The 53,916-nt window shown below is 44.5% G+C and carries 50 protein-coding genes; 19 read left to right on the forward strand and 31 right to left on the reverse strand.

The genetic code is table 11. From position 1 onward, the window contains the following. Window positions 1-658: 658 nt before the first annotated feature. Window positions 659-1,366, reverse strand: coding sequence for a ZIP family metal transporter (locus AAEY83_RS08560; RefSeq protein WP_025646683.1), 708 nt, complete (start codon window positions 1,364-1,366; stop codon window positions 659-661). 272 nt (window positions 1,367-1,638) lie between these two features. On the opposite strand from AAEY83_RS08560, the gene AAEY83_RS08565 reads away from it, so the two are divergent. Beyond that, window positions 1,639-2,268, forward strand: coding sequence for a PepSY domain-containing protein (locus tag AAEY83_RS08565; protein ID WP_025646684.1), 630 nt, complete (start codon window positions 1,639-1,641; stop codon window positions 2,266-2,268). A 161-nt stretch (window positions 2,269-2,429) separates the two neighbouring features. On the opposite strand, the gene AAEY83_RS08570 is transcribed toward AAEY83_RS08565, so the two are convergent. The 6 genes from AAEY83_RS08570 to AAEY83_RS08595 form a co-directional block, all read right to left on the reverse strand. Continuing rightward, entirely contained in the window at window positions 2,430-2,741 is a 312-nt protein-coding gene (locus AAEY83_RS08570; RefSeq protein ID WP_025646685.1) for a YqfO family protein, read from the reverse strand. A 51-nt stretch (window positions 2,742-2,792) separates the two neighbouring features. Continuing rightward, on the reverse strand, window positions 2,793-3,440 hold the full coding sequence (locus tag AAEY83_RS08575) for a DNA-3-methyladenine glycosylase (protein ID WP_025646686.1): 648 nt from the start codon (window positions 3,438-3,440) through the stop codon (window positions 2,793-2,795). 311 nt (window positions 3,441-3,751) lie between these two features. Next, window positions 3,752-4,465, reverse strand: coding sequence for a phosphoribosylaminoimidazolesuccinocarboxamide synthase (gene purC, locus AAEY83_RS08580; protein WP_025646687.1), 714 nt, complete (start codon window positions 4,463-4,465; stop codon window positions 3,752-3,754). A 243-nt stretch (window positions 4,466-4,708) separates the two neighbouring features. Continuing rightward, window positions 4,709-5,041: a hypothetical protein gene (locus AAEY83_RS08585; protein WP_025646688.1), complete on the reverse strand. Its 333-nt coding sequence runs from the start codon at window positions 5,039-5,041 to the stop codon at window positions 4,709-4,711. A 118-nt stretch (window positions 5,042-5,159) separates the two neighbouring features. Beyond that, the gene (gene dapA / locus AAEY83_RS08590; RefSeq protein WP_025646689.1) at window positions 5,160-6,065 is read right to left on the reverse strand and encodes a 4-hydroxy-tetrahydrodipicolinate synthase; all 906 of its coding nucleotides are present in this window, start codon (window positions 6,063-6,065) and stop codon (window positions 5,160-5,162) included. Window positions 6,066-6,329: 264 nt separating this feature from the next. Further along, the gene (locus AAEY83_RS08595) at window positions 6,330-7,769 is read right to left on the reverse strand and encodes a Do family serine endopeptidase (RefSeq protein WP_025646690.1); all 1,440 of its coding nucleotides are present in this window, start codon (window positions 7,767-7,769) and stop codon (window positions 6,330-6,332) included. A 960-nt stretch (window positions 7,770-8,729) separates the two neighbouring features. Between AAEY83_RS08595 and AAEY83_RS08600 the strand changes: the two genes are divergently transcribed. Then, window positions 8,730-11,048 (forward strand): cation:proton antiporter, encoded by a 2,319-nt coding sequence (locus tag AAEY83_RS08600; protein WP_025646691.1) that lies wholly within the window; start codon window positions 8,730-8,732, stop codon window positions 11,046-11,048. A 128-nt stretch (window positions 11,049-11,176) separates the two neighbouring features. Here AAEY83_RS08600 and tmk read toward each other — a convergent pair whose 3' ends face one another. The 5 genes from tmk to AAEY83_RS08625 form a co-directional block, all read right to left on the reverse strand. Continuing rightward, window positions 11,177-11,818: a dTMP kinase gene (gene tmk / locus AAEY83_RS08605; protein ID WP_025646692.1), complete on the reverse strand. Its 642-nt coding sequence runs from the start codon at window positions 11,816-11,818 to the stop codon at window positions 11,177-11,179. Window positions 11,819-11,881: 63 nt separating this feature from the next. Then, on the reverse strand, window positions 11,882-13,165 hold the full coding sequence (gene mltG / locus AAEY83_RS08610) for an endolytic transglycosylase MltG (protein WP_025646693.1): 1,284 nt from the start codon (window positions 13,163-13,165) through the stop codon (window positions 11,882-11,884). A gap of 71 nt (window positions 13,166-13,236) precedes the next feature. Further along, window positions 13,237-14,526 carry a type II restriction enzyme gene (locus AAEY83_RS08615; RefSeq protein WP_025646694.1) on the reverse strand — a complete coding sequence of 430 codons (1,290 nt, stop codon included), beginning with the start codon at window positions 14,524-14,526 and terminating at the stop codon, window positions 13,237-13,239. Further along, window positions 14,519-15,355 carry a DNA adenine methylase gene (locus AAEY83_RS08620; RefSeq protein WP_025646695.1) on the reverse strand — a complete coding sequence of 279 codons (837 nt, stop codon included), beginning with the start codon at window positions 15,353-15,355 and terminating at the stop codon, window positions 14,519-14,521. Before AAEY83_RS08620 ends, AAEY83_RS08615 begins: the two co-directional genes overlap by 8 nt. Next, the gene (locus AAEY83_RS08625) at window positions 15,339-15,605 is read right to left on the reverse strand and encodes a helix-turn-helix domain-containing protein (protein WP_264673191.1); all 267 of its coding nucleotides are present in this window, start codon (window positions 15,603-15,605) and stop codon (window positions 15,339-15,341) included. Before AAEY83_RS08625 ends, AAEY83_RS08620 begins: the two co-directional genes overlap by 17 nt. Before the next feature lie 78 nt (window positions 15,606-15,683). On the opposite strand from AAEY83_RS08625, the gene AAEY83_RS08630 reads away from it, so the two are divergent. After that, on the forward strand, window positions 15,684-15,932 hold the full coding sequence (locus AAEY83_RS08630) for a hypothetical protein (RefSeq protein ID WP_025646697.1): 249 nt from the start codon (window positions 15,684-15,686) through the stop codon (window positions 15,930-15,932). A 2-nt stretch (window positions 15,933-15,934) separates the two neighbouring features. Then, entirely contained in the window at window positions 15,935-16,762 is an 828-nt protein-coding gene (locus AAEY83_RS08635) for a DNA-methyltransferase (protein WP_025646698.1), read from the forward strand. A 7-nt stretch (window positions 16,763-16,769) separates the two neighbouring features. Here AAEY83_RS08635 and AAEY83_RS08640 read toward each other — a convergent pair whose 3' ends face one another. Both AAEY83_RS08640 and AAEY83_RS08645 read right to left on the reverse strand, forming a co-directional pair. Then, window positions 16,770-17,813, reverse strand: a complete 1,044-nt coding sequence (locus tag AAEY83_RS08640; protein ID WP_025646699.1) for an aminotransferase class IV — start codon at window positions 17,811-17,813, stop codon at window positions 16,770-16,772. Between the two features lie 3 nt (window positions 17,814-17,816). Beyond that, entirely contained in the window at window positions 17,817-18,497 is a 681-nt protein-coding gene (locus AAEY83_RS08645; RefSeq protein ID WP_351058895.1) for a hypothetical protein, read from the reverse strand. A 374-nt stretch (window positions 18,498-18,871) separates the two neighbouring features. On the opposite strand from AAEY83_RS08645, the gene aroE reads away from it, so the two are divergent. After that, on the forward strand, window positions 18,872-19,708 hold the full coding sequence (gene aroE / locus AAEY83_RS08650) for a shikimate dehydrogenase (RefSeq protein WP_025646701.1): 837 nt from the start codon (window positions 18,872-18,874) through the stop codon (window positions 19,706-19,708). A gap of 46 nt (window positions 19,709-19,754) precedes the next feature. Here the strand turns inward: aroE and AAEY83_RS08655 are convergent, their stop codons facing one another. Then, window positions 19,755-20,885: an FUSC family protein gene (locus tag AAEY83_RS08655; protein ID WP_025646702.1), complete on the reverse strand. Its 1,131-nt coding sequence runs from the start codon at window positions 20,883-20,885 to the stop codon at window positions 19,755-19,757. Between the two features lie 364 nt (window positions 20,886-21,249). On the opposite strand from AAEY83_RS08655, the gene AAEY83_RS08660 reads away from it, so the two are divergent. Next, window positions 21,250-23,070, forward strand: a complete 1,821-nt coding sequence (locus AAEY83_RS08660) for an acyl-CoA dehydrogenase C-terminal domain-containing protein (protein WP_025646703.1) — start codon at window positions 21,250-21,252, stop codon at window positions 23,068-23,070. A gap of 120 nt (window positions 23,071-23,190) precedes the next feature. Here AAEY83_RS08660 and AAEY83_RS08665 read toward each other — a convergent pair whose 3' ends face one another. Then, window positions 23,191-23,562: a 5-carboxymethyl-2-hydroxymuconate Delta-isomerase gene (locus AAEY83_RS08665; protein WP_025646704.1), complete on the reverse strand. Its 372-nt coding sequence runs from the start codon at window positions 23,560-23,562 to the stop codon at window positions 23,191-23,193. Between the two features lie 71 nt (window positions 23,563-23,633). Further along, entirely contained in the window at window positions 23,634-24,128 is a 495-nt protein-coding gene (gene ybaK / locus AAEY83_RS08670; protein ID WP_025646705.1) for a Cys-tRNA(Pro) deacylase, read from the reverse strand. A gap of 218 nt (window positions 24,129-24,346) precedes the next feature. Between ybaK and plsB the strand changes: the two genes are divergently transcribed. Next, complete coding sequence (gene plsB, locus AAEY83_RS08675) at window positions 24,347-27,118, forward strand: glycerol-3-phosphate 1-O-acyltransferase PlsB (protein ID WP_025646706.1); 2,772 nt, start codon at window positions 24,347-24,349, stop codon at window positions 27,116-27,118. A gap of 108 nt (window positions 27,119-27,226) precedes the next feature. Here the strand turns inward: plsB and ettA are convergent, their stop codons facing one another. Beyond that, the gene (gene ettA, locus AAEY83_RS08680; protein WP_025646707.1) at window positions 27,227-28,888 is read right to left on the reverse strand and encodes an energy-dependent translational throttle protein EttA; all 1,662 of its coding nucleotides are present in this window, start codon (window positions 28,886-28,888) and stop codon (window positions 27,227-27,229) included. 432 nt (window positions 28,889-29,320) lie between these two features. On the opposite strand from ettA, the gene AAEY83_RS08685 reads away from it, so the two are divergent. From AAEY83_RS08685 to AAEY83_RS08700, 4 genes are all read left to right on the forward strand, one after another. Next, window positions 29,321-30,529 carry a flavin reductase family protein gene (locus AAEY83_RS08685; RefSeq protein WP_025646708.1) on the forward strand — a complete coding sequence of 403 codons (1,209 nt, stop codon included), beginning with the start codon at window positions 29,321-29,323 and terminating at the stop codon, window positions 30,527-30,529. A gap of 161 nt (window positions 30,530-30,690) precedes the next feature. Continuing rightward, window positions 30,691-32,058: a fatty acid desaturase family protein gene (locus AAEY83_RS08690; RefSeq protein WP_025646709.1), complete on the forward strand. Its 1,368-nt coding sequence runs from the start codon at window positions 30,691-30,693 to the stop codon at window positions 32,056-32,058. A gap of 306 nt (window positions 32,059-32,364) precedes the next feature. Next, a complete protein-coding gene (locus tag AAEY83_RS08695) occupies window positions 32,365-32,658 on the forward strand; it encodes a GNAT family N-acetyltransferase (protein ID WP_025646710.1) in 294 nt (97 codons plus the stop codon). Window positions 32,659-32,757: 99 nt separating this feature from the next. Continuing rightward, window positions 32,758-33,051: a 4a-hydroxytetrahydrobiopterin dehydratase gene (locus tag AAEY83_RS08700; RefSeq protein ID WP_025646711.1), complete on the forward strand. Its 294-nt coding sequence runs from the start codon at window positions 32,758-32,760 to the stop codon at window positions 33,049-33,051. Between the two features lie 114 nt (window positions 33,052-33,165). Here AAEY83_RS08700 and AAEY83_RS08705 read toward each other — a convergent pair whose 3' ends face one another. Further along, a complete protein-coding gene (locus AAEY83_RS08705; protein WP_025646712.1) occupies window positions 33,166-33,321 on the reverse strand; it encodes a DUF1328 domain-containing protein in 156 nt (51 codons plus the stop codon). 742 nt (window positions 33,322-34,063) lie between these two features. On the opposite strand from AAEY83_RS08705, the gene AAEY83_RS08710 reads away from it, so the two are divergent. The 3 genes from AAEY83_RS08710 to AAEY83_RS08720 all read left to right on the forward strand — a co-directional run bounded on the left by AAEY83_RS08710 (window position 34,064) and on the right by AAEY83_RS08720 (window position 37,124). Further along, entirely contained in the window at window positions 34,064-35,329 is a 1,266-nt protein-coding gene (locus AAEY83_RS08710; protein ID WP_025646713.1) for a saccharopine dehydrogenase family protein, read from the forward strand. A 511-nt stretch (window positions 35,330-35,840) separates the two neighbouring features. Beyond that, window positions 35,841-36,629, forward strand: a complete 789-nt coding sequence (locus tag AAEY83_RS08715) for a hypothetical protein (protein ID WP_025646714.1) — start codon at window positions 35,841-35,843, stop codon at window positions 36,627-36,629. A 75-nt stretch (window positions 36,630-36,704) separates the two neighbouring features. After that, a complete protein-coding gene (locus tag AAEY83_RS08720; RefSeq protein WP_025646715.1) occupies window positions 36,705-37,124 on the forward strand; it encodes a hypothetical protein in 420 nt (139 codons plus the stop codon). Window positions 37,125-37,239: 115 nt separating this feature from the next. On the opposite strand, the gene AAEY83_RS08725 is transcribed toward AAEY83_RS08720, so the two are convergent. Then, window positions 37,240-39,753, reverse strand: coding sequence for a Tex family protein (locus AAEY83_RS08725; protein WP_025646716.1), 2,514 nt, complete (start codon window positions 39,751-39,753; stop codon window positions 37,240-37,242). A gap of 426 nt (window positions 39,754-40,179) precedes the next feature. Here AAEY83_RS08725 and ompR point away from each other — a divergent pair, with 426 nt between their 5' ends. Next, on the forward strand, window positions 40,180-40,929 hold the full coding sequence (gene ompR / locus AAEY83_RS08730; protein ID WP_025646717.1) for an osmolarity response regulator transcription factor OmpR: 750 nt from the start codon (window positions 40,180-40,182) through the stop codon (window positions 40,927-40,929). A gap of 23 nt (window positions 40,930-40,952) precedes the next feature. Further along, window positions 40,953-41,648, forward strand: coding sequence for an exopolysaccharide biosynthesis protein (locus AAEY83_RS08735; RefSeq protein WP_198013369.1), 696 nt, complete (start codon window positions 40,953-40,955; stop codon window positions 41,646-41,648). A gap of 65 nt (window positions 41,649-41,713) precedes the next feature. Here AAEY83_RS08735 and AAEY83_RS08740 read toward each other — a convergent pair whose 3' ends face one another. The 4 genes from AAEY83_RS08740 to ubiG all read right to left on the reverse strand — a co-directional run bounded on the left by AAEY83_RS08740 (window position 41,714) and on the right by ubiG (window position 44,643). Next, complete coding sequence (locus tag AAEY83_RS08740; RefSeq protein ID WP_025646719.1) at window positions 41,714-41,980, reverse strand: DksA/TraR family C4-type zinc finger protein; 267 nt, start codon at window positions 41,978-41,980, stop codon at window positions 41,714-41,716. A 140-nt stretch (window positions 41,981-42,120) separates the two neighbouring features. Continuing rightward, window positions 42,121-42,957 carry a YciK family oxidoreductase gene (locus tag AAEY83_RS08745; protein WP_025646720.1) on the reverse strand — a complete coding sequence of 279 codons (837 nt, stop codon included), beginning with the start codon at window positions 42,955-42,957 and terminating at the stop codon, window positions 42,121-42,123. Between the two features lie 63 nt (window positions 42,958-43,020). Further along, on the reverse strand, window positions 43,021-43,731 hold the full coding sequence (locus AAEY83_RS08750; protein ID WP_025646721.1) for an HAD family hydrolase: 711 nt from the start codon (window positions 43,729-43,731) through the stop codon (window positions 43,021-43,023). 81 nt (window positions 43,732-43,812) lie between these two features. Further along, window positions 43,813-44,643, reverse strand: a complete 831-nt coding sequence (ubiG, locus tag AAEY83_RS08755) for a bifunctional 2-polyprenyl-6-hydroxyphenol methylase/3-demethylubiquinol 3-O-methyltransferase UbiG (RefSeq protein WP_025646722.1) — start codon at window positions 44,641-44,643, stop codon at window positions 43,813-43,815. A 409-nt stretch (window positions 44,644-45,052) separates the two neighbouring features. Between ubiG and AAEY83_RS08760 the strand changes: the two genes are divergently transcribed. Next, entirely contained in the window at window positions 45,053-45,670 is a 618-nt protein-coding gene (locus tag AAEY83_RS08760) for a thiol:disulfide interchange protein DsbA/DsbL (RefSeq protein ID WP_025646723.1), read from the forward strand. Window positions 45,671-46,280: 610 nt separating this feature from the next. On the opposite strand, the gene AAEY83_RS08765 is transcribed toward AAEY83_RS08760, so the two are convergent. Together AAEY83_RS08765 and AAEY83_RS08770 are read right to left on the reverse strand one after the other, a co-directional pair. Then, window positions 46,281-47,807 carry a DUF3360 family protein gene (locus AAEY83_RS08765; protein ID WP_025646724.1) on the reverse strand — a complete coding sequence of 509 codons (1,527 nt, stop codon included), beginning with the start codon at window positions 47,805-47,807 and terminating at the stop codon, window positions 46,281-46,283. Between the two features lie 179 nt (window positions 47,808-47,986). Beyond that, entirely contained in the window at window positions 47,987-48,325 is a 339-nt protein-coding gene (locus AAEY83_RS08770) for an HNH endonuclease (RefSeq protein ID WP_025646725.1), read from the reverse strand. A 219-nt stretch (window positions 48,326-48,544) separates the two neighbouring features. On the opposite strand from AAEY83_RS08770, the gene AAEY83_RS08775 reads away from it, so the two are divergent. Then, window positions 48,545-49,183 (forward strand): DUF4442 domain-containing protein, encoded by a 639-nt coding sequence (locus AAEY83_RS08775; RefSeq protein WP_025646726.1) that lies wholly within the window; start codon window positions 48,545-48,547, stop codon window positions 49,181-49,183. Between the two features lie 191 nt (window positions 49,184-49,374). Here AAEY83_RS08775 and rplS read toward each other — a convergent pair whose 3' ends face one another. From rplS to rpsP, 4 genes are all read right to left on the reverse strand, one after another. Continuing rightward, a complete protein-coding gene (rplS, locus tag AAEY83_RS08780) occupies window positions 49,375-49,806 on the reverse strand; it encodes a 50S ribosomal protein L19 (protein WP_025646727.1) in 432 nt (143 codons plus the stop codon). A gap of 223 nt (window positions 49,807-50,029) precedes the next feature. Next, on the reverse strand, window positions 50,030-50,782 hold the full coding sequence (gene trmD, locus AAEY83_RS08785) for a tRNA (guanosine(37)-N1)-methyltransferase TrmD (RefSeq protein ID WP_025646728.1): 753 nt from the start codon (window positions 50,780-50,782) through the stop codon (window positions 50,030-50,032). Between the two features lie 20 nt (window positions 50,783-50,802). Beyond that, the gene (rimM, locus tag AAEY83_RS08790) at window positions 50,803-51,333 is read right to left on the reverse strand and encodes a ribosome maturation factor RimM (protein WP_025646729.1); all 531 of its coding nucleotides are present in this window, start codon (window positions 51,331-51,333) and stop codon (window positions 50,803-50,805) included. 138 nt (window positions 51,334-51,471) lie between these two features. After that, window positions 51,472-51,738: a 30S ribosomal protein S16 gene (gene rpsP / locus AAEY83_RS08795; protein ID WP_025646730.1), complete on the reverse strand. Its 267-nt coding sequence runs from the start codon at window positions 51,736-51,738 to the stop codon at window positions 51,472-51,474. Between the two features lie 240 nt (window positions 51,739-51,978). Here rpsP and AAEY83_RS08800 point away from each other — a divergent pair, with 240 nt between their 5' ends. Continuing rightward, window positions 51,979-53,496, forward strand: coding sequence for an ATP-binding protein (locus AAEY83_RS08800; protein ID WP_084212655.1), 1,518 nt, complete (start codon window positions 51,979-51,981; stop codon window positions 53,494-53,496). Between the two features lie 99 nt (window positions 53,497-53,595). On the opposite strand, the gene AAEY83_RS08805 is transcribed toward AAEY83_RS08800, so the two are convergent. Continuing rightward, a complete protein-coding gene (locus tag AAEY83_RS08805) occupies window positions 53,596-53,775 on the reverse strand; it encodes a hypothetical protein (protein WP_025646732.1) in 180 nt (59 codons plus the stop codon). Between the last annotated feature and the right edge of the window lie 141 nt (window positions 53,776-53,916).

A 53,916-nucleotide genomic window follows, 5' to 3' on the forward strand; every position in this document is an offset into this window, starting at 1 on the left:
GTTTGGCATGGTTCTTAGACAACGATGAATGTTCTTCTTATTTTAATTCCCTCTGCTACTTTTGCAAGAGGTCTATTCGTAGATAACTTTTGACTAGCGATTACATGCAGCTCAAGAGTAGAGAATTAGCAATAATAATTGAGAGACAATAACTTAAAAGCTATTATTTAAAGACAAAAATTAGAAATAATTACTTAGAAAATATAGCTGAAAAACTGCAGCTTAAAAACGATAAATTAGAAACGATAAACTAAAAACTATAAAACCGCATAACAATCATTGTTATGCGGTTTTATCTTTAACAATCCTTGTTAACTATCACGACTCATTCCACTGCATCCTTGCAGTACATCAAGTATAGTGCAATAGTAGAGCATCCTGCTCTAAATACAACTAGCTACTGGTATCGCTACCATCAGCACAGGTTATGCATCCTTACTTCACTAATCTTTGTCGTCCTGACGTAGATCACTGAAATATTATCCATAATACGGTTAACTCAATCCTTGAGTCACATTCCCTGATGCCGTGTGACTATAGTGCCAAAATGTAATCGAACTGTTAAGAGGTGTTAGCGTCAATGCTTGTAAGCATATGCTTACAAGACAAAATCTAATATTTAATAAAGACAGCGAGTTACCTCATCAAAGCCGTATTATCAGAGCAGCATTTCACCTAATATTCCTACTAAAAATCCTAATGTGGCTCCAAGCGGCGTCAGATAGTTTTTGGCAAGTTTGCTCTCAGGAATGATGTCCTGAATCAGCAGATATAAGATACCGCCACTAGCAAAGGTCATTAGATGAGCGGTTAAGTCAGGATGCGCACTTAATAAAAAGTGCCCGGCTAGTGCTGATAGTATGCCAAAGAAGCTCAGTACAAAGAAAATAGCCAAGGTCTTTTTGACACTAAAACCGCTTTGAACCAAATCACGAAATGAATTAAAAGATTCAGGTAAGTTTTGTAGGCCGATAAACACCGCTAATAACGCAGCCATTTGTGGCTCAATAGCAAATACTGCCCCGAGGGCGATCGATTCAGGGATAAAGTCCATTAGCATCGCTAGTAGCGTCGCTTGCTGTCCGCCAGACTTTGCTAGTTGATAGTCAATAGCCATAAACACTATCGCACCTAGTAAGAATGAGCCTGTCACGCCCCAGACGCTCAGCTCCTCCATGCCCTTTGGCACTAATACTAGCGCTAATGCCGACAATATAATGCCCGCGCCAAACGACATTAAGGTATGAGTAATCTCGTATTTAACAGGACTATCTTTGACATGATAGTTAAACAAATTGGCCAATAGTCCGCCAATGAACACTGTTGCTCCGGCAAAGCCTGAATATAAAATGAGCTTAAATAGCATAGCTAAGACTCCCTACACCGTCCCGTTAGTATTATTCACCTGATGATTAGGCTTGTTTTTGAGTAGTTTTGAGGAAAAAAGGGGTTTTGGCAATACGGTTATCACTGAATACTCGTATTCATTACTGAAGCTGTTGGTTTGTTTACAACTTGATAACTTACAAGACATTTATTATCAATTTTTATGAACTACTATAAGGTGTAAGAAAATGTTTCAAAGCTATTTATTAAGCGATAAGGAACAAGTCGCTACTAGGATCAGGAGCCAGAAATATGAAAACACCCCCTACTCTCCCATTTAAAAATCTACTCTCAGCAAGTCTTATCTTAACGCTGTTTGGCATGTCAGCTGGTTGTACGGTTGCCAGTCCAGGCTACGGTAATCAGCCGATATATCAGGCCAATGATGGCTATAAAAACGCCAACTATAATCGTGCCAGACAACAGCTACGTAAAGACTTACGCCGCCAAGGCTATCAGTTAATGGATATCAGACCCGATACTTATCGCGGTAAGCAAGTGATTAAAGCCTATACAAAAAAGAATAATCAGGCTTACGAGCTTACTTACTCTTATCCCAATTTAAAACTGCTCAATTCAAATAAAAAGCAATGGGAGCAAGTCTGGCGAGATAACGACCATAAAAAAGGTAATAAGAAGTACAAAAAAAATAAGCGCTATGATGATGTCGAAGATAGAATAAAACAAGAAAGTCGCTATTCAGCGGTTAGGCAGCGCGCTATCAAAAAGGTGAGCGCTATGGGGTACCGTGTCAAAGATATCGAACTCGATGAGCGAAACAATCGCGGCGTGTTTGAAATTGAGGCCAAAAAAGGCTCGCAAGAGTATGAGATTCTGCTGAGCTATCCAAATCTAAATGTCATTAAGATAGAAAAAGACTGATCAGCAAGCTAAGTACAAGCTAAATAAGTACAAGATAAATAATAGATAGAGTGATACGCTTTTGCATCGCTGTTATGCCATACAGTCTTGATGCTGAGGGTCAGATAAGCTTTTAGCTGCTATTTGACCCTTTTTTTATACCTACCGAGCTCCTTTAATCGTCAAAAATCCAACACTTCTAGCACGTCATAAGCAGGAGTTTCATAAGGATGCGCTTGCTTTAAGGCTTCAATCACCTCTGCTATCATTGACGTCTTAACCACCATCTCAACACGCCATTCAGCGACTTTCTCAAGCTTATCTTGACTACCAAGATGCGGATTACTACCTGCCATTGGCATAAATTGCCCCTCTCCTTTGACTTGCCAGCAGCACTGCTCGTAATTGCCAATAGTGCCAGCTCCAGCAGCGAATAGCGCCGCTTTAACCTTCTCTAGCACTTCCTCTGGAATAAAAACGGTCAATTTATACATGATGTATCCTTAGTTTACATGGTCTTTTTTAATGGCTTTTATTTAAATAGTTTACTTCTTTGACAGTGACGGATGAGCCGTCCATACATAGCGTAGTAGCCAGTCTGCCGCCTCGCCTGCGTAATCGATGCCGATACGCGGTCGTAGCGATACAGGCGGCAAACAGCCATCATCCTCAATCCAAACGCCAGACTCAGGCGCAATCGAGGAGCCGTATAACGCACGGTCAATTTGCAAGCGCTTTGTCAATTTGCCTGGGCCTGCGAACTGTTTGATATGAGTGAGCTGCTTATCAGAACTTAAATTTTGCTCTTCAAGCAGACGCTCGCTATCTTCAGCCAAAAACCCAGCTCTTATCAGCACCGAATCTGGGGACTCAGCCGTACCGCTGACTAAATTAAGCATCAGATGCACTCCATAAGTCAGATAAGTGTAGAAGACCCCGCCCTCAGCGTACATAATATCGGCTAGCGAATTGCCTTTCTTGCCTTTCGCTAAGTGCGCAGCAACTGAGCCGTCTTGCTCTCCTATATATGCTTCGGTTTCAGTAATGCGCACGCGCAGTACTTTTGGTACGCTATCTGTGTCAGTTATGCGTCGGCATAAGACTTTGCCAATCAAGTCCGCTGCCACTACGCAAGTTGGCCGAGCAAACCAAGAAGGCTCTAGGATAATCGAGTTTGTCTTCGCTTTGGACATGATATAGTAAACTCAATTTAAAAGTGTTATAGCGCTACTGGGGTGAATTTTCCGCAGCCTCTGTGATAGCAGCACGCAAGAAAAATGTATACCAGTAGCGCATTTGAATTGATGACAGTTTTATCTTTAATAGACTATAGGCTTTTATCCGCATCAAATAATAGCTCTTATTATAAGCAATATCGCGAACTGTAACGGTCACAGTTTGAGCACAATTAAGTAAAATTTTGCATAAAAAAACTGAGCTTATAAGCTCAGTTTTTATTGTGATATCAGTATTTAACCGCAGTATTTAAAGCTCAGTATTGGCATTAGTCTAAAGGTACACCAATACGCTTTGCCACTTCCTCGTAGCCTTCAATCACATCGCCAAGCGATTGACGGAAGCGGTCTTTATCGAGCTTTTTCTTAGTGGTTTTATCCCAAATGCGGCAGCCATCAGGTGAGAACTCATCACCTAAAACAATACGGTCATGAAAGACGCCAAACTCTAATTTAAAGTCGACTAAGATCAAATCACCTTGATCAAATAGCGCTTTTAGTACGTCGTTGACCTGATAGCTTAAAGCTTTCATTTTGGCGAGCTGATCCTCAGTGGCCCAGTTCAAAGTGATGGCTAGCGACTCATTCACCATCGGATCGCCTAGCGCATCATCTTTATAAAACAGCTCAAAGGTCGGCGGCGTCAACTCTTGGCCTTCTTCTAATCCCAAACGGCGCACTAGACTGCCGGCAGCATAGTTACGTACCACACATTCAACGGGCAGCATATCCATACGTTTGACGAGCACCTCATCGCTAGACAACTGCTGCTCAAAATGGGTCTCAATCCCCGCTTCGCTGAGTTTTTGCATAATAAAGCTGTTAAAGCGGTTATTCACCTCACCTTTACGCGCTAATTGCTCAATACGCTTACCATCTAACGCTGAGGTATCATCACGAAAGTGCAAGATGAGCAGATCGTTATCTTCAGTCTCATAGACTGATTTGGCTTTACCTTTGTATAAAAGTTGTTGTTTTTGCATGATAAGAGTCCTGTTCTTGCAAACTTATATAAGATATCTAAAAGAGTGATAGCCGGTTCAATGTAAAAGCATCAGTACAGCTAGAGCTAGCATGCTGATGATAACCCCTAAGCCCTGAACACCGAACGCTAGCCGTCCGGCAAAGGGATATAGCAACAGCACACACAACGTTTCGTGCGTTTATGGTTTTGAACAGACTATGTAGACACTATTAGAGTGAAAAATAATAGAATGAAAAATAATCTACTCAGTAGCTGCAGTAGTCGCCACAGTGCGCTGAGGTTTTGGTAATTGGTACTGCTTGCCCGCTTCGTTTTCTAAATTGAGCGTATTAACCCCAGCATTTGGCGTTGGATATAGCGGTACAAATGGCGCTGTTTGTGCATCGGCAGGCAATTGTAGCGGCGCAAGTTTTTGGCTTTGCTGATAGTCCAAGCTACCATTGTCGCGTTTTCCCACAAACTCTTTTAGCGACTGGCAACCGCTCAGCACTAAAGTACTTCCTAACAGAGCCGTCAGCAGAGCCGGAGTGATTTTAGAGAGGTGTGATTTTGGGATATGTAATGATGTTTTCATCATAGTGTCTCTGTGTTGTCTTAAGCATTAGCGCTCATTGGTGATTACGCTTAGATATTGACTGCGTGTCTAGCATTAAATACGCGTTTGTACTGTTGCACAAGCTGATGCGTAAATACTAGATTAAGTTTGCTTTTACCAAGGCTTTATCGATAGTCGCATGATGCGACTCAGCGAGCCAAACGAGTGGCAAACGAATCCCTTTATCGATCATACCCATTTTATGTAGCGCGTATTTGGCAGGGATAGGGCTGGACTCAATGAATAAATCACGGTGCAGATGTTCGATGACGTCATGAGCGGCTTTGGCAGCGGTAAAATCACCACGTAAGGCGGCGGCAAAAGTCTCGCTCATCGCTTTTGGTGCCACATTGGCAGTGACTGAGATATTACCTTTAGCGCCGACTTTCATAAGATCAAGCGCAGTACCATCATCACCAGACAAGACCACTAATCTATCGCCGACAGCTTTTATCAGCGCTTCACCGCGTCCAACTGAGCCTGTTGCGTCTTTGATAGCGACGATGTTATCAATGTCGGCTAAGCGCTCAACGGTCTCTTGACTAATATCGACAACAGTGCGCCCTGGTACATTGTAGAGCATTTGCGGCATATCGACTGCGGCAGCGATAGCTTTATAGTGCTGATACAGACCCTCTTGAGGCGGCTTATTATAGTAAGGCGCGACAAGTAACGCACAGTCAGCGCCGGCGTCAGAGGCTTCTTGAGTCAGCTTGATAGCTTCATCGGTACTGTTAGCGCCAGTACCTGCAATCACAGGAACACGGCCATCGACATGCTTGACGAAGAAGCGAATCACTTCGCTATGCTCAGGTACGGATAGAGTGGCCGACTCGCCAGTTGTCCCTACTGCTACCAAGCAATGCGTGCCTTGCTCGATTTGCCAATCTATGAGATCTGCGAGACGCTTATAATCGACCTTACCATCAGGATGCATAGGCGTGACTAAGGCTACCATAGAGCCTTGTAATTGGGTTTTGATATCGTCGTATGCTGTACTCATAACCATGCCTTACTGTTTTTTTGCGGTAACATTAGCATTTTTATATGAAGCCAATGTTATCGTTTGAACGTATTTGTGATTGATAGCTATTGATAGCTGCACGTATAACTAAATGCCCGATAGTGTAGCATATTTTACTTGCGAGACTAGTTGTCAATTCTAGCTGTTCATTGTAGCCAGCTTCGCTTGTAAGCCTTACTAAAATGACGCGCTTCTCTTATAAAAGCTGTCATTATAAGAGCCTCTAACAGTGACAAACAAGCCCTATTCTATACGTAGACCGATAATAGCGGGAATGCCTTGGCGTACAACCTCAATAGTCACGACGCCTTGCTTAGGTAGTGAGGAGATAGCGCTAGTAAAATCAGTCACCGTCTTAATCGGCTTTTGGTGGAGATTAGTGACGATGTCGCCTGCCATAATGCCAGAGCGCGCCGCCAAACCGGTAGGATCAACGGCGGTCACTAACACACCAACCTGACTGTCTGAGTCAAGCTGTGCTTGCTCATCGGTGGTCAAGTCGCGTAGACGCAGACCGAGCTGTACTTCATTGTTCTGCTTATCGCGGCTTTGCGCTTGTACATCACCCGGCGCTCGGCTGAGCTTGCCGGTCAACATCAGGCGCTTACCTTCACGCTGGATTTGGACTTGGAAAGGATCGTCTGGGCGCGCGCGGTTCAGTAAGTTTAGCAAATCATCAGCGCGTATAATGGGCTTCTTATTATACTGCAAGATAATATCGCCCGTTTTGAGTCCGGCTCGTTGCGCTGGCGAGTCTGGCGATACTCGCGTCAATAACGCCCCTTGTGGCCGCGATAACCGATAGACCTCTGCTAAGTTGCGATCGATATCTTGCGGATAAATACCTAAGTAAGCGCGCGTCACCTCACCATTGGTTTTGAGCTGCTCATAGATATCCATCGCCGCATTCATCGGAATAGAGAACGATAGCCCCATGTAGCCGCCAGTACCACTAAAGATACGTGAGTTGATACCGATGACCTCGCCGCGTTTATTGAAGAGCGGGCCGCCGGAATTACCAGGGTTGAGCGCGACATCCGTCTGAATAAATGGCACGCTTGTCTCTCGTGAAAAGCTGCGCGACTTAGCACTTACGATGCCGGCTGAAGCAGAATAATCAAAGCCAAAAGGCGAGCCTATTGCAAGTACCGGCTCCCCTACTTTTAGCAGATTGGAGTCGCCAATGCTCAAAGCCGGAAACTGACTGCCCTTAACCTTTAAGACAGCAACATCTGAGCGCTCATCACTACCTACGAGCACCGCATCTAACTCAGTGCGATCATTGAGCGTCACAGTGATCTTATCAGCACCTTCAACAACGTGATGGTTGGTCAGCATGTACCCATCTTTAGTGACAAAAAATCCGGTGCCATAAGCGTTTTCGATAGCGGGCGTGGCTGGCCGGTCTGGCAGACGCAGGCGATCACCAAAGAACTGACGTAGCAGCTCTGCTGTCTGCGCTTGAGCCAGCTCCTCGTCACTAATATTAGTCGTTACGTTGACCCGAGCCACCCCTGGCGTCACTTGCTGTACTAAATCTGAGAAGTCCGTACTAGCGACCACAGCTTGGGCAGGAGTAACCATTAAAGGACTCATAGTAGCGGCGCTGACTCCTATCGCGACAGCTAATAAGCTGCGCTGCCACCAAGACTTGAGGTTATAATTGGCCATTTTCTCCTGCATATTCTTCCCCTTGTGCTAACTTCGTATTATTATTTGCGGTTTTTGTGTTTGATATCAACTTATCGTATAAAAACGTCTATTAGGGCGTGTTGAACATTCACAAATGCGCACTGCTGATCGCTAAAATAGTTCTAGTCGTCGTTAAAATTGCAGGTAATGCTTATTGCATTGGCTAGATTTTCACAACGACTAGGGCGATTTTAGCATCAGCCCTCACGACAACAACAGGGACAGGACTATTTTTTGCCGCTTCATTGATAAAAATAGACGCTTAGAACGACTAAACTTACCATTTTTATCTGCAAATCGCCTAAAAAATAGTCTCTGTCAGTGCCATGGTCGAATGTTCAACACGCCCTAGTATGAGGTAATTTTTACCTGAATCATAGTGTCGTCTGATTGTCATTTAATTGTCGTTTGAGTGTTGTTTGTCAGGGTCTTGCTGAGTCATTGTCGCCGACGCCTTGGCCATTAACGCTCTTATGACTAAAGAATGACTATCCGCTTGGTCGGGTGCTGATACAACAAAAATAAAATCATGCTATTATGATAAACCGATTACTATTTATGGTAAACAAAAGTAAGCTTTCATCTTTTTATATTTATTATGAGCGTAGATGTACTTTATTAAAAGCGTAAATGTACTTTATTAACATAGATGCCCTACTGTATGCCCTTGATGACAAGCCTTACATTGAAAAGGTCTACAACGGCTTTTTAGTTTTCTATAATAGCTAGTGTCAAATGATTCGTATTGGTTAACCCATTATTTCTGCCGTTATTTTAGTGTCCCCCTGTGCTAGAGTTTGTACTCATTATTATTGTATTTTATGACTAGGGCGTGTTGATTGTGGTCAGGCTAAAATTTAACTTTAAAATAAAACCTCATTAGCGTTTTATGGCAGTATTAAACCGACGCTAATCTGTGATGTGTGACAGGTTTATAAAAAGGATTAATTTATGGATACCGCCCTATTACTATCTGGCGTAGTTGGCGCCGGCATTGCCGCCCAATGGCTAGCTTGGTATTTAAAGCAGCCGTCCATTTTGTTTTTATTATTAATTGGCATTATCGTTGGACCTATTCTTGGTATTTTCGATCCTGATTTGGTGCTAGGTGAGCTGATGTTCCCCTTTATCTCTTTAGGGGTGGCGATCATTCTCTTTGAGGGCTCTTTGACCTTAGAGTTTGATGAGATCAAGCAGCATGGTACGGTCGTACAGATGCTAGTGTCTGTTGGCGTGCTCATTACTATCGCCATCGTTGCGCTCTCAACTTATCTGTTATTCGATGTCGATCCGCTGATTGCGCTACTGTTCGGTGCACTCGTTTGTGTCACTGGGCCGACAGTGATTATGCCGCTACTGCGCAGCGTCCGTCCTAATAAGACCATCTCCAACATTCTCAAGTGGGAAGGTATCATCATTGACCCTATCGGCGCTATTGCCGTCGTTTTGGTTTATGAATATATCATCTCAGGCGGACAAGCCAACAGCATTCTTTTATTTGCCAAGATTGTGGTACTAGCGACTGCTTTAGGACTCATAGGGGCTTGGGTACTCGCCTTTTTGATGCGCCGCCACATGATACCTGAGTTTTTACGTAATGTTTTTACCTTAGCCTTTGTGTTGGTGCTGTTTTCGGTCTCAAACCATCTAGAGCATGAGTCTGGGCTGTTGACTGTGACGGTACTAGGCGTGGCACTGGCTAACTGGCCTAAATTCCCACGCGATACCATTCTAGAGTTCAATGAGTCGCTGACGGTACTACTGATTTCTGTGCTATTTATTATCCTTGCCGCGCGGGTTGAGCTCTCAAGCCTGCTCAGTGTCGGTTTTGCAGGATTAGTATTATTAGCGATTGTGATGCTAGTGGCGCGTCCGCTGTCGGTTTGGGCTTCTGCTATTGGCTCTAACCTAAAGACCAATGAAAAGCTGATGATCAGTTGGATTGGCCCGCGTGGTATTGTCGCCGCAGCTATATCCTCACTGTTTGCTATTCGTCTACAAGAGTATGATATTCAAGGCGTTGAGCTATTAGTGCCCTTAGTCTTTATGGTGATTATCGGTACGGTGATGATTCAAGGCTTAGGAGCCAAATTCGTCGGTAACTTATTGGGCGTGCGTGAGCCTGAAACTAACGGTATCTTGATCGTCGGTTCCAACCCTATTGCGCTGTTAGTGGCGACATCTTTAAAAGAGCAAGGCTTCGATGTCATCGTCGCTCATAACAACTATACCAATATTGCCAAAGCACGTATGAGCGGGCTGCGAACTTATTTTGGTAACCCTATCTCCGATCACGCCGATCATCATCTTGATCTCATCGGTATCGGTCGTCTGTTTGCCATGAGTATGGATAAAGAGATGAATACTTTGTCTGAGATTCATTATCGCCACGAATTCGGTGAGCGTAAGCTGTATCGTCTCAAGTTCAGTGAAGAGAAAGTCAAAAGTGAGCGCGATGACAAACAGTCTAACTTCAGCTCGCAGTGGCTATTTGGCAAAGACGTCACTTATACCAAATTAGCGAGCATGCTCTCCAAAAAAGCCAAGATTAAGATCACAAATATCACCGACAGTTATACTTATGAGCAGTATAAGGCCGATAACAAGCAGTTTGTACCGCTCTACACGATCGATAAAGAAGGTAAGCTACACGTCATCACTGATAAGTTCGATGGTAGTGTGCCGCGCGATCGTAAGCTTATCGCCTTAGTCGTCGATGATGGCATCAAGCCAAAGCCAGTAGACGTTACAGCTAAGCAAGAACAAGCGCGTGCTGCAGCCGATGCAGACTTTGAGGCCCGCTATAAAGCGCCTGAAAAACGCAAAGAAAAAGAGCTAGTAGCAGACGGAACCGCCGATACTGAAGCACAAGCGGCTGATAAGGAAGCGAGCACGGCTACTGGTAAGGAAGATAGCGCTGACAACGCTGGTACTAAAACTGCCAGCGACACTGAAAACAACAGCTCTCAAGTCAATGAGAGTAAAGCCGCTAAGGCGGGTAATACTCCTGATAAAATCACTGCTGCTGATAAAACCACCGCAAAACCGGCTACCCCAGCTGTAGAAGCAACAGTAAACAAAGGCGTAAAGTCAAATAACGCCAAAGCGACGACTAAGACTGACACTGGCACTAACGTCAGCGGGGAAGCACCCAAGACCAAGTCAGGCTCGCTCGACCCTAACCGTCTGCCGGGTAGTACAGATAGCAATAGTTCTGCTAACAATAATCCTGCTAAAAACAGTCCTGCTAAAAACAGTACTGATAAATAACTGGTGCTTAACCCTGTTATTTATCAGGACAAGTGATCGTTATAAGCTTGCATAAAAAAACGCCAACTCCTTGATTTGAGTTGGCGTTTTTATTGAGTCCTTGGTTAAGAAAACCCTAGCAAAAGCGATTAGCCTAAATCAAAGCGCGCCTGCACGGTTTGCCAAATACGCCCGCCCACTTCATCGCTGCTGCCGCTGGCATCGATACGCTCAATGCGCTCAGGGTGCTGCATAGCCAGCATACTAAAGCCATGATGAACGCGGGTAAAAAACGCCGTAGCCTGCTGCTCGAAGCGATCAGCCTTGCTACGTTTACCAGCGCGGGCCATACCTTCTAGCACCGGTAGATCCAGCCATAGCGTCAGCTCTGGCAGTGGCGAGATAAACTGAGTGATTAGACTGTCGATTTTTGCTAATACTCGCTGATCGCCATCGGCGCGGCCATAGCCTTGATAGGCGATGGTTGAGTCGGTGAAGCGATCACAAATCACCCAAGCGCCGCGCTGCAGTGTAGGCAGGATAACTTGCTGCAGATGATCCGCGCGCGCGGCAAAGAGGAGTAGTAGCTCGGTATCGTCATTGATATCAGTCGCCGGATCGAGCAAGATGGCGCGTAGACGCTCAGCGAATGGACTACCGCCCGGCTCACGAGTACGTACGTAGTCGATACCCGCTGCCTGCAAACGTTGGCATAAGCCTTCGATAGCGGTCGTCTTACCAACGCCTTCTGTACCTTCAAAACTAATAAACCGACCTACTGTTGTTGTCACATTATTCCTTAAATCATCCTAAGCCAATCTTTATGCTTATTTGAGCTTGATTGAGCGATATTATTACTCGCCAGGCGGGGTTTGTGATTTCTTCTCGCGCATCACTTTGAGGTACTCTTGCACCGCGTTATTGTGCTCTCTTAAGCTATTGGTGAATTTATGACCGCCATTGCCCGTCGCCACAAAGTACAAGGCTTCGCTATCTGCCGGATGCAAAGTCGCTTCGATAGAGGCTGGCGACGGTAAGGAGATTGGCGTTGGCGGTAAGCCGTCGATTTGATAGGTGTTATAGCTCGTCTTTTCATCGATATCTTTACGGCGGATATTACCATCATAGCGATCGCCCATACCATAGATGATCGTTGGGTCTGTTTGCAGGCGCATGCTTTGTTTTAGGCGATTATTGAACACCGCGGATACTAGCGGGCGCTCATCGGCTATGCTGGTTTCTTTTTCGATGATAGAGGCCATAATCAGTGCTTGATAAGGGCTCTCATAAGGCAGATCTGGCGCGCGGTTCTCCCACGCCTCAGTCAATGCCTGCTGCTGGCGCTTATACAAATCAGTCAACACTTGGGTGTCGGTTGCGCCTTCCCCATAATAATAAGTATCTGGGGTAAACCAGCCTTCAAGATTATGATTGACGATAGGGTCGTCGCTCGTGGTCACGGACTCGGGCAGTATTCCGGCCAAATCTAGCGCTTTGGCAATACTGGCATTATCTGCACCCTCAACTAGCACTTCTTTGACGATACCTTCATTGTCACGCAAGTTCTGATACAGATCGCTTGCAGTCTTGCCTTCGATCACTTGCACTTTGACCATCGCCACTTTTGCGCCTTGACCAAATATATGCAGGGCTTCTGCAATCGTTGGGTTCTCAGGTAACGGATAAATCCCGGCGTGCAGCGGTGCATCGACTTGCGACTTGATATATAACTTGGCAATACTGGCAGAAAACAGTGGAATCTCTTTTTGCCACTGCGGTAGCAAGCCATAATAAGTATCGCCCTGCTCGATAGTGACTTTTTGTGCCGGCTGCGTGATACGGCCAAATAGCGTCTGATAGACCATCACTAGCAAGAAAGCGGCAATCAGCCCGAGCACTAACAATATCTGATAGCCGCGCTGCATAAAAAACGATGGATTATCTTTTTTGTAGCGCCGCGGTTTGCTGCCACCACTAATCAGCGACACATCGGTCGCGGGCGCTTTGTCTAGGTCATCAGTGGCGTCACGCTCAGCGGTTGGCTCTACGGGTGACGAGTCGACTCTCTTAGCATTTGACTCAGTAGCCGCGCTATCATTAGGCTTGTTATCAGGGTTTTCGGGGGTCGGCGTGCTCATGGCAACTCAAAGGGCAGAAGTTTGCTAGAATTTAGCATTGAACCGTAAGCTTTTCAATGGTATTTAGGTTTTTAGACCTCTACTCTATCTAATATCCAATTAGTCCAAGTAATAACAGTGGAACATCTTCGACCAAACGTTGTTTTATCTTTACCGACACCATGCAGTTTGCAGTCCCTTATTAGAGATTTAACTTCCTCTACTGTTGGACAAACACCATTAGTTAAATAGCTTTTCATCACGATATTAAATGGTTCGTACTTCATGATTAAACTTACAAGCTCGAATTGTCGCTGCTCAATTGGTTTACTAAATATTTTTTCGCCTAATTCGGTAAGATTATATCTTTTATCTTCGCTATAGTTGACGAGATTGAAGTACAGTGCGCTGTTACCATAATAGTCAGCTTGTCTTGGTACGAAACGGAATTCTTTCGCTATTTCCTCTTTAGACATTTTAGTATTTTTGTAGAAAAGAAGTTCGCAAAGATTTATAGTTTTATCTATGTCGTTAGATTGAGGAAAAGGCACATTTGGCTCCTCTACGAATATTGCATTATCAACTATTTCTTTCAGTCGCGCTAGGCTCAAAGAGTCTTTCACAATACTATACTTCCCTTCTTTTATCATTTCTATAGAGTCTGGCTTATTAATATCTCTAAAGACATACTCTCTCAAATAAAAAACCCCATCATAATAAGTCAAAAATATATTGCGTACTTTCTTATTTATACCTCTCTCTTCTAGCTTTTTAGTCCAAACTCTATAAGGATAGTAAATCTGTCTAATCAAGAAGTCATCATGTATTAAATTCTTTACTTCAATTAGATAAATTGATGTATCAGACTCGAAACCACCATCAATTTCAATTTGAGATTTCGAAACCTCAATTTTGACATTAGAAACCTCAAAATTAAAATCTCCAGAACCCATCCTGCCACCTATGACGTGAGTTATACTCTCTTCTTCAAAAAAAGAAGTCAATATCTCACAGATATTTGCACAGAGAAGCGCCGTAGTTTCGCTACTTATATTTTCAATATCTATAGACTCAATATGATCAGGTTTTTTAGCACCAATTGTTTTTATTTTCTTTGAGTTTTTTATTTTTGTAAATAAATTGAACTTACCTATGATATAGCTACCTCTAGTAATAGGTAAAATGGCTAAATTATTATTCTTAAAAATCTCAGGTAACTGGGCTTGAAAATCGAATTTCGTCATTAATCTAGCTTCACGATATTCGTTTATTTGTGAAGCTGTAATATTAAAGGAGTCGCTACCTTTTAGACTATCCAATATTGAGTAATCTTCAAATATTTTTTCCCAAGCAATATCATTTTTGCTTTTGGTTTTACTCATAGTTTCTTACCAAAATCTCTTTTACTTCACCTCGCTTACTTCCTACAGAATTTATATGACGACTAGCTCCCACCTCTATAACTTCAAAATCTTGGTAAAGCTCTTTCATAAACGCAGTTGCAGAATTAGATAGAAGAAACTTAATTCCTTTCTCATTTAGTTTCATACAAGTGTCTCTGAGTCTAATTTGTTCATCGTTGCCGAATCCACCTTGAACATAACCTGTGAAGTTTGAGCTTTTAGAAATAGGATCATACGGTGGATCAAAATAAACAAATGAACCTTTACGTATATTTTTCAGAGCGTCTTGGTAATCTCCACTAAGTAGCTTGATATCATTTTTTTGTAGATAGTGACTTACAGCCCGCAATACAGTTTCATTAATAATATTAGGACTCTTATAGCGTCCAAAAGGTGTATTAAATTCACCTGAGCCGTTCACTCTATAAAGACCATTAAAACAGGTTTTATTTAGATAAATTACACGTGAAGCACGCTCTACTTTCGATAGTTCGTCAAAGAAATCTTGTCTGTCCAGTGCTCTAATTTGATAGAAATATTCAGACTCATTTACGTGAGTAGCTAGATGTTCAATAAGTGCATCAACATCATCTCTTATAGTTTCATACACATTGATAAGCTCAGAGTTATAATCGTTTATAACTGCCTTCTTTGGTTGTGTGTGTAAAAATACAGCACCTCCACCAACAAACGGCTCATAGTAAGTTGAGATACGTTTAGGTAGTAAAGGTTCTATATCAGTCATAAGCTGACGCTTTCCGCCAACCCACTTTAAAAAAGGCATCACCAATTTATTTTTCTTCGCCATTATCGACCTCTTTTATAAATACATTATCGTTGAATAGCTCAGATATACTTACTTCAAATACATCAGCAAAAATTTCAATATTGACTAGTGCGGGATTACGTTCACCTCGTTCTATCATACCAATATAATTACGATGAAAGCCTGTTAACTCAGCCAGCTGCTCTTGACTGAGATTACGAGCTTTACGCAGTGTGCGAATACGTTTGCCAAAGCTTGCTAAGATTAGTTTTTTCATTTGCGTTATTTTCAAGAGTTAGGTATCCTTTAACTACACACAATAAGTGTCATTTGCGAATTACTTCTTATAAGTTATTTAAAGGATTTAGCTATGATTAGTATTGAGAATCTTACTATAAACATTGACTCTATCTCTTCGTCGGCTAAGGGAACATTAGATGATACACAGCCTCTGATAGTAAGAGACGAGTTAGTAAATATGCTTCGTATCATTAGCAATGATAAGAGATTTATTGGCCAAACTGTTGTTATTCCAGATGATTGCGAGCAGTATGGGTTTGCAGAGGGTGAGTTTGATTTACCTAAACTCCTTCACTTTTTAGCTGATATGCTGGAATAGACATGGAAAGTCGTTCATTTTTTATAAGTAGTAATTCAGATTTTAGTTTACTTGAAGGGGATTGCTTGACCGTTATTCCTCAGATAGAAAATGATGTAGATATGGTTTTCGCTGATCCGCCTTATTTTTTATCCAATGGTGGGCAAACCGTAAAGAACGGCAAAATTCAATCGGTCAATAAAGGCGATTGGGACAAGCTTATTAGTGATAATGACGCCTATGTTTTTACCTATGAATGGCTATCTGCTGTTCGAGGTAAAATGGCAGATAACGCTACGATTTGGGTCAGTGGTACGCATCATAATATATTTACTTTAGGACGTATCTTGCCGCAGCTAGGTTTTAAGATACTGAACGTTATTACATGGGAAAAGACCAATCCGCCGCCCAATTTTTCTTGTCGGTTTTTCACTCATTCAACCGAATTTATCATTTGGGCACGTAAATATCCAAAGGTACCGCATTATTTCGATTATGACTTAATGAAACGCTTAAATAATGACAAGCAAATGAAAGATGTATGGCGCTTACCTGCCATAGCTAAGTGGGAGAAATCATGTGGCAAACATCCTACACAAAAACCGCTTGCATTACTGGCACAGATTATCTTGGCATCTACTAAAAAAGATGCGCTAATACTTGATCCATTCGCAGGCTCTTCAACGACAGGTATTGCTGGTCACGTTTTGGAGAGACGTTTTATTGGTATTGAGCAGGAGTTCGACTATCTAAAACTGAGTCAGGCGCGGTATGAGGATTTACAAGAGGATGGTAGAAAAGAGTTTTTCAAAAAGCATTTTTATAGATTGTTGAATAAAACTGACATCTGAAGAGAGTTTAACCAAACTCAACCACCTGCCCCGATAGCAAAGTAAGCTTCGATACAGGCATGACACCGCGCACCGCATTACAAAAGAACATTTGGCTAATTTGTAGCAAGTCATTATCACCAACTGACCTCATAATCACCGGGTTTTGAGTCTCAGCTAAACTATCAATAAGCACTTGGCGCATGACCCCAGCCACGCCCGATCGCGTCATCGGCGGCGTGTACCATTGGCCATCAGTGAGATAGTTTCTATCCTTGTTAACATCCTCTTGCTGACCACTGCTCGTAGTATGAGAGCCAGATAACTGATAGAAGACATTGCTCATTACACCCTCGACCCACTGCCCGCTCATATCACGTAACAAGCCCTCACCTATTTCGGCATTAGGGCTTCTCGCCTTAATCTGCTCAAGCTCGCCACTGGCCAGCACATTATCGAGACGATTTAACGATTTTAGTCCTGCCAAAGTAGGCGGCAGTACAGCGATTTGTGAAGTCAGACAAACGGCGCGGCGCGGCGCTTGCTGAATAACAGGAGCACCATTTGGCAGCAGTAAGGTATCTAAGGTATCGTGAGAGCCAGCTGTTTTATGAGTGGCGCTTTGATCAGTCGCACTTTGCCCCTCGCTAGGCATAAGCTTGAGCCAAATCTCGCAAGCATTGCCCGCTGCATCCGCAGCAAAGCTATAACCACGTAGCGATTGGGTCGCGCGAGTGACGATGACTTTCATCACCCCTTGCTGTAGCTGCTGCGCGTAAGCTTTTAGGCTAGAGACTAAGTGTGGCGTCGCAATATCAAGCTGCAGGGCTACGGCATGACTCGCTAGCCGCTGCCAATGATAGTCCGCCCACAGCACCTGACCATCGCGCACCGCCATAGTAGTAAAAAAACCATCGCCATAAGCCAAACCGCGATTGTCTAAAGACATAGTCACTGGTTTCGGATCTACTGAGGCTATCGCCGCCTTATTTGCTGGCGGATAAAGCGCGTACCAGCCCTCTACTAGCCTATCAGCACTTTTTAGACTGTCAGTACTGTCGATACTGCTCACCGCTTAGCCTGCACTCGCTTGCGCTTTTGATTTATTAAAGATAATCATACAGCTATAAAACTCACATTTGGCAAGCTCAATGGTTTGGCCGCCTGCGGTTTTATTTTTGACGATTTGACCGTTGAGCATATCAGCGAGCACGCGGCCACCCTCATCACCCATCAGCTGACGGACTAGTGTGTAGGCCTTTTGGGCGTGCGCCTGACTGAGCTCTTTTTCTTTATCTGTATCGGTAGGATTGGCATAGTACCAGCCCAGCTCTAGATACTTCTGCGAGTCGATAATATCTAGATACGGCTCATCAGCTTGCATAAAGCGGTACTTAGTCGCCGGGTTACTGGCATAATCGAGGCTGTTTTTGTCGGTGGTGACCACTGAGCCAAAAGTTGACTGGATATTATCTAGCTCGTCAATCGTTACTGGTTCGACCGCGGTACTGCCCCAACTGGACATATCATAGCTGATAGGGTTTCCTTGACTGGCGACCGCGCCATCGAGATCGGCGGCGTCTGTTGAATCGGTAGGCGCTTCGGTCGCGACCTCCTCGGTGGTTGACGACACCGAAGCTTCGCTTTCTGCGCTTGGGTTTGAGTCATTACAAGCGCTCAAAGAGACACCCGCTATCATTAGCATACTGACCATCAAAGGTTGAAGGCTGTTTTTCTGCATGGGCAATTTACTCATCTTATCTAGAATATTGAATGTCGAGTCCTCGACCGGCTTGATTTAAATAGGGTTTTACCAAAAACTCAATGCTGCTAGTTTACCCAACTGCTGCAGCCTTGACTAGCCTTTAGGTTACCGATAACACTACGAGCGAGTACAGTTTTGTTAACGGTATTGTTGATTTATCACCGCTGACAACTGACCGCTGGTAATGCCCGTTTGTCAAAGAATGACCTATCGCTTATGATAACTGAGCGCTACTGCATCCCTAAACGCTTCTTTAGCCCAAAAGTAGCCATGCAAAAGTAGACATATAAGTAGATATATAAGTAACAACAAAACTAGGAATAAAACCAGTACCGCTTTCAAACTCGCTTAACAGGATTTTCGCAATGACTCAGCACTTTGTCGTTATCGGCAACCCCATTAACCACAGCAAATCCCCTGAAATTCATCAGACTTTTGCCGTCCAAACCGATATCGATATTCGCTATCAGCGCCAGTATTGTCCAGATAATGAAGCCAGCTTTGTCGCCGTAGTAGAGGCTTTTTTTTATGGCGGCGGCGTGGGCGCTAACGTCACTGTACCGTTTAAACAAATCGCCTTTAGTCACTGTCAGACGCAAGGAGGGCTATCTGAACATGCCCGCGTGGCAGGCGCAGTCAATACGTTACTAATAAAAGACGGCGCAGTTTATGGTGACAACACCGATGGTCAAGGCTTGGTCAATCACATCATAAGCTTAGGCTGGCCGCTTGATGGCGCGCGTGTGGCGATTATTGGCGCAGGCGGCGCGGCGCGCGGCGTGGTGCTGCCGCTTATCGAAGCAGGTATTGCCTCCTTAACGATTGCCAATCGCACTTTGAGTAAAGCGCAGACACTAGTCACTGAGCTTAGCGCCGCGAGCCAAACGATTGAGAGGCAGGCGATTGCGACTTGTACGACGGCGGAGCTGACTGGCGAGTTCGACTTGATTATCAATGCTACCTCCATCGGTCTGACAGGGGACACTTTGCCGATAGCGGATAGTCTGAACACTCACTATGCTTACGATATGATGTACGGGCGCGCCCTGCCGTTCTTGCAGCACTTTGCGCGGCGCGGCGCGCAAGTGTCGGATGGTTACGGTATGCTTATCAATCAAGCAGCGCTAAGCTTTGAGCGCTGGACCGGACGAGCGGTAGAGGTTGCGGCAGCGACAATAGACTTGCAACCACCATCGGCGTAAAGCGTTTTAGAGTACTTAGCACTTAGCACTTAGCACTTTAAACATTCTAAACCCCAAAACGCGCTAACAGCCAGCGCTCTAAGCGGTGTAGCGGGGCCCGCAGCTTTGCAGATTGCATCGCCATACCGCCTATCAGGCCAATGATACAGCCGAGCGCAGTATCTAGCATTCGTGCTTGGATGACCTCTTGATAGAGCTGCTGCGAGGGCGGTAGACCACTGCCATATTCAGCGATAAACACGGTCAATGGCGTGATAAATACCACTGCAAGACCATAATGGCGATCGACTAACGACTCAATACATAGCATCAGCACCAAGATAGCGGCAGCGACTTGCCACAATGTCAGCTGCCAAGACAGCATCCATGCCGCCACTCCCATGCCTATCAGCGTGCCGAGCAGACGATGAAACTGCTTAATCCACATGGTACGTAGATGAATACCTTGAATAATAATAAAGCAGCTCACCGCCGCCCAATACGGATAAGGCATCGCGAGCACTAAAGCGATGGACAAAGCTAGACTGACAAAACCGGCCACCATGATACTTTCACTGATTGTCTCCGGCTGATAGCTTTGAGCTGGTAGATTAGTGCGCTTGCGTGTCGCTAATAAAAACAGCGAGTACAGCAGCGCCATGATAAGAGCAAAACCGCTACCGAGCATCACAAGGCCAGTCGCTGCGACAATGTGCGTCAAAGGTACAGGGATAAATAAGGCGATAGCGGTAGACATCATCACAAACAGTCCGGCCGGCGGCGGCTGGTTGTAGTAGCGCCCAAAGATCACAATAGCAAAAGCCACTAACGCAAATACCGGAATCTTAATAAAAGCCAGCTGCTGGGCGATAAGCCCCAACGCGAAGCATAACGCCATCGCAAAACCCCAAGCCATCACCGTCACCATACGCTGCGGCAAGCTTCCTCCAAAGGGCAAGTTTAGAATAATCATTGCCCCAAGCGAAGCTTTAATCCCGGCAGATAGCGCCTCAAAATACGCTCCCACAAATACCGGAAAGCTAATCGCGATAGCAGCGATAAGGGGCATATGCCAAGGCCGACGGCTTTGATTGACAGCCATCAAATGCTCAACTTCACCGCTAATCAAACGCTTGATAGTCACCCATAGCCGCTGCAACAAGCGGTAGTAGACATGGCGACTGTACTTAACTGACATATATGAAACCCTAAATTACCCTCTACCTTTGAGTTATCCCATGACTCTGATGCGACAAGAACTATGTTATATTTGACTGAACTGCAGCTGTCATTTTCTGTGTCCCATTCACCTTTTATCATAACCAATAGTAATATCATAATTTATTAGTTATGAATATTATTTATAAATGGTATATTTGTGGCGACAGACTCTTTATACTGGGTCTATCATAATTGTCATAGCAGCGCCCCTTTATAGTCAAGATAACTCACCCTTATCTTATTCCTATATTAGCCTTACCATAATTTCTATAGTCAGCTCGCCGATGAAGATCTAATCACCTATCATCGGTTGTTGTCTCAACTTGTCAAAGAGAGTCCCTATGTTAACTTACAAAGCCCCTTTACGTGATATTAAGTTTTTGATAAATGATGTCTTTGATTATCAGTCACACTATAAAACCTTGGACAATGGCGAAAACGCGGACCCTGAAACGGTCGACATGATCTTGCAAGGAATGGCTGATTTTGCCGAAAACATTCTATCTCCTATCTATCAGCCTGCTGATGAAGAAGGCTGTCATTTTGAAGATGGCGTCGTCACTACGCCTAAAGGCTTCAAAGAAGCTTACAACCAGTTTGTAGAAGGCGGCTGGCAAGGTATCTCATACCCTGAAGAGTACGGCGGTATGAACTTGCCGATGTCGATAAACCTAATCAAAGCTGAGATCATCGGTACGGCTAACTGGCCATGGTCTATGTACCCAGGCCTATCGACTGGCTGTATCAACACTATCATGCAGTACGGTACCGATGAGCAAAAAGAAACTTACTTGCATAAGCTGGTCGAAGGTACTTGGTCAGGTACTATGTGCCTAACTGAGCCGCAGTGTGGTACTGACTTGGGCCAAGTTAAGTCAAAAGCGATTCCGCAAGAGGACGGTACCTATAAAATTAGCGGTACTAAGATTTTCATCTCAAGCGGTGAGCATGACTTGACGGACAACATCGTCCATATCGTTCTTGCTCGCCTGCCGGATGCACCTGAAGGTACACGCGGTATCTCACTATTTATCGTACCAAAATTCTTGCCAAACGCAGAAGGCGAAGCTGGCGAGCGTAACGGCGTCACTTGTGGCTCTATCGAGCACAAAATGGGTATCAGCTCATCAGCGACTTGTGTCCTAAACTTTGACGCCGCGACAGGTTACCTCATCGGTGAGCCGAACAAAGGCCTAAAAGCTATGTTCACCTTTATGAACACGGCGCGTATCGGTACAGGTATCGAAGGCCTAGCACATACTGAATTGTCTTTCCAAAACGCGCTACCGTATGCCAAAGAGCGCCGCTCTATGCGTACCTTATCAGGCACAAAAGATCCTGAAAAAGTAGCAGATGCGATTATCCATCACGCTGACGTGCGCCGTATGCTATTGACGCAAAAAGCCTTTGCAGAAGGCGGCCGCTCGATGATTTATCACTCAGCTCGCTATGCGGATAAGATGTCGCAAGGTGTGGCTAATGGTGATGATGCCGAGTTTGAAAAATGGGATGATAAATTAGGCTTTTATACACCTATTCTTAAAGGCTTCTTGACTGAGCTGGGTATTGAAGCGGCTAAGCACGGCCAGCAGGTCTACGGTGGCCACGGTTATATCAAAGAGTGGGGCATGGAGCTGATCGCTCGTGATGCACGTATCGCTACTATGTACGAAGGTACTACCGGCGTTCAAGCCCTAGACTTACTGGGCCGTAAAGTTATCTTGCAGTCAAAAGGTAAGATCATCCGCGACTACACCTCAAGCATTATGAAGTGGTGTAGTGAGCACGCTCTTGATAAAGACATGCGTAAATTCGTATGGGCTTTGACTAAGCTATGTGCTGAGTGGAACACCTTAACGGTACGCTTGATGCTGATGGCGCGTAAAGATCGTGAAATCATCTCAGCGGCTTCAGAAGACTACTTAATGTACTCAGGCTATGTGATGATGGGTTATCACTGGGCACGTATGGCGGCTGTCGCTTATGACAAGCTAGAAAACGGCGGCGTAGAGGCACCAGAATTCTATCAAGCGAAGATTCAAACCGCTGAGTTCTATTTTGATAAGCTGCTACCTCGCACCTCAGGCCACGCTGAAGGTATGGTTGCACCAAGTGAGAGCATGACTTCAATGGACATCGAAAACTTTGCATTTTTAGACTAATACTAAGCCTGTTGCCGTCTAAAAACAGCTACTCATACAAAAGTAAAAAAGCGTCTATTGATTAGGCGCTTTTTTTTATGGTCGATAATAAGCGTATAAAACCTGCGACTCGATTGCTTATTATTCAAGCATTTGTTTATGATACACTGCGCTAATCTCTTCTACTTCAACGCATATCTGCAGCGCCGCGCGGCCTGACTGATCGCTTGCCAGCTCACTATTTATAGCAATCACCAATATCTCAGCGAGCTGATTACGCGCTATGATATCACGCCCACTCATCAGTTTAAGATGCGCATAAATAAAGCCATACTCTTGCTCGTCATCTTCGACCCCAACTAAAAAACGATCGATAGGTAGCATACGCGCCTTAATATCGGTAGGCTTGCCGAAATGTCCGCTACTCCACAGTGCTTGGTTCAGTGTTTTTAAGAGTGTCTCAGGGCGCTCGATAGTGACATTAGGTGTGGCTTGAATAGTAAGATGCGGCATAGAATTTTCCTTATTAAAGTATTACATTTATAAAAAAGGGCTAGGCATAAATAAGGCTAGGTATAAAAAAGTTAGCAGTCGTTATCGATAATATCAGCAAACTGCGCCTTTAGGGTTGCCGCCAGCTCACTAGCCGGCAGCTCAATCTCTAGCCCGCGACGTCCAGCGCTCACATAGATGGTTGGGTGTTGCTGCGCACTACTATCAATCACTGTTGCTAGGCGCTTTTTTTGTCCTAAAGGACTGACCCCGCCAAGCACATAGCCACTGCTACGCTGCACCTCTTGCGGCTCGGCCATTTGCACTTTTTTGCAAGATACAGTGTTATGCAAACATAACGCTTTAGCCATTTTTTTGAAATTTAACGTGTTGTTTACTGGCAGCACTGCTACCGCCAATTGGCCATTGTCCGTCTTTACAACTAAGGTTTTAAAGACGCGTTCGGCGGCAACGCCTAGCTTTTCGGCGGCTTCTAGCCCGTAGGAGCTTGCGCTGGTTTCATGCGTATATTCATGTATGGTATACGTGAGCTTGAGTGTTTTGGCTAGATTAATAGCGGGAGTCATAAGCGGCTACCCCAAAGAATGAGTAAAAATGAAGCGTTTGAATGCCATTTATCTTAACCACTTTTTGTATCGATTAACATAGCTTGGCATAAGCATTTCGATGACTAATAGACTAATACTATTAGCTATAGATACTGATATTGATGAAGGCCATATATCGCTTTTTGTACTTTTGTGGCATCATAAGCGTATTACATTTTGCAGATATGATTTTAATTATGATACCCCGTTTCCTAAAAAAACGCTTTTTAAAAGCGTCGAGCGCTACCCCTACTGATAGCTCAGTGGCTACTAAAGCGACTACTCATCATGCTAAAGACGCGGACCAAGCCGTCGATATCTACGCTGATGACGATAAGCTGGCGAGCACCTCTTACAGTAAAGCGCCTATTAGCCAGATCTACCGCAAACTATCCGGAAAAGCACTTGGCGTCACGGTCAAACCTAAGCTATTAGGCGAGCTGCCTAAGCTTGCTAATGATGAGCAGACTCTGACTTTTTATGTACTGCAAGACTACTCACGCTCCAACAGTATCCTTATTGATTTGCAGACTAGTGAGTATCAGCTGCCGCCAGCTCTCGTTGGGGTAAAAGACTTAGCTCATGACATCGATGAAAACGCAGCTATTATCTTTTTGAACCATCCAAAAGCCACAGACGATCAGCTCTCACCGCGCCTAGCGCGTTTGGTTGCTGCCACGTTGCAGCATCCTGATCTCAATATCAGACTAGTGCCGGTATCGATTCTGTGGGGACGCGCGCCTGAAAAAGAAGACTCCTTATTTAAGCTACTCATGACAGACAACTGGGAAGACCCTAGTATCACTAAGCAGCTGTTCAATATCGGCGTCATGGGCCGCGACACTTTTGTACAGTTTCATGCGCCGCAGGACTTACGTACTATCGTGTATAACCAGTTAAATGATGATTCAGAGGAAGCGGACAACCCTAAGACTAACAAACCCCAGCAGGCAGCTAGTACTAACACGGCTTTGGTTGCGACCTTTGATGCCAATCGAGAACTACTGCGTAACCTACAATATCAGCTCGATCTGTATTTAGATAAGCAGCGCGCGAGTATGCTAGGGCCTGATTTGTCCGATAGACGTAACTTGGTCGACAAGCTGATTTATTCGCCCGCTATCAAACATGCTATCGAAAAAGAAGCCAGTGACACCGGCGTCTCTGAACATGAAGCGCGTGATGTCGCTCGCGGCTACGCCAATGAGATGGTCAATAACTACTCTTACTCGATTATCAGAGTCTTTGAGCGCTTTCTGACTTGGCTGTGGACACAGCTCTATGATGGCGTGGAAGTGCATCATTTTGAGCGGGTACGAGAGCTTGCCACCGATCACGAGATTATCTATGTGCCTTGTCATCGTAGTCATGTGGATTATTTATTATTGTCTTATGTGATCTATAAGCGCGGCTTGAGCATTCCTTATGTAGCAGCCGGTGATAACTTAGATGTGCCAGTATTAGGGCCGTTATTACGCGGCGCGGTCGCTTTTTATATTCGTCGTAGCTTTCGCGGTAACGCCTTGTATACAGCGGTGCTGCGCGAGTATATGCACACCTTAATCAGTCGTAGCACCCCTATTGAGTACTTCATTGAAGGCGGGCGTTCGCGCTCAGGTCGTCTGCTGCCGCCGAAGATGGGGATGCTAGCGATGACGGTACACAGTCAACTGCGCAAAACCAATAAGCCAGTTGTGTTTATTCCGACTTATATCGGTTACGAACGCATTATGGAGGGCGGCACTTATATCGGTGAGCTCAAAGGCAAGCCAAAAGAGTCAGAGTCGGTGGTTGGCTTATTAAAAGCCACCAAAAAGATCGAGCGTATCTTTGGTAATGTGCATCTAAGCTTCGGTACGCCGCTGCACTTGAGCGACTTTTTGCAAAAGTTCGAGGTAGAAGCAGACAGTCTACCTGCTGATCGTACAGATACGCCGCTCGATAACAAGGCTAGTGCGATGGTCGATAACATCGGCGTCAAAATTATGCAGCATATCAATAAGGCGGCAGTCGTCAATCCCGTTTCCTTATTGTCATTAGTGCTCTTATCAGCGCCAAAAGCGGCGCTCGATGAAGATATATGCCGCGAACAAATCGCTCTGTATCAAGGCATTGCCCGCTCCTTGCCTTATGCCGATGATACGGTTGTGACTGATATGAGTCCCCAAGACATCATCGATTATGGTATCAAGCTCAAGCTCATCGAGCGCATACCGCATATCTTAGGAGATATCATTCAAGTCGCAGGCAAGCAAGCAGCGCTGCTCAGTTACTTCCGTAACAACATTTTGCATGTCTTTATCCTACTCTCTTTCTTAGCTGCGCTCGTCGCTCGTAATGGCCGTATTGAGCGTAGCCGCTTAGATAATATCGTCTCGCAGCTGTATCCGTTTTTGCAAGGTGAGCTGTTTTTATATTATTCAGCGCAGAGCCTGCAAGCGGTCCTCAATCAAAAGATAGATAACTTGATTGACCATGGGCTAATTGTTGAATTAGAAGATGGCGTCCTCAGCGCCCCTGAAACGAACAGTAGCCGCTATCAGCAGCTACAAGTACTCGCGACGCCTATCGAGCAAAGCCTTGAACGTTACTTTATGACGCTAGCGCTGCTTGCACAGCAAGGCTCAGGCAATCTAACTGAAAGCGAAGTGGTCGATCTGTGCCATCTATTGGGTCAACGTCTATCTGTGCTCTATGCCGATGATATTCCTGACTTCTTTGATCGCTCACTATTTACGAGCTTCGTCAATGCCCTTATTCGTCTCAACTATGTACAAAAAGATGCAGAGACTGGCGTACTAAGCTTCGATCAGCGTATCAATAATATCGCTCATCATGCCAAGTACATTTTGACCCCTGATATGATGCAAATCTTGCAACAAGTGGCTAGTCTCGATGACACAGAGATTACCCACGCTATTACTGAGATTAGTAATAAAAAACAGCGTAAGTTTGGCCGTAAACGCTGATTACCTTACTATCTATCTATCACGCTTCACTATCTATAACGCTTCAAAAAAAAAGACCGCTAGTTGATAGCGGTCTTTTTGTGTACTAACATAAAGCGACTTTTTCGCTTAATTAGTGATTTTCTTATACTTCATGCGCTTAGGGCCAGCTTCATCGCCCATAGTCTTTTTGCGGTACGCTTCAAACTCGGTGTAGTTACCGTCAAACCAAATCGGACCTTCTTCTTCAAAGGCTAAGATATGAGTGGCGATACGGTCCAAGAACCAGCGGTCATGCGAGACCACCATGACTGTACCTGGGAACACTTGAATAGCGTCTTCTAGCGCACGCAAGGTCTCGATATCCAAATCGTTAGAGGGCTCATCGAGTAATAGGACGTTCGCGCCTTGCTTTAAGGTCTTCGCCAGCTGCAAGCGGTTACGCTCACCACCTGAGAGCTGACCTACGTGCTTTTGTTGGTCTGAACCTTTAAAGTTAAAACGGCCAATATAAGCACGACTTGGCGTGGTGTAGTCGCCAACGGTGATAATATCTAAACCATCAGAGATCTCTTCCCAGACGGTTTTTTTGTCATCGAGGTTATCACGTACCTGGCCGACATAAGCGACCTTAACGCTTTCGCCTAGATCGACAGAGCCGGTATCAGGAGTATCACGCTCAGTAATCATGTTAAACAGCGTGGTTTTACCCGCACCATTCGGACCGATAATACCGACGATAGCGCCCGCTGGTACATTGAAGCTAAGGTCTTTATACAGCAGACGATCGCCAAAAGATTTGGAGATGTTATTGACCTCGATAACTTTATTACCTAGACGCGGACCGGGCGGAATATAAATCTCTGAGGTCTCATTTCGCTGCTGGAATTCTTTTGAGTTCAGCTCTTCAAAACGCTGTACACGCGACTTAGACTTGGCTTGCTGACCCTTTTGATTTTTACGAATCCACTCAAGCTCTTTTTTCAGCGCTTTGGCAAACGACTCTTCTTGCTTCTGTTGTTCCTCTAAGCGCTTGTTTTTTTGCTCTAACCACTCAGTATAGTTACCTTCATACGGGTAGCCATAGCCTCGGTCAAGCTCCAAAATCCACTGCGCCACATTATCCAAGAAATAACGATCATGGGTAATGGCAACGATAGTGCCGCTATAGTTTTGCAAGAATTGCTCAAGCCAAGCGACTGATTCGGCGTCCAGATGGTTAGTAGGCTCATCGAGTAGCAGCATATCGGGACGAGACAATAGTAGACGGCATAATGCCACACGGCGTTTTTCACCACCTGATAGCTTACTGACATCAGCATCCCAAGGCGGTAGACGTAGCGCGTCAGCGGCTTTTTGCAGCTGCGGCTCTAGGTTATGCGCATCCCAAGTTTGGATGATATCTTCCATCTTGCCCTGCTCTTCTGCGAGCTTATCAAAATCGGCATCCGGTTCAGCATACTCAGCATAGATTTGGTCTAAGCGCGCTAACGCATCTAACGCCTCACGCATACCGTCCTCGACATTGCCGCGCACATCTTTGCTGTCATCGAGTTGTGGCTCCTGCGGCAAATAACCAATCTTTGTGCCTGTCTGCGCGCGTGCTTCACCGCTGAACTCAGTATCCACGCCCGCCATAATACGTAGCAAGGTCGACTTACCTGCCCCATTGATACCTAAGACACCAATTTTGGCACCCGGGAAAAAGGAGAGATTGATATTTTTTAGAATTTCGCGCTTAGGCGGAACAAGTTTTGACACGTTGTTCATCGTGTAAATATATTGAGCCATTAACACTCCGATAAACTGCATAGAAGAGAACAGCAAATGCCACTCAGCGATGCTGCCAAGCGTGCCGTACCTCAAAATCAGGGTTACAAATTATAGGTCATTATCGCATTGTGACGCATACCCTGCAAGCTAACAGGTTGTTTTACCCCTTGTTTTGCAGCTTTTGTCATAGAGTATCGCTGTTTCTGGATAAAAGCGGGTAAAAATATTTTTCTGAGGTTACGAGCTTAACATTCTGACTTAATGCTGTTTGATAAAAACCACAAAAAATAGCATCAAAACTTTCGCAAAGTTAATCAATAGCCGTTAACATATTAGAGTGGCTTAACAACGCAAAAAATAATGGTTTAGTATGCCATTAATGAAACTGGCTATAAGCTGAGTCATTATTTCTCATATATTTTTAATAATATTTATACAGGTACTGATGATATGGCCAACGGCTATCGCCCTGAAATAGTTCAACGTGCGTTTGTCGATTTTATCGGGTCGCGCTTACATCCGTTTTGGTCATTGACGACACCCAAGCTACGCCTTATTGCTCGATATGAGATGAGTGAGGATTTGATCGCACTACAATTTGAGACCAATCAAGCGTTTAGGCAGCAGATATCCAAAGGGACAGATGATTGGCAAGGCGGTCAGTATCTTGATTTACGTATTTTTATCGATGGGGTTTATCATCAGCGCAGCTATTCAATCGTAGGATTGGCGAATCAACCATTGTGGTGGCAAGATGATGCCGTCATTACTAAGTCAGCAAAAAGCCAACGTCATACGGTTACTATTGCTGTTAAACCGCAAGGGTTAGTATCTGACTATTTGACCAAGCAACTGTCGCTATCTAGCATCGTTGATACCAGTATGCCACTGGGTCATTTTACTTTGGCACAGGCAAAGACAAGTTTAGATAATAGAGAACAAAATAACCAAAAACTGCACCCTTTGTTATTTGTCGCTGGCGGTAGCGGTATCACGCCTATGCTAGGACTTATTACGCAAGCACTAGCAGACGGACATCAGGTGGCATTGCTACATTATAATCGAACAGAACTTCCTCATTTTCAGCATCAGTGGCAACAGCTGAGCGATATCTATCCAACCTTTAGCTATCATTTGATCCACACTTATAACCCTGCGACTTATTTGGCTGGCGAACGATACTTAAGTGCAGAGGGTCTGTTATCACTTAATCTACCATTGGTAGATACTCAGATATTTGCCTGCGGTTCACAAGCGTTATTAGCCGGCTTATATAAAGCAGTGTCAGAAATCATTTTACCGCAGGGCAATCAGCTACGTGACAATATTATTATAGAGAATTTCGGTAGCGCACTGCCTGATTTTGATAGCGGTGGTAATCAAGTACTAGATAATGCACTACAGACAGAGTCGCATACGGTGTATTTGCGATCACGGCAACGGCAGTTCGATAGCGACACCACATTATTGGTCGCTGCCGAAAATGCAGGTATACGCCTAGCGCATGGTTGTAGGCAAGGAATTTGCCAGTTGTGCCGCTGTAATAAAGTGAGCGGCGTGGTCAAAAACATCCAAACTGGCAAGATAAGTAGTGATGGCTACGAGTCTATCCAAACCTGCATCAATATCGCTATGACAGACGTGGTGTTAGACATCTAGCACTGCTGAAATAAAAAATACGACCACTAGCCCCTGACTATCGACCTATTAAAACTAAAAAATAGACTGATGTTAACTCATATTGTATGCTAAAACTCAGATAACTCATAAAATCGAATCCAGTGCTGTTTATTCGTGCCGTTTCGGTTAAGGATTTATATATGCGCTTATTACCACCTATTGATACAGCACATTCTGCCGTACCTATCTTGACGCCATTGTCCGATGCACCGTTGGCAAAAAATGATAGCGGGCAGCCAACTATATCAACACAGCAAATTCGCTATCCAACAGTGACCCATGCACCATTAACAAAAGCACAAAGTGATGCCTTGGCAGTAGAATTAAATGCGCTATATAAAGGTGTGATGGACTCATTAGGTAGCGATGACGCCAAATACATTCAGCGGATTTATGCGACTGTGGTTTATAGTGAGCTTGTCGCCCGTGGTTTACTGGCTGTCGCAGGACGCATGTCATCACGCCGCTCGCAGATAGGTACTTGGCTATTGGGTACGTCAATGCTTAGTTTTAGCAAGATACTCAACAATATGGAGCTTGGACATAATGTCATGCATGGTCAATACGACTGGATGCAGCACCCGCATCTGAACAGTCAAAAGTTTGACTGGGACATTGTTTGCCCTGCGCCATTGTGGCAACACTCGCATAACTACTTACATCATACGTTTACCAATATTGTTGGTCGAGATCATGACGTTGGCTATCATTTGATTCGGGTCACTGATGAGCAGCCTTGGACGCCAGAAGATCGCTACAATATGTTTAGTACAGCGGTGCTGGCGTTTGGCTTTGAATGGGCAGTTGCCTTTCATGATATTCAGATCAGTGTCGATGAATACGCCGACTCCCCTGACTTGCATAAAATCATGCAACAAAAATCTCGTGCACTATTTGCCAAAATTGGCCGACAAGTAGGCAAAGACTATATTGCCTTGCCAGCCATAGCCGCCTTGACCCTAGGTTGTCGTAGCGCTATGAGTACACTGAGTGGCAACATAGTAGCCAATACGGTTCGTAACCTGTGGACGTGGGCGGTGATTTTCTGTGGTCATTTCACTGAGCAAGCGCATATCTATACCCATCTCGATACTGATGAGAGCAAAGGCGACTGGTATGTGCGTCAGATTTTGGGTTCTAGCAATATCAAAGGGAATAAATGGTTTCACATTTTGACAGGCAATTTATCCCATCAGATTGAGCATCATATCTTCCCTGATATGCCCGCCAGCCACTATGCCAGTATTGCCCCGCAAGTAAAAGCCATCTGCCACAAATACAATCTGGCCTACAACACTGGACGTTTTAGTACACAGCTACGACAAGTATTGGGACGTATTCATCACTTTAGTAAGCCCAGCGAGCAAGAGTGGCAAGCCTACCAGTCGGTATCGGCTGCGGATACTACCACTCATTCACATAAGTCGACACCAGAGAGCGAGATAGCAAAGGGTCTTAGTCGATTCTTGCCACCTGTCATTCGTAAGGCGATAGCTTATGCATGGTGATATATTCACATTTTTAACGCAGATTAAAAGACTTTAATACTATTAACAATCGTCATATCGACTATTACGGTAAGCGACTAGATTGTTTGGTATCGATCCTACATACTCAACCCAGTACAAAGTATTTACTGACGACATAAGATTTCTTGCAAAAGTACCAGTTATTGACTTTCACTGACGGAGTTGCAAGGGCTAGCGATGACTTATGCAAGAAGTCTATAGTATTTAATAAATCTGCCTTTTTCGTTAATCCTTAGAAAATAGGGCCGTTATTAAAAATTTTATAATAATAAAAGGAGTTGTATGATGAATAACCAAACGACCAAACCAAACTTAGATATTGTTCATAACCTAGCAGCAAATCGTTTCGAGACCACTATTGACGGACAGACGGGTTATATCAGTTATCAAGATCAAGGCAATGCCTTAGTCTATGATCATACTATCGTACCGCAGGCTCTAGGCGGACGCGGCGTGGGCTCAGCATTAGTCAAACATGCCTTGAATTACGCTCGTGAGCATGATAAAAAAGTCGTTCCACAGTGCTCTTTTGTAGCGGCTTATATCAATAAGCACCCTGAGTATCAAGATTTAGTATAGTCAGTCTTGCATAGACCGTTTTGAAGAGTATTTGTTAGTGATTACTACAACCGCGGGCGCTATACTAGAGTGACCGCTATAATAATAAAGGATATTGCTATGAGTAGTTTATCTGAAAAACAAGTCGACCTGCAGCTGCAAGACTTACCAGGATGGCAGCGTGATGGAAACAGTATTGTAAAATCTTTCGAATTTAATGACTTTGTGGAAGCCATCAGCTTTATGACCCAAGCGGCTTTTTATGTTGAAGCATTAGAGCATTATCCTGAATGGCAGAATAATTATAATACTGTCAAAGTCCGGCTGACTACCGATGATACAGGCGGTATTAGTAGTTTGGATATTCGCTTGGCGAAGCGTATGCAGTATATTGTACAGCCCAAAATATTCTAGAAAAGGCTTATTTAACCTAGATAACCACCATAAAAAGATAACTAGCATAAAAAACGTCCTTTAGTAGGACGTTTTTCTTTTTAATAATGGCTTGTCTAATGCTTGTCTTACTGACTACATTTTGCGACCGACAAAAGCCACAATGAATAAAATGACGGCAACCACTAAGAAAATGTATGCCAAGTTCGATGATAATCCTGCAACACCACCAAAACCTAACAAGCTAGCGATAAGTGCGATAACAGCGAAAATAATAGCCCAGCGAAACATATTGCTTCTCCTCGAATTAACATTAAAACCTTAATACACTCAATTACTGCATTTACTGTAAGTCGCTTACGCGGTCAGTACCTAGTTTCTTTAGTACTTGCTTTTAATAGCGCTTAGAAAGCAGTACTAAAAGCCATGAGTGATTAAAGTGTTTAATTGATAAAGTATTTATTACATTATAAAAATTATTGTTAAAAGCCCAAAGCCTCGGTATGAGGTATGGCTTATGAGAATAGATTAGCAACTTTATATAGTTACTTTAAACCCAAGCTACGTTGATTTTAGTAAGCATCGGGCTATGTTGTGTAACCTGTGTAGCTAGTGCTTTAGTTTTGTAGCACTTTGACAGGGTTCATCAATATTGTTGGAGCTTATATACAACTGTATGACATATACCTACGAGCAAAATAGACAGCGGCGTACAATAGACAGTGGCGCATAGTGCTCTTGAGTGACTGCATAGGTGACTCGTTTCACCTGTGGCAAGCGCTTTAGACCTTTAAAATACAATGTGCTGCTACCACCTGTAGTATTATGTATGACAACGGAAGCTACTCTATTTTATTAAGGTAGCTTTATCATTATTTAGTACTACCCGGCCTAAAATAATGTGTAACAAAGTGGCGTAACGTGACTTATTGTTAGTCTGTGACTTAGAATTTATGAGTCCGTGACTTAACATAGCTACTAGTCTCGTTATCGCAAATCTAGATTTATCACCTAATGTATAAGGAAATTGAATATGGCTAACTCTGTAGAAAGACAAGACAATCGTCCCTACGCTGTGGTTCTGTATGGTGCTACAAGCTTTGTAGGTCAGATTACTGCTAAATACTTATCCCAGTTTTTAGCAGACTCTAATGATGTCGAATGGGCCATCGCTGGACGCGACGAAGAAAAATTAAAAAAACTCCAATCTGAGATCAGTGACTCAGGCTCAGCTAAAAAGGTAGATATCATCATTGCTAATAGTAATGATGAGGCGAGCCTCGATGAGATGACCAAGCAAGCTAAGGTGGTGATTTCAACCGTCGGCCCTTATCTAAAATACGGCGAGCCGTTGATCAAATCATGTGCCAATAACGGTACTGACTATGTCGATTTAACCGGCGAAGCGATTTTCATCAAAGACATGATGGACAAGTATCAAGATACAGCGAGCCAGAGTGGCGCTCGTATCGTGAACTCTTGTGGTTTTGACTCTATTCCCTCAGACTTGGGTGTGTATTTCACTCAGCAGCAGGCCGAAAAGCAGTTTGATGAGGTTTGTGAAAAGATTCATATGCGCGTCAAAGCAGCCAAGGGCGGTTTATCTGGCGGTACGGTTGCGTCTATGGCGACTATTTTTGAAGAGGTTGGCAAAGACAAATCACGCCGTAAGCAAGTTGCTAATCCATATCTGCTCAACGACGATGCTGATGCGCCAAATGTGCGTCAAAAAAATGTCAGCAAACCTGAATATGACAGCGAGCATGGCCGCTGGTTGGCGCCTTTTGTAATGGCCAGTATCAACACCCGTATCGTCCATCGTACCAATCAGCTTACAGATTATGAGTATGGTCGTGAGTTCAAATATGACGAAGCGATGTGGATGAAAGATGGCGTCAAAGGTCAGCTGACGAGCTATGCTTTGAGTGCAGGATTATTCGGGTTTGCCACTACTATGATGTTCAAGCCTAGCCGCGAATTACTCTCTAAGCACGTACTACCAAAATCAGGCTCTGGCCCTTCTAAATCAGAGCAAGAAAATGGCTATTTCGATATTCGCTTCTTCGGTTATACCCCAAGTAACGACTCTATCAGTACAAAAGTGACCGGCGATAGAGATCCAGGTTATGGCAGTACGTCAAGAATGCTGGCGCAGTCTGCTCTTTGTTTGGCGCAAGACATCTCGCGCAAGGATGTTAAAGGCGGATTCTGGACGCCTGCATCTGCGATGGGTGATAAGCTTATCGCTCGCCTTGAGGAGCATTCTGGCCTGAGCTTTGAAGTGGTAGAAGATAAATAATCTGCCTATAGCTATTATTCGTAAATACTGTTTAGCAGCTAGCTAGTTTAGCTTGATCCAGCCTATATAATACTGACGACCGCATTCTATCCATAAATAGAATGCGGTTTTTTTATTTAGGCCCTCTCTTATAAGTGTGGGCAGTGGTGCAATCTGTTACCGCTTATCTGGCTTGTTTGACATATACAATGTTATCAAATACTAACAACGTATCACTTGCGTAAATGACACTGCTGATTTTTAGATATTCAACACATAATGCTACACATTGTTAGCCGAATGACACAGCGATGCTTTATGTGCTCAAGTAGTATTGTTTGTGTCTAGGCGTTAGTCATTGCTAATAAGCACTTACCAATTAGTAAAAGCTAAGTACTGTAAGTGTCTATCTCCTATGAGATGGTTCTGTCTAAATAATAAAGTCGCTTCAACAAGATAAAAACCGACTAGCGTTTAAGAGTAACTATGAGTTTTGCTAAACAATAATGATAATAATTGAGAGGGAATAATTATGAAATTCAATGTATTGACAGCAGCTGTACTCACTTCAGGCCTTGCTATGGCAGGCGTTAACGCCAACGCCGCTATGACTACAGACGGTAATGGTAACGTCGGTTATGATACTTATGATGAGTGTGTCACGGCAGTTAAAGACGGCTCAGCGAAATACTATACACCTTATACTTACCAAGAGCCTATGCCGCTTGCAGGCGAAGCTAGCGTTGCAAAGATGCGTTTATCAGAGGTCATGATTCCTCAGCGCGTCGTTAGTGATAATAACTTACGTACCGCTGACTATGAGGCAGGCGCTTGTGATCTAGGCGTAGGTCAATCAAATGGTCGTTATGGTGTTTCTGGCGCATTAGTCGGTAAATATGTTCCTTTCGCAGCTGACATGCCAGTGAACGTCTATATGGATAGCAGTGGTAACCCAGTACGCGTGACTATGCAGCAATGTGATAACCACTTTGGTAGCAACTTCCCTACTCCCGTTATCAGTGAAATGAAAGCACCAGAAGCGCAAGTTGCTATCGCTGAAGCGCGTAGTGTCGAGCCAGTAGTCGTACAGACCAGACGTGTTATTCGTCCTTCTACTTATAGCGTGAAAGAAGTAATCGTCGCTCCTGCAGACCAGATACAGCGCGTTGAGACCAATTCAGGTACTGCTATCGCTATTGAAGATGGTCGCCAGGCAGCTATCGTCGGTCAAGAAGTAGATCCTGCTATCTTAAATCAAACCGAAGTGGATCAAACTTTCCCAGTGATTCGCGTTCCTGATGCTGATGTAGAGGTAGAATAATAAATACTCTATATATGACATGTAAGCTATGATTCATACATAAGCGATAACTCATTTAGAAATAAGGAGCATTTTATGCAAAAAAAATTCTTATACCTAACGATAGGAGCTGTTTTGATAGCTCCAAGCTTAGCGGTAGCTGCCCATAACGAGATTACTCCCGCTGATATGCGAACCACACCAGCGCCTACTACTTTGCAATCTAAAGTTGAAGGCCCTAGTGGTGAGCTGCTGGCTACTCAGCCTGGTGAAGTGGAACTAGATAGCGATACGGCTAATAAAGTACAACCGTTAAATATGCAGCATAGCGCTGCTAATTATCAGCCACTGATAAAAGGTGAAGTGAATAGCGGTAATGTCACTCCAGCAGATATGCGTACTACTCCTGCACCGGTCACTCTTAAAGAAAAAAAACAAGATCCGCGTGGTGAGCTTTTAGCGACTCAGCCAGGTGAGATTGAGTTTAATGAAAGTCGCCGCATTACAGTACGATAGACAATATAATATTTATAATAAATAAGCATTAATGATTGCTTATCATTCATAAAAAAGGCAGCCAATCGGCTGCCTTTTTTGTGCTAGTTACTGTTGTAAGCTTACAGACATATTGTTATTTCTTTTTGGTGACGCCAGCTTCTTGTAATAGCGCTCCTAGCGTACCGATTCTGCTAGGCGTCTCCGCTTTTGGCTTTGACGTACGATTAGGCTGATTACTCGCACCTCTGCGCTCCTTGTCAGCGCGCTTACCACGTGGCGCTGAACGCTTATCTTTGGCTCGATTGCCCTTATCAGGATTAGTATTTGCCTCTTTAGTTTTGACAGACGCTGCAGGCTTCACTCGGCCTTCAGACTTTTGCGCTTCAGGTTTCATACTAAAGCCAATGCGTCCACGCGGCTCATCGACGGAGATGACACGTACTGAAACGATGTCGCCTGGTTTGACACGGTTCATCGGATCAGCGACAAAATCATTAGCCATCTGCGAGATATGCACTAGTCCATCTTGATGCACACCCACATCTACAAAACAGCCAAAAGCCGTCACATTCGTCACGACGCCCTCAAGCGTCATCCCTTCTTCTAGATCTTTGATACTATTAACATCATCGCGGAAGCTTGCTGTCTTAAACTCAGGACGCGGATCGCGCGCAGGTTTTGCTAGCTCTTCAATGATGGCTTTTACACTGACATTGTCGTCATTAGCAGTGATAGCGCTAGTATCTATACTATTAAGCACCCCATCATTACCGATGATCTCGCTTAAATCTTTATTGGTGTGTTCAAGTAAGCTATTCACCAGCTCGTAACTCTCAGGGTGTACGCCAGTAGCATCCAGCGGGTTATCGCCATCACGAATTCGCAAAAACCCAGCGGCTTGCTCAAAGGTCTTGACTCCCAAGCGCGGAACGTCTTTTAGCGCTTCCCGGTTCGAAAAAGCGCCATGCTCTTTACGGTAATTGACGATTTGCTGGGCGACGTTGCGATTGAGACCCGCGATGTGCGTCAGTATTGCTGGACTTGCCGTATTGACATCGACGCCTACCGCATTGACGCTATCTTGGGTGACTTTATCAAGGCTGTCGGCCAATTGGTTTTGATTGACGTCGTGCTGATATTGCCCAACGCCAATCGCCTTTGGATCGACTTTGACGAGCTCAGATAACGGATCTTGCAGACGACGAGCAATAGATACCGCGCCGCGGACCGAGACGTCTAAGTCAGCCAATTCATCACTGGCAAGCTCACTGGCAGAATAGACCGAAGCACCAGACTCATTAACGATAACCGCTTTGGCTTGTAGTGACGGGTTAGCCGACAAAATCTCTTTTATCATAGCGTCAGTTTCGCGGCTGGCGGTACCGTTACCTATTGCGACCAAATCGACATTGTAAGTACTTAATAGCTCATCGATAAGCGCCTTAGCCTCATCCATTTTGTTATCTGGAGCAAAAGGATACACAGTAGCGATAACGGGCTTATCGCTACTATCCAGCATGACATGACCTTGCGCATCGATGATTGCCATCTTGACGCCATGACGAATACCAGGGTCAACACCTAAGATCACTTTTGGACCTGCGGGTGCTGACATCAGCAGATGCTGCAAATTGTTAGCAAAAACATCGATCGCGTCAGCTTCTGCGGCTAGGCGCTTTTCGGTCAACAAGCGATGCTCAATATGCGGACGCCATTTGTCTTTCCATAAGCTGTTTGCAGCCTCAATGAGGAACTCACGGCGCTCGCTTGGCGCTGTCGCATCAATATTAAAGTGGTTAATAATTTTTTCGATAAAGGGCGCATCTTCGCCATCGACTTTTATACCTAAGACGTTCTCTTGACGACCGCGTAGCATGGCTAGTAGGCGATGATTGGGCAGACGCGCTAAGCTCTCGCTATGATCAAAGTAGTCTTTGAACTTCTCGCCGACTTCGCGCTTTTCTTCACTAGCAACCGCTGTCACGACACTAGCGGTTTTGGCAAAGCCGCTACGCAGACTATCGAGTAGATCAAGCGCCTGCGTCCACTCATCAACGATGATGGCCTGAACACCGGCCAGCTGCTTATCAAGGTCGCTAAAGTCAACATCGATCTCATTACCGCTATCGTCGGTGACGCTGCTAGGCAGCTGATAGTCCGCTAGCGCCTGCGTCGGCGTAATCTCTTGTGTTAATAGGGCTTTTGCTGCGCTGTCTAAACCGGCTGCGCGGGCCTTGGCTGCAGGGGAGCGACGACGCGGACGATAAGGTAAGTAGATATCTTCTAGCTCAAGTTTTGACGCGGCATTATCAATACGGCCTTGCAGCTCATCCGTGAGTGTGCCTTGCGCACGTAGCAGCTCAGTAATCTTTAGGCGACGACTGGCCATATCGCGCTCATAGCTGAGCGACTTCTCTAATGCTCTGAGCTGAGCATCGTCAAGGTTTTGCGTTTTTTCTTTACGATAACGCGCAATAAAAGGAACCGTTGCGCCTTCATCGAAAAGTTTGACAAATGCGTTGACTTGAGCCGTCTTAATACCAAGCTTGCGTGCAAGCTTGTCGTGGATATTGGCTTGTGTGGTTGCATCTAATCCCTGCGCATTTGCTGAGACTGCCGATGACGTTAAGCTATCAGTGCTACTCATATACGTATCAATCGTTGAGAAATGGTGATTGGCATTATAGCAAAAGCTGACTGATTTATAATCCTTTTTATACTTACGGCGTATATCCTTGTATTTTATGGATGAAATAGCGTTTTTTTGGGCTAAAACGATGCAAAATTGAACAAATAAATAATTTATTTACCCCGTTAAACAAACGCATACAGCATTTCAGTGAACAAGTGATGCAATTAGTAGCGCAATCTTATACACTGAGGTAATACCTTTATAGCTTTAAAAGTAATCCTAGAATACAGAAAAATATAGGATAAATGAGGCCTTTAGAGAGTAGACGGCTCAATAAAAGCGATAACACAAATTTAAAGCTACTGCATAACGACGAACAACTGGGTTATACACCCATTGCCACTATTTTTATAATAATAACTTTCACTAAAGGATATCTATATGACTGATAATAAAAGCTCCGATACTCTGACTCAGCGTATCTTAGTCGTTGATGATGATGCGCGTCTGCGCTCTTTGCTTCAGCGCTTTTTGGAAGATGATGGCTTTGTGGTACGTACCGCCCATGATGGCAGTCAGATGGATAAGCTCATGCAGCGCGAGCTATTTTCTTTAGTCGTTCTCGATTTGATGCTGCCAGGTGAAGACGGTATCAGTATCTGTAAGCGCTTGCGCGAAGATAACGCCGACATCCCGATCATTATGCTGACCGCAAAAGGCGGCGATGCCGATCGTATCGCTGGACTAGATGCCGGCGCTGATGATTATCTACCAAAACCTTTTAACCCAAAAGAGCTACTCGCCCGCATCAAAGCAGTACTTCGTCGACAGAACCGCGAATTACCCGGCGCGCCAAGCCATCAGCTAGAAGTGGTTGAGTTTGGTCCTTGGACGCTTGATTTGTCTACCCGCACCCTTAAACGCGATGGTAATGTAGTCACGTTGACCACTGGCGAATTTTCGGTACTCAAAGCTTTGGTACAGCATCCACGCGAGCCTTTAACCCGCGATAAGCTAATGAATCTTGCGCGAGGCCGCGAATGGGGCGCTATGGAGCGCTCTATCGATGTGCAAGTATCGCGTCTGCGCCGTTTAATCGAAGACAATCCTTCACAAGCTCGCTATATTCAAACCGTTTGGGGCGTGGGCTACGTATTCGTTCCAGACGAAGCGGATGCTGAAGATGAGTAAGGCGTAAGCGCTCAGGAGCTATGGTGACAGACAATAACACTTCCCCTTCCAACTCTAATGCTGGTACAAACCGTAATCAAGCGGCTTTAGATGAGCATGACAATGCTCATTATGATAAAGGTGATTCAAAGTCGGATCCCTCTTCATCAGAGCACAGCTTGACTGCGGTACTTGAGCAATTAGAACCTAATGAAGATGCTGATAAGATCAGTATCGGCGATATTATGGATTCGCTGAATTCAAAAGGCTTTGGACCTCTGATATTTGCCCCTGCACTTATTGCTATTATGCCGACTGGAGGTATCCCCGGAGTGCCGACTATTTGCGGCGTGATTATTACTTTGATAAGCGTTCAGATGCTGTTTGGCAAAGAGCGTCCTTGGCTGCCGCAGTTTGTTGATAATATCTCTTTTGATGAAGACAAGCTGCATAAAGGTGTGAATATCGCCTCAAAAGCCACAAAATGGATTGATAAACTGGTTAAGCCTAGACTCAAGTCGCTGACCTCTGACAAGGCAAAAAAGGTGGCAGCAGCCCTTTGTATCTTTGCCGCTCTTGCTATGATTCCGCTTGAGCTTGTGCCTTTTGCAGTTATGATACCGGCAGCCTCAGTGATTTTATTTGCTATCTCTTTAATTACTGAAGATGGCTATGTATTTTTAGCCGGTTTACTGTTCAATTTAGCAACTATTTATTTTTTGATTACTCAAGTACTGTGACAAAAAGTGCTGTGACAAAAAAACCAACCGCGTCAGGTTGGTTTTTTATTATAAATTTATACTTATCAGCGCAGTTGGCTATCCTTACTACCCCGGCGATTAAATAGCTCAGAGGCTTTAGCATCTTGTTCAAGCTCGCTTTGGCAGCCGATACAATGCTGCACACCTGGTACGGCTACTCTTCGCGCTTCTGGTATTGGCTCGCCGCATTCATCACAATACTCCGCACTCTCCCCTGTCGGTAGTGCTTGGCGTACCCGATCTAACGCATCATTGACCGTAGCATCCATTTGTTCGTGCTCTGCACCATCTCTTGACCATCCACCTGCCATAACTTTACTCCTCACCGCTCTATCTATATTTATAATAAAATCCTTTGATTACAGATAGATGGGGCATAGTAGTTTGTATTTCAATGCATGGCTGTTAGGTAGATACAGAAGAGTTTGGACAGTGCAGGCTACACTTAAGTTTATGGTTTGGGCTGCAGCGCTACTACTTGACCGCGCACACCGATACTCTCATCACTCATTAAGCAAACATAACCTGGCATAATGTCTTCCGGCGTTTTGAGGCTCATAGGGCTCTCTCCCGGATAGGCATGCGCGCGCATATTGGTACGAGTACCGCCTGGGTTGATGCAGTTAAAACGTAGGTTCGTGGTGTTTTGCGTCTCTTGAGTAAAGATATCACTCATTCCTTCTAGCGCTTGCTTAGATAGAGCATACGCGCCCCAAAAAGCGCGAGGATACGTACCGACTGTGCTTGAGGTAAAGACAATAGAGCCATTGTTGGCATCTTTTAGCAGTGGCAGTAGCGCTTGAGTCAGCTTAAAGGTAGCGGTGAAATTTATCTGCATTACTTTGGCAAACATATCGACGTCGTACATCTCAAGCGGGGTCAACGCGCCTAAGATACCTGCATTATGCAGAAGACCGTCTAATTGACCAAACTCCTTATCGATTAGCCGTTCCAGCTTTTGCATCTCATCATAACTGGCCGTTTCGAGATCCATAGGTAAAATAGCGGGCTGCTTACCGCCCATACTTTCGATTTCATCATAGACTGCTTCAAGCTTACTAGTCGTGCGGCCTAAGAGTAGTACCGTTGCACCAAAACGTGCATAAGTTAAAGCGGCAACTCGGCCAATACCGTCCCCTGCTCCAGTCACTAGAATCACTTTGCCCTCTAAGCTGTCATCTTCTGCGACAAAATTACGGATTTGCTCATGACTCAAAGGCTGATAGCTATTTTCATTTGTTGTATTCTGCTCAGAGTTTTTCTCAGTACTGCTTGTAGTGTTGTTCATGGTATTGCTCACTGCTATCGATAGGGTTTATACGAGATTGACTAATTTAAAAAGCGCGACTGTTTACAAATAATCAAAATTACCAGACCTTAATAATAATTGCTTAAGCTGCTTTGGCGTTTTGACAATATGAGATGCGCCCCACTTCTTTAGGTTAGGCTGATCTTCTGCAGGGATATAGCCATAAGCCGCTAGAATGGTAGGCATGCCAGCGGCATTGCCTGCTTCGATATCGCGTATATGATCGCCAACATACAGCACACTAGCAGAGCCGCCACGCGCTATGCCTAGTTTTTCTAGCGCCAGATACATAGGCTCAGGATCAGGCTTAGTACGTGATACATCTTCAGGGCAGACCAGTACCGAACAGCGCTCATCGAGCTGCAGTTTACTTAGTAGTAGCTCTGCTAAGTGGCGGGGTTTGTTCGTGACAATGCCCCAAGGGATGCCGTTTTTCTCAAGGGTCTGTAGTAACTCGTCAAGCTCAGCAAAAACACAACTATCGACACAGATATCGGCCTCATAATCATCCAAGAACTGCTGCCGATAAGTGAGTAGCTCCTCTTCAGTGACGCCGACTTGACCATTATGCTCTAGCATGAGCTTGACCATTGCTGAGGCACCAGCAGAGACTTGCTGGCGAATATCGGCATCACTTGGCGCTTGCCACTCATTCTCTTGGCTCATCTTGCCAATGATACGCACAAAATCAGCAGCAGTATCGATCAAAGTACCATCTAGATCGAAGAGTACCGCCTTCACAAAATTAGTCATAGTCGCTGCCTTAATTGATGAGTATTATGCTGTTATAAAAGACCCATTTACGCTTATCTCTTCAGCATTATTGATTTAGTCTTATTGATCCATAGGCTTATGCACTGCCATCATATAATTGACATCGACATTCTGTGCAAGCCAGTAGCGCTTGGTAATGGGGTTATAGTGTAGTCCAATAATATCTTGGCGATTAAATCCGGCGTTGAGTGCCATTTTATCCAGCTCAGCTGGGGTGATGAATTTGGCGTAATCATGCGTACCGCGATCCAATAATCTCAGTACATATTCAGCGCCAACGATAGCAAACAAATAGGACTTAGGATTACGGTTGATCGTCGATAACACACAGACGCCGCCTGGCGCTAATAGATCATAGCAAGCTTGTACGATAGCGCTAGGGTCTGGAACATGCTCTAACATCTCCATGCAAGTGACCACATCGAACTGAGCTGGCATCTGCGCCGCTAAAGTCTCAACCGCGATATGCTGATAACGTAGCGTCTCCTCTAAACCGCTTTGCTGCACATGCAGGGTCGCTGCCTTTAGGTTCTCAGTACCCAAATCAATACCGGTAACGTCAGCGCCGCGCCGCGCCATAGACTCAGATAAAATCCCGCCGCCGCAGCCAATATCGAGTATCTTTTTACCTTGTAAGCCATCAGCTGCGGTTTTGTTAGTATCCGCGCTTTGATAACCGCGCTCAACGTTTTCAGTGATCCAATTGAGACGTAGCGGATTGATCTCATGCAAAGTCGCAAACGCCCCTGTCTTATCCCACCACTCGCCTGCAAGCTGGTTGAATTTATCAACCTCACTAGGGTCTACATTCGTGACCGTTTGCTCTGCTATATCCTCTTGTCCATCTTGAGTTTTGTTGATTGTATTTTGATGGGGCTGCGTTGCGCTCATAGAAATATCCTTGAATACGGTTATCGTCGTTGTCGTTGTTATTAGATTCGATAGGCTCAAAAAACTAAGAATTCATCAGTGATAGCGATGAGGTCTTAGCAAGCTAATACTAAAAACACTCTACTGCTAGTATCAATAGCGTTAGAAACCATAGGTAATGTTAGCATGAGCGTCGTTATATTACCTTAGCCACCTAGTGACCGATTGTGAACGTCTGATAAAATAGATAGTTGTTTATACATTCTCAAGCTATAAATAATAGCTACAGCGCGGCAACTATTGGTTAAGAATACGGTTCACAATGACGGTCATTTTACGTTATTATAGCCGAAGTGTATTTAACCTTTTTTTAGCACTTTTGATAAGTGCCTCTTAACACCCTCAAGCCGTAAGAATTAAAGGAAGAAGTATGAAACGTGTCCTCGCATTGACTGGTTTAGCCTGCGCCATTGGCTTTGCTAATATGAGCGTACAAGCGGCCGATTATGTCGCCGGTAAAGATTATAAAGTTCTTGATAATCCAGAAAAAATCAGCGGTGATGCTATCATTGTTCGTGAGTTTTTTTGGTACGGCTGCCCTCATTGTTACTCTTTGAACCCGCATATGGAAAAATGGGCAAAAACTAAAGACAAAGGTGTCGCATTTTTCAAGACTCCCGCCGCCCTAAACCCAGTTTGGGAATCTAGCGCTCGTGGGTTCTATGCCGCGCAGCTATTAGGTTATGAAGACAAAACTCATGATGCGCTATTCAATGCAATCCACAAGGATGGTAAAAAACTATTTGACCAAGCTTCACTCGCTAATTGGTATGCCTCACAAGGCGTCGACAAAAAGAAATTCAATAGCCTCTATAACTCTTTTGCAGTAGGCACCAAAATCGGACGCTCACAAGCAGGCGCCAAGCGTTATCAGCTCACGGGTGTCCCTGCCGTCGTAGTACAAGGTAAATACGTGGTATCCGGTGAGAGCGCGAAAGTCCCTAAAGTGGTAGACTTCTTAGTGGATAAAGTGCGCGCTGAAAAATAGTAGCGCCGCTAGATAGCTATAGTTGATTCACTTCAAATCCGACACAGTGCTACTGGGATAAATTTTGTGCAGCCTCTGGAGTGCGAAGCGCATAGCAAGCAAATAAAATTTATACCAGTAGCACGAGAAAATAAATATATTGGTTTTATTTCGAATTAACTATATTAAGGTCATAAGCTCCATGGCACTCATATAAAAAACATCTAAGATATAAAGAGTACATAAGAGCGAAAATAGCTTATATATACCCTATAAGATCTAGGGCGTGTTGAACATTCCCAAATGCGCACTGCTGATAGCTAAAATAGTTCTAGTCTAAGTGAAAATTGCAGGTAATGCTTATTGCATTGGCTAGATTTTCGCAACGACTAGGGCGATTTTAGCATCAGCCCTAACTACAACAACAGGGACAGGACTATTTTTTGCCGCTTTATTGATAAAAATAGACGCTTAGAACAACTAAACTTACCATTTTTATCTGCAAATCGCCTAAAAAATAGTCTCTGTCAGTGCCAAGGTCGAATGTTCAACACGCCCTAATAGTATAAAAAGCCAGCTTAATAAAGCTGGCTTTTTATGTTTGTACCTACGCTGAACCTTTAACCCTATCCTAGTGGCGAAAGCTTGGTAATAGTGCCGGAATACCAGGCAGCATCCCTACGATAGCCATCACCCCAGTCAAGATCACAAAGGTCACTACCGGAATGATCCAGCGACTCATCTTAGATAAGTTGGCACTGCGCTCTTTTGAGCCAATCAGACCTAAGTTATCTAATACTAAAGTAATAGACCACCCAAATGCTGGGTTTACTAACGCTGAGGCAAAAACAACAATCGCCGCCGACTGTGTGGTTTTACCTTCACGGGTCATCTCCATACCCGCCTCGAGTAGCGGAATGAACACTCCAACGATTAAGGCCACACACATGACTGGCTCCCAAATCGCAAGATCCATGGGATAACCCCAAACCCCAGCGATGACACAAAATAGTCCGGTTAGTACCGCGCCAGCTGGGATTGGGCGCTTAGCGATGGCGGCAGGCACAATATAAGTGCCCCAAGAAGAAGCAAAATTAGAGCCACCAAGTACCGAGCCTGCTACCTGACGCACCGAAGCGCTAATCATCGTATCATCGATATCCATACGCACGCGCTCAGTACGCTCAGGATAGCTAATCTTTTGAAACACCTGATGTCCCAAAAAGTCCGGCGACCACATCGCCACTGCCAATACCGCAAAGGGTAGTACCACAATGAAACTCTCAATCGTTGGCAGCCCTAGCATCCAGCCAGTGTTTTCGCCCCACCAGTACATCGGGCTCATATTAGGCAAACCGGGCGTGGTCTTAAATTCAAACGGTGCGCCCATAGCAAAGGCCACGCCGCCGCCTAATAAGCAGCTGAGCGGCACGGCAAGCCATCGCTTTTGATAGTTTTCTAAAACCGCATACAGGATAATAGTGAGCAAAATCACCACAAAGGCAATATGCGCCATACCAATGCCTTCTGCCCAAGCAAAAAGGTTTTTGACTTGTGAGATAGTCCCAATAAAGCCAAGATAGAGCAGCAGACCGCCGCACACCCCCTTACTGGTTAAATTGGCCAATAAGCTTCCGCCTTTGCTGATCGCTAGCAGCAGACCAAAAGCGCCAATGAGTAAGCCAAAAGCCATAGGGTGGCCACCGGCGGCAACGACAATCGGAATAAGAGGAATCAGTGGGCCGTGAGTACCAGCAAGGTTGGCAGTAGGCAGCAAAAAACCTGAGAATAAAATGACAAAAAACGCGACTATGAGCAGCTCATAACGCACGTTTTCTAAAACAAAGGCTTCTCCTAAACCAAGAGGCCCTGCAAAAGTTGCGGCAATAGCGCCGACCATCACGACTTTGCCGATAGTGGCTGCCATTGCCGGAATGGTATCTTCAAACTCGAAGCGATAATCTCTAAAAGGTAAATTTGGTCGCCAGCGCTTAGGTTGCATGATTTGTAATTCATGATTGAGATAAGCGTCGCGACTCTCAAAACTTGCGTAGGGTTGATGTAATTCGGCATAGCTACCTTGCAAAGGATCATTTTCATGAGCAAGGTTGGGATTAGCGTCTGCGTTTTTTGATGCGGGGATTTGAGGATTACTCATCACATCTCCTTATGTTGACTGAGAACTTAAATAATCCTTTGTTCGTTTTAATTACCGATAGTTAGGACTGCTGTCTAGACCTATTCTTAAAGGTTAAACTACCGTAAACAAAGGGGTGGTCATTGTAGGTCATCAGTATCTATAATGCGAGTATTGTTTTCCCATCGCTATTTATAAGCTTAATTTCTTACTCTTATCTTCAGCCCCGTTGGCCGTTTTTTTACCCAATTGACAAACTTTTCGACTTCGCTATGTTCTTGTAAGCGCGCTATCGTATGATAATAATTTGCCAACTCATGATTAGTAAAAATTTTATGTATTTGGCTATGACAAGGACGACATAGCATGGCAATATCGCCACTCATCTCAGTGCGGCTAAAGCGGCGCTGCGTACGGGCCTTGTTGTGCCGTGAGCGCGGAATAAGATGATGGCGAGTCAAAGGTAGATTTGTGCGGCTACAGAGCTGACAGCTCTCTTCTACTGTCTCCTCCTTTTGCTCACTGTTAGTCTTTGACATAGCTAGTCTCCTTTTCTTCTTCTCTCACTCTACTTTCTATTATAAAATAAAATTTGGGCATTTAAGTGTACACTTGTACGTTAGGCGCATGATTCAGTAGTCAATAGTGACAGCTGCTAATACTGCGCATTTGCGCTGACTGGATAAAGATTACTCAGACTGATTGCTGATTATAGCCGACTGATATTATTATAAAAATTAGGGATTGAAGGATAAAAGATGAAGCTATTTCCAAAAAATTTCGAGATATTAAATCGCAAAGCCAAACAGTACATTATGCCGATACTGACGCCGCATCTATTGAAGCTACGTATCAATACCTACGCGCCTTATGTAGGTGCGGGTATCAAGCTTGAGCACTTAGATACCGATCAAGGATTATGCGTTGTCAGCATGGGGCTGACGGCTTTGAATAAAAACATCGTTGGCACACAGTTTGGTGGTAGTTTGTACGCTATGACCGACCCTTTTTATATGCTGCTATTGATGCAGCAATTAGGGAGTAATTATGTAGTGTGGGATAAAAGCTCACACATTGAGTTTGTCGCGCCAGCTACTAATAAAGTAACGGCACGGATAAAAGTCTCTAGCAGTGAGGCGACGGCTATTCGCAAACTCGCTGAGAGTGGCGAGCCAGTATTTCGCGACTATCGTACTGAAATCGTCGATAAAAACCAAAAAGTCGTCGCCATCGTCACCAAAACCGTCTATATTCGCTTGCGTAAGCACAGCAGATCTAAGAATCAAGCCAGTCGTCTAGATTTACCAGATAAGCCAAACGACAATGTAAGCGACAAAGTAAATAACAATGTAAGTGGTGAAGCAAGCAGCGAAGTAAGCTTTGGAGAAAATAATTAAAGTTGTGCTTTATCAATACAAAAACCCCAATCTAGCTTGCGCATAGATTGGGGTTTTGTCTTTTTTGGTACGCCTACTTATTTATATAATAAACCTATGAATAAGGGCTTGTCACTATCGCTAGTAATGATTACTGATAAGTAATTCATAACTATCAATAGTTAGGCTCAGCATTGAGCGCGACTGCTGGCTTAGATACCAGGTGCAGTCTCAACCGCATCAGGGACGCCAGCATCAGTCTTCTTTTGAGCGCCAGCTTTTGCTGGACGTGCGCCAAGCTTCTCGCGGATACGTGCTGATTTACCAGAACGCTCACGTAAGTAGTATAGTTTCGCACGGCGAACGGCACCACGGCGCTTCACTTCAATGCTATCGATGATTGGAGAATGCAGTTGGAAAGCACGCTCAACACCAACACCGCTTGAGATTTTACGGACGGTAAACGCAGAGTTTAGACCACGGTTACGCTTAGCGATAACGACGCCTTCAAAGGCCTGTAGACGCTCACGCTCGCCTTCACGTACTTTTACTTGTACGACGACAGTATCGCCAGCGCTAAAGTCAGGGCGTTCTACTAGTTGAGCATTTTCAACGCTTTGAACTAATGGATGTTTGTTGCTCATGAGAGTTGTCTCCTCACATTAGATAATAGAGGCTAAGCGCATATTACCTGTTTGTAATAATTAATTGTCTCTGTCTACTCTTTAAATTGATAGTAGGTAGATACAAGGTAAGTGGGGTTGGGTAAACGGCCATTACACTATAGCCGGTTCATTATTGCGCAAAATTCTTTTTAACAGTTTAGCTATACTGACGACATAAGTAAGCATCTGACTATTATGGACGCTACTTTGATTGCTCTTTTAGCCAACGGGCTTGCTCAGCTGTTGGACTAAAAGCTTGCCATAAATCTGGCCGTCTTGCCTTGGTACGCTCAACTTGCTGACAAAAGCGCCACTTAGCAATATTGGCATGATGGCCTGAAAGCAATACTTCCGGAACCGCCATACTAGCAAACTCATGCGGCTTAGTGTAATGAGGACAATCGAGCAAGCCATCGACAAACGAGTCTTGCACCGCAGATTTGTCATCACCCATAACGTTAGGTAAACGACGTATCACACTGTCCATCAGCACCATAGCTGGGAGTTCACCGCCAGTTAAGACGTAATCACCAAGCGATATTTCTAGATCGACGTATTGTGTCAACAAGCGCTCATCGATGCCTTCATAACGACCACATAATAAAATCATGCCATCATAATCAGCCATCTCAAGTACGCTATCTTCACTAAGCGTCCGCCCTTGCGGTGACAGGTAAACCACCGGACAGTGTTTGCTGTCAGTGCGGCAACCGTGCAGGCGAGCTTGCTCTTTAGCATCGTCAATCGCTTGCGACAGTGGCTGAGCCATCATCACCATACCAGGACCACCACCATAGGGACGTTCATCAATACGGCGGTAATTGTCAGTGGTATAATCGCGTGGATTAATGCACTCAATCATAACTTGCTGCTGAGTCACCGCGCGTCCAGTGATACCAAAATCACGAATCGCAGCAAACATCTCAGGAAAGATAGTTATGACAGCAAAATACATCAGCAATCACTAATCACAGATCAATAGTCACTTGGCCAAGCAGCGACAACGGTTTTAGCCGTTATATCTACTTCAAGCACAGTCTGTTTGTGCCAAGGTATCAGACGCTCTTCATCATCTAAGCTGTCTGAAGTAGCCGCGACACGCATAATGTCATGGGCACCGGTTTCAAACATCTCAGTAATATCGCCTAAATACTCATCTTGCTCATTGAAGACTCGCACCCCGATCAAATCGGACCAATAGTACTCATCTTCGCCAGTCTCAGGCAAGACATCTTGCTCCACCCAAAGGGTTACCCCATTCATGGTTTCTGCAACATTACGATCAGGAACTTGCTCAAACTGAGCGACAATACCCGATCCTTGCTCTCGCCAAGCTTTGACAGTCAAAGGCTTCATACCCATAGCGGTCTTCATATACCAAGGCTGCATATCAAATATAGCCGTTCGATCATCGGTATCGCTAAACACCCAAAGCCAGCCTTTTATACCGTAAGGCTTTTTGAGCTGACCTATTTTCATAAGGTTATTAGCAGGTGCTGATGACATAACGACTCTAAATGTGATAAATCAGTGTAAGGTAAAGAAGATAACGATATGCTATGGAGCGCTAAGTTTGTAAGTCAGTATCTCTAAAATCAGACCCTAAAATAGCTGATGAGCTATTTAAAGATCATCACTTAAAACTTAAGCAGTCGCTTCGCTTTCAGCAGCCTTATTGTAAGACTTTGCTAATGAAGCAACGCGATCTGAAGGCTGTGCGCCTTTTGCGACCCACGCATTGTACGCTTCCATGTTTAAGCGTACTGCTTCTTCTGACTCTTTAGCCAAAGGGTTAAAAAAGCCAATGTTTTCGATGTAGCGACCATCACGCGCGCGGCGTTGATCAGCAACTACGACTTGATAAAATGGGCGTTTTTTGGCACCGCCCCGTGCTAAACGAATAACAACCATCTGATTTCTCTCTTTCGCAGGTATACCAAAAAGGGCACAATTATATCATAGTCTATTATTTTTGAAAACATAAACTGTGTTTATTTAGTTGTTTGATAACAATCACTTAGATGAGCGGTTTTTGCTGTACATTTAACCCAGCCCATAGCGCATTTTATGCGATTGCACTATACTCATCTCAGCACTCTTTTATCTTATATTGGTAATTATTCTCTACCTCTTTTGGAGCACTCTTCTGCTATGAGTACCGCGAACACTCCGACACGACGCTCTAGTAGTTGGTCGAACAGCTGGCTGACCACTTTTATGATTACTTTTATGGTCGTTATCAGCGTCAGCTTATCCATTTGGTTTTTTTGGCGCAGTCTTTATTTGCCTGAGCTAAAGACCCACGCTCGCTATTTGACCAGTGAGTTACGACTGATGAATAGTGCCAAACAGGATTGGCAAAATAACCCTGAAGTGCAGCGCTGGGTCTATGAGCATTCACATGTGGTCACAGTAGAAAACCCTAGCGACTTTCCACAAGTTGAGAAAAAGCGATTTGTCGGATTTTTTACCGATGTATTACAACGTGAAATCAGTGCGCAGCTGGGTCGTCCGGTACAGGTTTATTTTAAATTTAAGCCAACGCCGCAATTATGGGTGCAAGATAGCCGCGACACGAGTTTTTGGATACGTGAGCCGGTTATCTACTACTCCCAGTACAGTCCGACACTGTTAGGGTTTTTCTTACTCGGCATTCCTATTTTGACGCTACTGACCATTATCTTGATAGCGCGGCAATTAAATCGACCCTTGCGCCATTTGCAGCGAGCCGCGACTAACTATATTCGTCTGGGTCATGCCACTACCCTGCCGACACAAGTAGGGCCTACTGAGATTCGGCAAGTCAATCTGGCTTTTAACCGCTTGTTCACTACGCTTAATCAAGCGCAAAAGGAGCGCACGATTATGCTCGCAGGTATCTCGCATGACTTGCGCACGCCGCTGACCCGTATGCGCCTTACTGCTGAAATGCTGCCGGATGATTTTTTTCGAGAAGGCTTGATTTATGATATAGAAGATATGGATGCGATTTTGGAGCAGTTTATCTCGTTTATGAAAGATGGCTCTGATGAGCCGGTGCGTTTGACTGACTTGGATACGATATTTAATGAGATTATTGTGCAGTTTGCGCCTATGGAGTTCGTTTATGAGTCTCAACTAGATAAGCAAGTACCTGTACGTCCTTTGTCTATCAAACGGATGATTATTAATCTAGTCAATAACGCCAATCGTTATGGAAAGACGCCTATATTTCTATCAGCGACGGTGGTGCCAACCTTTAAAGAGACGCTAGCGACAACTGAGAGCGATGTCATTAGTGAGAGCGAGGTTATGGGTGAGGCGCAAGAGCAGCTGGTCATTTGTGTGCGTGACTGCGGTGATGGCGTAGCAGAAGATCAGTTAGAGCGTATCATGCAGCCGTTTGAGCGCGGCGAAACCGCTCGTACCACACAAGGTAGTGGTCTAGGTCTGGCTATCGTGAACCGTATTGCTAGATTACATCACGGTACGGTAGAGGCGATTAATCACCCCGAAGGCGGCTTACAAGTCTGTGTCAAAATACCGCTGATTGCTGAAGTTGACCAAGCAGCAGCGACTGATAAAGAGACTGTTAATAAGGAAACTAACAATACAGAAACTATTAATACGGAGACTGCTGATAAAGAAGGGAGCTATGAAAAGGCCGATACTAAGGCTACAGATCGCTAAGTGCTACCCGCGACACTATCGGCAACACTATCAGTGATACTATCGAGACATGGCGAATAGAAGATAAAAGCATTTGCTGATTAAAAGGTAAGCCAAAAGCTAATCTGTAGTACCGATAGGGGGCGGGATATGCTCAGAGCTGTTGATAAAGTCTATAGGCTGCACCAGCTCATCTTGCGCTTGTTGTAAGCTCTGGGTAGTACTAGGCTGTTGAAAAAACAAATAGCTCACCAGTACTGCTGCATTGAGTATTATCAAGCCGCCAAACAAGTAAGGCATCCAAGCTCTCCTCTATCTTCGTCCTATTTATAAAGCGCAATAATACTATTTAATTCTAATAAGTCTAGGGCGTGTTGAACATTCGACCATGGCACTGACAGAGACTATTTTTTAGGCGATTTGCAGATAAAAATGGTAAGT

It is taken from the genome of Psychrobacter sp. TB20-MNA-CIBAN-0197 (genome assembly GCF_040309765.1).
Taxonomy (GTDB): Bacteria; Pseudomonadota; Gammaproteobacteria; order Pseudomonadales; family Moraxellaceae; genus Psychrobacter; species Psychrobacter submarinus.

What these genes read in the sequence shown, in the direction of transcription:
- AAEY83_RS08560 (WP_025646683.1), bottom strand. Translation starts at nt 1,366, where the DNA reads ATGCTATTTAAGCTCATTTTATATTCAGGCTTTGCCGGAGCAACAGTG.
- AAEY83_RS08565 (WP_025646684.1), top strand. Translation starts at nt 1,639, where the DNA reads ATGAAAACACCCCCTACTCTCCCATTTAAAAATCTACTCTCAGCAAGT.
- AAEY83_RS08570 (WP_025646685.1), bottom strand. Translation starts at nt 2,741, where the DNA reads ATGTATAAATTGACCGTTTTTATTCCAGAGGAAGTGCTAGAGAAGGTT.
- AAEY83_RS08575 (WP_025646686.1), bottom strand. Translation starts at nt 3,440, where the DNA reads ATGTCCAAAGCGAAGACAAACTCGATTATCCTAGAGCCTTCTTGGTTT.
- purC (WP_025646687.1), bottom strand. Translation starts at nt 4,465, where the DNA reads ATGCAAAAACAACAACTTTTATACAAAGGTAAAGCCAAATCAGTCTAT.
- AAEY83_RS08585 (WP_025646688.1), bottom strand. Translation starts at nt 5,041, where the DNA reads ATGAAAACATCATTACATATCCCAAAATCACACCTCTCTAAAATCACT.
- dapA (WP_025646689.1), bottom strand. Translation starts at nt 6,065, where the DNA reads ATGAGTACAGCATACGACGATATCAAAACCCAATTACAAGGCTCTATG.
- AAEY83_RS08595 (WP_025646690.1), bottom strand. Translation starts at nt 7,769, where the DNA reads ATGCAGGAGAAAATGGCCAATTATAACCTCAAGTCTTGGTGGCAGCGC.
- AAEY83_RS08600 (WP_025646691.1), top strand. Translation starts at nt 8,730, where the DNA reads ATGGATACCGCCCTATTACTATCTGGCGTAGTTGGCGCCGGCATTGCC.
- mltG (WP_025646693.1), bottom strand. Translation starts at nt 13,165, where the DNA reads ATGAGCACGCCGACCCCCGAAAACCCTGATAACAAGCCTAATGATAGC.
- AAEY83_RS08615 (WP_025646694.1), bottom strand. Translation starts at nt 14,526, where the DNA reads ATGAGTAAAACCAAAAGCAAAAATGATATTGCTTGGGAAAAAATATTT.
- AAEY83_RS08620 (WP_025646695.1), bottom strand. Translation starts at nt 15,355, where the DNA reads ATGGCGAAGAAAAATAAATTGGTGATGCCTTTTTTAAAGTGGGTTGGC.
- AAEY83_RS08630 (WP_025646697.1), top strand. Translation starts at nt 15,684, where the DNA reads ATGATTAGTATTGAGAATCTTACTATAAACATTGACTCTATCTCTTCG.
- AAEY83_RS08635 (WP_025646698.1), top strand. Translation starts at nt 15,935, where the DNA reads ATGGAAAGTCGTTCATTTTTTATAAGTAGTAATTCAGATTTTAGTTTA.
- AAEY83_RS08645 (WP_351058895.1), bottom strand. Translation starts at nt 18,497, where the DNA reads ATGAGTAAATTGCCCATGCAGAAAAACAGCCTTCAACCTTTGATGGTC.
- aroE (WP_025646701.1), top strand. Translation starts at nt 18,872, where the DNA reads ATGACTCAGCACTTTGTCGTTATCGGCAACCCCATTAACCACAGCAAA.
- AAEY83_RS08655 (WP_025646702.1), bottom strand. Translation starts at nt 20,885, where the DNA reads ATGTCAGTTAAGTACAGTCGCCATGTCTACTACCGCTTGTTGCAGCGG.
- AAEY83_RS08660 (WP_025646703.1), top strand. Translation starts at nt 21,250, where the DNA reads ATGTTAACTTACAAAGCCCCTTTACGTGATATTAAGTTTTTGATAAAT.
- AAEY83_RS08665 (WP_025646704.1), bottom strand. Translation starts at nt 23,562, where the DNA reads ATGCCGCATCTTACTATTCAAGCCACACCTAATGTCACTATCGAGCGC.
- ybaK (WP_025646705.1), bottom strand. Translation starts at nt 24,128, where the DNA reads ATGACTCCCGCTATTAATCTAGCCAAAACACTCAAGCTCACGTATACC.
- plsB (WP_025646706.1), top strand. Translation starts at nt 24,347, where the DNA reads ATGATACCCCGTTTCCTAAAAAAACGCTTTTTAAAAGCGTCGAGCGCT.
- ettA (WP_025646707.1), bottom strand. Translation starts at nt 28,888, where the DNA reads ATGGCTCAATATATTTACACGATGAACAACGTGTCAAAACTTGTTCCG.
- AAEY83_RS08685 (WP_025646708.1), top strand. Translation starts at nt 29,321, where the DNA reads ATGGCCAACGGCTATCGCCCTGAAATAGTTCAACGTGCGTTTGTCGAT.
- AAEY83_RS08690 (WP_025646709.1), top strand. Translation starts at nt 30,691, where the DNA reads ATGCGCTTATTACCACCTATTGATACAGCACATTCTGCCGTACCTATC.
- AAEY83_RS08695 (WP_025646710.1), top strand. Translation starts at nt 32,365, where the DNA reads ATGAATAACCAAACGACCAAACCAAACTTAGATATTGTTCATAACCTA.
- AAEY83_RS08700 (WP_025646711.1), top strand. Translation starts at nt 32,758, where the DNA reads ATGAGTAGTTTATCTGAAAAACAAGTCGACCTGCAGCTGCAAGACTTA.
- AAEY83_RS08705 (WP_025646712.1), bottom strand. Translation starts at nt 33,321, where the DNA reads ATGTTTCGCTGGGCTATTATTTTCGCTGTTATCGCACTTATCGCTAGC.
- AAEY83_RS08710 (WP_025646713.1), top strand. Translation starts at nt 34,064, where the DNA reads ATGGCTAACTCTGTAGAAAGACAAGACAATCGTCCCTACGCTGTGGTT.
- AAEY83_RS08715 (WP_025646714.1), top strand. Translation starts at nt 35,841, where the DNA reads ATGAAATTCAATGTATTGACAGCAGCTGTACTCACTTCAGGCCTTGCT.
- AAEY83_RS08720 (WP_025646715.1), top strand. Translation starts at nt 36,705, where the DNA reads ATGCAAAAAAAATTCTTATACCTAACGATAGGAGCTGTTTTGATAGCT.
- AAEY83_RS08725 (WP_025646716.1), bottom strand. Translation starts at nt 39,753, where the DNA reads ATGAGTAGCACTGATAGCTTAACGTCATCGGCAGTCTCAGCAAATGCG.
- ompR (WP_025646717.1), top strand. Translation starts at nt 40,180, where the DNA reads ATGACTGATAATAAAAGCTCCGATACTCTGACTCAGCGTATCTTAGTC.
- AAEY83_RS08740 (WP_025646719.1), bottom strand. Translation starts at nt 41,980, where the DNA reads ATGGCAGGTGGATGGTCAAGAGATGGTGCAGAGCACGAACAAATGGAT.
- AAEY83_RS08745 (WP_025646720.1), bottom strand. Translation starts at nt 42,957, where the DNA reads ATGAACAACACTACAAGCAGTACTGAGAAAAACTCTGAGCAGAATACA.
- AAEY83_RS08750 (WP_025646721.1), bottom strand. Translation starts at nt 43,731, where the DNA reads ATGACTAATTTTGTGAAGGCGGTACTCTTCGATCTAGATGGTACTTTG.
- ubiG (WP_025646722.1), bottom strand. Translation starts at nt 44,643, where the DNA reads ATGAGCGCAACGCAGCCCCATCAAAATACAATCAACAAAACTCAAGAT.
- AAEY83_RS08760 (WP_025646723.1), top strand. Translation starts at nt 45,053, where the DNA reads ATGAAACGTGTCCTCGCATTGACTGGTTTAGCCTGCGCCATTGGCTTT.
- AAEY83_RS08765 (WP_025646724.1), bottom strand. Translation starts at nt 47,807, where the DNA reads ATGAGTAATCCTCAAATCCCCGCATCAAAAAACGCAGACGCTAATCCC.
- AAEY83_RS08770 (WP_025646725.1), bottom strand. Translation starts at nt 48,325, where the DNA reads ATGTCAAAGACTAACAGTGAGCAAAAGGAGGAGACAGTAGAAGAGAGC.
- AAEY83_RS08775 (WP_025646726.1), top strand. Translation starts at nt 48,545, where the DNA reads ATGAAGCTATTTCCAAAAAATTTCGAGATATTAAATCGCAAAGCCAAA.
- rplS (WP_025646727.1), bottom strand. Translation starts at nt 49,806, where the DNA reads ATGAGCAACAAACATCCATTAGTTCAAAGCGTTGAAAATGCTCAACTA.
- trmD (WP_025646728.1), bottom strand. Translation starts at nt 50,782, where the DNA reads ATGTATTTTGCTGTCATAACTATCTTTCCTGAGATGTTTGCTGCGATT.
- rimM (WP_025646729.1), bottom strand. Translation starts at nt 51,333, where the DNA reads ATGTCATCAGCACCTGCTAATAACCTTATGAAAATAGGTCAGCTCAAA.
- rpsP (WP_025646730.1), bottom strand. Translation starts at nt 51,738, where the DNA reads ATGGTTGTTATTCGTTTAGCACGGGGCGGTGCCAAAAAACGCCCATTT.
- AAEY83_RS08800 (WP_084212655.1), top strand. Translation starts at nt 51,979, where the DNA reads ATGAGTACCGCGAACACTCCGACACGACGCTCTAGTAGTTGGTCGAAC.
- AAEY83_RS08805 (WP_025646732.1), bottom strand. Translation starts at nt 53,775, where the DNA reads ATGCCTTACTTGTTTGGCGGCTTGATAATACTCAATGCAGCAGTACTG.